The 52,785-nt window shown below is 66.6% G+C and carries 60 protein-coding genes and 3 tRNA genes (1 of these 63 only partly in view); 39 read left to right on the top strand and 24 right to left on the bottom strand.

Annotation, left to right across the window (positions count from 1 at the left end):
* On the top strand, positions 1–216 hold the 3' portion of the coding sequence (gene pilZ, locus HMPREF2924_RS06660) for a cyclic di-GMP-binding protein PilZ (protein WP_003104055.1). Its footprint begins 84 nt before the window's first position; 216 of the gene's 300 nt are visible here — the last part of the coding sequence; its start codon lies beyond the left edge, outside the window; it ends in the stop codon at positions 214–216.
* Between the two features lie 57 nt (positions 217–273).
* Here the strand turns inward: pilZ and HMPREF2924_RS06655 are convergent, their stop codons facing one another.
* Positions 274–978, bottom strand: coding sequence for an MlaA family lipoprotein (locus HMPREF2924_RS06655; RefSeq protein ID WP_003090872.1), 705 nt, complete (start codon positions 976–978; stop codon positions 274–276).
* 102 nt (positions 979–1,080) lie between these two features.
* On the opposite strand from HMPREF2924_RS06655, the gene HMPREF2924_RS06650 reads away from it, so the two are divergent.
* Positions 1,081–1,485 carry an acyl-CoA thioesterase gene (locus HMPREF2924_RS06650; RefSeq protein ID WP_003108942.1) on the top strand — a complete coding sequence of 135 codons (405 nt, stop codon included), beginning with the start codon at positions 1,081–1,083 and terminating at the stop codon, positions 1,483–1,485.
* A gap of 1 nt (position 1,486) precedes the next feature.
* Here HMPREF2924_RS06650 and HMPREF2924_RS06645 read toward each other — a convergent pair whose 3' ends face one another.
* The gene (locus HMPREF2924_RS06645) at positions 1,487–2,206 is read right to left on the bottom strand and encodes a UTRA domain-containing protein (protein ID WP_003104061.1); all 720 of its coding nucleotides are present in this window, start codon (positions 2,204–2,206) and stop codon (positions 1,487–1,489) included.
* Between the two features lie 133 nt (positions 2,207–2,339).
* On the opposite strand from HMPREF2924_RS06645, the gene HMPREF2924_RS06640 reads away from it, so the two are divergent.
* The 3 genes from HMPREF2924_RS06640 (at position 2,340) to HMPREF2924_RS06630 (ending at position 3,998) form a co-directional block, all read left to right on the top strand.
* Positions 2,340–3,083 (top strand): HAD superfamily inactivated hydrolase PcrP, encoded by a 744-nt coding sequence (locus HMPREF2924_RS06640; RefSeq protein ID WP_003114775.1) that lies wholly within the window; start codon positions 2,340–2,342, stop codon positions 3,081–3,083.
* The gene (locus HMPREF2924_RS06635; RefSeq protein WP_003090877.1) at positions 3,080–3,661 is read left to right on the top strand and encodes a phosphonate degradation HD-domain oxygenase; all 582 of its coding nucleotides are present in this window, start codon (positions 3,080–3,082) and stop codon (positions 3,659–3,661) included. Before HMPREF2924_RS06640 ends, HMPREF2924_RS06635 begins: the two co-directional genes overlap by 4 nt.
* Positions 3,662–3,734: 73 nt before the next feature.
* Positions 3,735–3,998: a DUF4404 family protein gene (locus tag HMPREF2924_RS06630; RefSeq protein WP_003090878.1), complete on the top strand. Its 264-nt coding sequence runs from the start codon at positions 3,735–3,737 to the stop codon at positions 3,996–3,998.
* A gap of 66 nt (positions 3,999–4,064) precedes the next feature.
* On the opposite strand, the gene queF is transcribed toward HMPREF2924_RS06630, so the two are convergent.
* The 3 genes from queF to ptrA form a co-directional block, all read right to left on the bottom strand.
* Entirely contained in the window at positions 4,065–4,895 is an 831-nt protein-coding gene (queF, locus tag HMPREF2924_RS06625; protein WP_003116576.1) for an NADPH-dependent 7-cyano-7-deazaguanine reductase QueF, read from the bottom strand.
* A gap of 117 nt (positions 4,896–5,012) precedes the next feature.
* Positions 5,013–5,630, bottom strand: coding sequence for a copper-resistant cuproprotein CopI (locus tag HMPREF2924_RS06620; RefSeq protein ID WP_003130851.1), 618 nt, complete (start codon positions 5,628–5,630; stop codon positions 5,013–5,015).
* 171 nt (positions 5,631–5,801) lie between these two features.
* Positions 5,802–5,993, bottom strand: coding sequence for a T3SS anti-activator PtrA (ptrA, locus tag HMPREF2924_RS06615; protein WP_003090881.1), 192 nt, complete (start codon positions 5,991–5,993; stop codon positions 5,802–5,804).
* Between the two features lie 125 nt (positions 5,994–6,118).
* Here ptrA and HMPREF2924_RS06610 point away from each other — a divergent pair, with 125 nt between their 5' ends.
* Both HMPREF2924_RS06610 and HMPREF2924_RS06605 read left to right on the top strand, forming a co-directional pair.
* Positions 6,119–6,799 (top strand): heavy metal response regulator transcription factor, encoded by a 681-nt coding sequence (locus HMPREF2924_RS06610; protein ID WP_003098784.1) that lies wholly within the window; start codon positions 6,119–6,121, stop codon positions 6,797–6,799.
* The gene (locus HMPREF2924_RS06605) at positions 6,796–8,127 is read left to right on the top strand and encodes a sensor histidine kinase (protein WP_003090883.1); all 1,332 of its coding nucleotides are present in this window, start codon (positions 6,796–6,798) and stop codon (positions 8,125–8,127) included. The genes HMPREF2924_RS06610 and HMPREF2924_RS06605 overlap by 4 nt, the downstream gene beginning before the upstream one ends.
* A 49-nt stretch (positions 8,128–8,176) precedes the next feature.
* Here HMPREF2924_RS06605 and HMPREF2924_RS06600 read toward each other — a convergent pair whose 3' ends face one another.
* The 4 genes from HMPREF2924_RS06600 to HMPREF2924_RS06585 all read right to left on the bottom strand — a co-directional run bounded on the left by HMPREF2924_RS06600 (position 8,177) and on the right by HMPREF2924_RS06585 (position 11,367).
* Complete coding sequence (locus tag HMPREF2924_RS06600) at positions 8,177–8,956, bottom strand: ABC transporter permease (RefSeq protein WP_003119886.1); 780 nt, start codon at positions 8,954–8,956, stop codon at positions 8,177–8,179.
* Complete coding sequence (locus HMPREF2924_RS06595) at positions 8,953–9,885, bottom strand: ABC transporter ATP-binding protein (protein ID WP_003130843.1); 933 nt, start codon at positions 9,883–9,885, stop codon at positions 8,953–8,955. Before HMPREF2924_RS06595 ends, HMPREF2924_RS06600 begins: the two co-directional genes overlap by 4 nt.
* A gap of 75 nt (positions 9,886–9,960) precedes the next feature.
* A complete protein-coding gene (locus tag HMPREF2924_RS06590; protein ID WP_003108953.1) occupies positions 9,961–10,581 on the bottom strand; it encodes a glutathione S-transferase family protein in 621 nt (206 codons plus the stop codon).
* Between the two features lie 114 nt (positions 10,582–10,695).
* The gene (locus HMPREF2924_RS06585; protein ID WP_003119884.1) at positions 10,696–11,367 is read right to left on the bottom strand and encodes a transglutaminase-like domain-containing protein; all 672 of its coding nucleotides are present in this window, start codon (positions 11,365–11,367) and stop codon (positions 10,696–10,698) included.
* A gap of 152 nt (positions 11,368–11,519) precedes the next feature.
* On the opposite strand from HMPREF2924_RS06585, the gene HMPREF2924_RS06580 reads away from it, so the two are divergent.
* From HMPREF2924_RS06580 to HMPREF2924_RS06520, 13 genes are all read left to right on the top strand, one after another.
* The gene (locus tag HMPREF2924_RS06580) at positions 11,520–13,967 is read left to right on the top strand and encodes an acyl-CoA dehydrogenase (RefSeq protein ID WP_003130842.1); all 2,448 of its coding nucleotides are present in this window, start codon (positions 11,520–11,522) and stop codon (positions 13,965–13,967) included.
* 128 nt (positions 13,968–14,095) lie between these two features.
* The gene (locus tag HMPREF2924_RS06575; RefSeq protein ID WP_003119883.1) at positions 14,096–14,476 is read left to right on the top strand and encodes a PA2816 family glutamine-rich protein; all 381 of its coding nucleotides are present in this window, start codon (positions 14,096–14,098) and stop codon (positions 14,474–14,476) included.
* Positions 14,477–14,534: 58 nt separating this feature from the next.
* Positions 14,535–14,945, top strand: a complete 411-nt coding sequence (locus tag HMPREF2924_RS06570) for a PA2817 family protein (RefSeq protein ID WP_003090890.1) — start codon at positions 14,535–14,537, stop codon at positions 14,943–14,945.
* A gap of 263 nt (positions 14,946–15,208) precedes the next feature.
* A complete protein-coding gene (locus HMPREF2924_RS06565) occupies positions 15,209–15,934 on the top strand; it encodes a Crp/Fnr family transcriptional regulator (protein ID WP_003108957.1) in 726 nt (241 codons plus the stop codon).
* A 65-nt stretch (positions 15,935–15,999) separates the two neighbouring features.
* Complete coding sequence (locus HMPREF2924_RS06560; protein WP_003130841.1) at positions 16,000–16,593, top strand: RNA polymerase sigma factor; 594 nt, start codon at positions 16,000–16,002, stop codon at positions 16,591–16,593.
* 68 nt (positions 16,594–16,661) lie between these two features.
* Positions 16,662–16,904, top strand: coding sequence for a RebB family R body protein (locus tag HMPREF2924_RS06555; protein WP_003090893.1), 243 nt, complete (start codon positions 16,662–16,664; stop codon positions 16,902–16,904).
* A 30-nt stretch (positions 16,905–16,934) separates the two neighbouring features.
* Positions 16,935–17,567, top strand: coding sequence for a hypothetical protein (locus HMPREF2924_RS06550; RefSeq protein ID WP_003108962.1), 633 nt, complete (start codon positions 16,935–16,937; stop codon positions 17,565–17,567).
* A 50-nt stretch (positions 17,568–17,617) separates the two neighbouring features.
* A complete protein-coding gene (locus tag HMPREF2924_RS06545) occupies positions 17,618–19,759 on the top strand; it encodes a hypothetical protein (protein WP_003130840.1) in 2,142 nt (713 codons plus the stop codon).
* A 10-nt stretch (positions 19,760–19,769) separates the two neighbouring features.
* Positions 19,770–19,964 (top strand): hypothetical protein, encoded by a 195-nt coding sequence (locus tag HMPREF2924_RS06540; RefSeq protein WP_015502724.1) that lies wholly within the window; start codon positions 19,770–19,772, stop codon positions 19,962–19,964.
* A 23-nt stretch (positions 19,965–19,987) separates the two neighbouring features.
* Entirely contained in the window at positions 19,988–20,227 is a 240-nt protein-coding gene (locus HMPREF2924_RS06535) for a hypothetical protein (RefSeq protein ID WP_003116567.1), read from the top strand.
* Positions 20,228–20,280: 53 nt separating this feature from the next.
* A complete protein-coding gene (locus HMPREF2924_RS06530; RefSeq protein WP_003130839.1) occupies positions 20,281–20,826 on the top strand; it encodes a hypothetical protein in 546 nt (181 codons plus the stop codon).
* A 150-nt stretch (positions 20,827–20,976) separates the two neighbouring features.
* Entirely contained in the window at positions 20,977–21,297 is a 321-nt protein-coding gene (locus HMPREF2924_RS06525; protein WP_070601871.1) for a RebB family R body protein, read from the top strand.
* A 62-nt stretch (positions 21,298–21,359) separates the two neighbouring features.
* Complete coding sequence (locus HMPREF2924_RS06520) at positions 21,360–21,680, top strand: RebB family R body protein (RefSeq protein ID WP_070601873.1); 321 nt, start codon at positions 21,360–21,362, stop codon at positions 21,678–21,680.
* 209 nt (positions 21,681–21,889) lie between these two features.
* On the opposite strand, the gene HMPREF2924_RS06515 is transcribed toward HMPREF2924_RS06520, so the two are convergent.
* The 3 genes from HMPREF2924_RS06515 to HMPREF2924_RS06505 all read right to left on the bottom strand — a co-directional run bounded on the left by HMPREF2924_RS06515 (position 21,890) and on the right by HMPREF2924_RS06505 (position 22,203).
* A tRNA-Gly gene (locus HMPREF2924_RS06515) sits at positions 21,890–21,965 on the bottom strand.
* 84 nt (positions 21,966–22,049) lie between these two features.
* Positions 22,050–22,125: transfer RNA gene (locus tag HMPREF2924_RS06510), tRNA-Gly, on the bottom strand.
* Positions 22,126–22,127: 2 nt separating this feature from the next.
* Positions 22,128–22,203 (bottom strand) — tRNA-Glu (locus tag HMPREF2924_RS06505).
* 217 nt (positions 22,204–22,420) lie between these two features.
* Here HMPREF2924_RS06505 and HMPREF2924_RS06500 point away from each other — a divergent pair.
* Both HMPREF2924_RS06500 and HMPREF2924_RS06495 read left to right on the top strand, forming a co-directional pair.
* Positions 22,421–23,194 carry a hypothetical protein gene (locus HMPREF2924_RS06500; RefSeq protein WP_003130832.1) on the top strand — a complete coding sequence of 258 codons (774 nt, stop codon included), beginning with the start codon at positions 22,421–22,423 and terminating at the stop codon, positions 23,192–23,194.
* A gap of 61 nt (positions 23,195–23,255) precedes the next feature.
* Positions 23,256–23,918, top strand: a complete 663-nt coding sequence (locus tag HMPREF2924_RS06495) for a glutathione S-transferase family protein (RefSeq protein WP_003098798.1) — start codon at positions 23,256–23,258, stop codon at positions 23,916–23,918.
* A 9-nt stretch (positions 23,919–23,927) separates the two neighbouring features.
* Here HMPREF2924_RS06495 and HMPREF2924_RS06490 read toward each other — a convergent pair whose 3' ends face one another.
* Together HMPREF2924_RS06490 and HMPREF2924_RS06485 are read right to left on the bottom strand one after the other, a co-directional pair.
* Positions 23,928–24,410, bottom strand: coding sequence for a GAF domain-containing protein (locus HMPREF2924_RS06490; RefSeq protein WP_003109686.1), 483 nt, complete (start codon positions 24,408–24,410; stop codon positions 23,928–23,930).
* The gene (locus HMPREF2924_RS06485; protein WP_003090906.1) at positions 24,407–25,297 is read right to left on the bottom strand and encodes an ATP-binding protein; all 891 of its coding nucleotides are present in this window, start codon (positions 25,295–25,297) and stop codon (positions 24,407–24,409) included. The genes HMPREF2924_RS06490 and HMPREF2924_RS06485 overlap by 4 nt, the downstream gene beginning before the upstream one ends.
* Positions 25,298–25,379: 82 nt before the next feature.
* On the opposite strand from HMPREF2924_RS06485, the gene sagS reads away from it, so the two are divergent.
* The gene (gene sagS, locus HMPREF2924_RS06480; RefSeq protein ID WP_003130830.1) at positions 25,380–27,740 is read left to right on the top strand and encodes a two-component system sensor histidine kinase/response regulator SagS; all 2,361 of its coding nucleotides are present in this window, start codon (positions 25,380–25,382) and stop codon (positions 27,738–27,740) included.
* A gap of 18 nt (positions 27,741–27,758) precedes the next feature.
* Here sagS and ospR read toward each other — a convergent pair whose 3' ends face one another.
* The 3 genes from ospR to msrB form a co-directional block, all read right to left on the bottom strand.
* Entirely contained in the window at positions 27,759–28,250 is a 492-nt protein-coding gene (gene ospR, locus HMPREF2924_RS06475; protein WP_003090908.1) for a hydroperoxide stress response transcriptional regulator OspR, read from the bottom strand.
* A complete protein-coding gene (locus HMPREF2924_RS06470) occupies positions 28,247–28,732 on the bottom strand; it encodes a glutathione peroxidase (protein ID WP_003090910.1) in 486 nt (161 codons plus the stop codon). The genes ospR and HMPREF2924_RS06470 overlap by 4 nt, the downstream gene beginning before the upstream one ends.
* A gap of 111 nt (positions 28,733–28,843) precedes the next feature.
* Positions 28,844–29,242 carry a peptide-methionine (R)-S-oxide reductase MsrB gene (gene msrB, locus HMPREF2924_RS06465; RefSeq protein WP_003090911.1) on the bottom strand — a complete coding sequence of 133 codons (399 nt, stop codon included), beginning with the start codon at positions 29,240–29,242 and terminating at the stop codon, positions 28,844–28,846.
* Between the two features lie 184 nt (positions 29,243–29,426).
* Here msrB and HMPREF2924_RS06460 point away from each other — a divergent pair, with 184 nt between their 5' ends.
* From HMPREF2924_RS06460 to HMPREF2924_RS06445, 4 genes are all read left to right on the top strand, one after another.
* Positions 29,427–30,638 carry a pyridoxal phosphate-dependent aminotransferase gene (locus HMPREF2924_RS06460; protein ID WP_023094640.1) on the top strand — a complete coding sequence of 404 codons (1,212 nt, stop codon included), beginning with the start codon at positions 29,427–29,429 and terminating at the stop codon, positions 30,636–30,638.
* Positions 30,639–30,688: 50 nt separating this feature from the next.
* Complete coding sequence (locus tag HMPREF2924_RS06455; RefSeq protein ID WP_003109682.1) at positions 30,689–31,141, top strand: hypothetical protein; 453 nt, start codon at positions 30,689–30,691, stop codon at positions 31,139–31,141.
* A gap of 133 nt (positions 31,142–31,274) precedes the next feature.
* Positions 31,275–32,150, top strand: coding sequence for a protease HtpX (gene htpX, locus HMPREF2924_RS06450; protein ID WP_003090915.1), 876 nt, complete (start codon positions 31,275–31,277; stop codon positions 32,148–32,150).
* Positions 32,151–32,290: 140 nt separating this feature from the next.
* The gene (locus HMPREF2924_RS06445) at positions 32,291–33,418 is read left to right on the top strand and encodes a M14 family metallopeptidase (RefSeq protein ID WP_003130825.1); all 1,128 of its coding nucleotides are present in this window, start codon (positions 32,291–32,293) and stop codon (positions 33,416–33,418) included.
* 31 nt (positions 33,419–33,449) lie between these two features.
* On the opposite strand, the gene HMPREF2924_RS06440 is transcribed toward HMPREF2924_RS06445, so the two are convergent.
* Together HMPREF2924_RS06440 and HMPREF2924_RS06435 are read right to left on the bottom strand one after the other, a co-directional pair.
* A complete protein-coding gene (locus tag HMPREF2924_RS06440) occupies positions 33,450–34,106 on the bottom strand; it encodes a thiopurine S-methyltransferase (protein ID WP_003109680.1) in 657 nt (218 codons plus the stop codon).
* A 55-nt stretch (positions 34,107–34,161) separates the two neighbouring features.
* A complete protein-coding gene (locus HMPREF2924_RS06435; protein ID WP_003130822.1) occupies positions 34,162–34,608 on the bottom strand; it encodes a universal stress protein in 447 nt (148 codons plus the stop codon).
* Positions 34,609–34,764: 156 nt separating this feature from the next.
* Between HMPREF2924_RS06435 and HMPREF2924_RS06430 the strand changes: the two genes are divergently transcribed.
* The 6 genes from HMPREF2924_RS06430 (at position 34,765) to HMPREF2924_RS06405 (ending at position 41,808) form a co-directional block, all read left to right on the top strand.
* Positions 34,765–35,697 (top strand): LysR family transcriptional regulator, encoded by a 933-nt coding sequence (locus tag HMPREF2924_RS06430; protein ID WP_003090919.1) that lies wholly within the window; start codon positions 34,765–34,767, stop codon positions 35,695–35,697.
* Between the two features lie 137 nt (positions 35,698–35,834).
* Positions 35,835–37,427 carry an MFS transporter gene (locus HMPREF2924_RS06425; protein ID WP_003130821.1) on the top strand — a complete coding sequence of 531 codons (1,593 nt, stop codon included), beginning with the start codon at positions 35,835–35,837 and terminating at the stop codon, positions 37,425–37,427.
* 11 nt (positions 37,428–37,438) lie between these two features.
* Entirely contained in the window at positions 37,439–38,503 is a 1,065-nt protein-coding gene (locus HMPREF2924_RS06420; RefSeq protein ID WP_003130819.1) for an HlyD family secretion protein, read from the top strand.
* The gene (locus tag HMPREF2924_RS06415) at positions 38,500–39,939 is read left to right on the top strand and encodes an efflux transporter outer membrane subunit (protein WP_003090923.1); all 1,440 of its coding nucleotides are present in this window, start codon (positions 38,500–38,502) and stop codon (positions 39,937–39,939) included. The genes HMPREF2924_RS06420 and HMPREF2924_RS06415 overlap by 4 nt, the downstream gene beginning before the upstream one ends.
* 36 nt (positions 39,940–39,975) lie before the next feature.
* A complete protein-coding gene (locus HMPREF2924_RS06410; protein ID WP_003130817.1) occupies positions 39,976–40,947 on the top strand; it encodes a LysR family transcriptional regulator in 972 nt (323 codons plus the stop codon).
* A gap of 90 nt (positions 40,948–41,037) precedes the next feature.
* A complete protein-coding gene (locus HMPREF2924_RS06405) occupies positions 41,038–41,808 on the top strand; it encodes a DODA-type extradiol aromatic ring-opening family dioxygenase (protein WP_003109673.1) in 771 nt (256 codons plus the stop codon).
* A 366-nt stretch (positions 41,809–42,174) separates the two neighbouring features.
* Here HMPREF2924_RS06405 and HMPREF2924_RS06400 read toward each other — a convergent pair whose 3' ends face one another.
* Entirely contained in the window at positions 42,175–43,878 is a 1,704-nt protein-coding gene (locus HMPREF2924_RS06400) for a DEAD/DEAH box helicase (RefSeq protein WP_003119873.1), read from the bottom strand.
* 310 nt (positions 43,879–44,188) lie between these two features.
* Between HMPREF2924_RS06400 and HMPREF2924_RS06395 the strand changes: the two genes are divergently transcribed.
* Positions 44,189–44,980 carry a crotonase/enoyl-CoA hydratase family protein gene (locus HMPREF2924_RS06395; RefSeq protein ID WP_003130815.1) on the top strand — a complete coding sequence of 264 codons (792 nt, stop codon included), beginning with the start codon at positions 44,189–44,191 and terminating at the stop codon, positions 44,978–44,980.
* 26 nt (positions 44,981–45,006) lie between these two features.
* Here HMPREF2924_RS06395 and HMPREF2924_RS06390 read toward each other — a convergent pair whose 3' ends face one another.
* Complete coding sequence (locus HMPREF2924_RS06390) at positions 45,007–45,756, bottom strand: spermidine synthase (protein ID WP_003130813.1); 750 nt, start codon at positions 45,754–45,756, stop codon at positions 45,007–45,009.
* Between the two features lie 175 nt (positions 45,757–45,931).
* Between HMPREF2924_RS06390 and HMPREF2924_RS06385 the strand changes: the two genes are divergently transcribed.
* Positions 45,932–47,278, top strand: coding sequence for a class II 3-deoxy-7-phosphoheptulonate synthase (locus tag HMPREF2924_RS06385; protein WP_003117352.1), 1,347 nt, complete (start codon positions 45,932–45,934; stop codon positions 47,276–47,278).
* 40 nt (positions 47,279–47,318) lie between these two features.
* Here the strand turns inward: HMPREF2924_RS06385 and HMPREF2924_RS06380 are convergent, their stop codons facing one another.
* On the bottom strand, positions 47,319–48,527 hold the full coding sequence (locus HMPREF2924_RS06380) for a winged helix-turn-helix domain-containing protein (protein ID WP_003110986.1): 1,209 nt from the start codon (positions 48,525–48,527) through the stop codon (positions 47,319–47,321).
* 82 nt (positions 48,528–48,609) lie between these two features.
* The gene (locus HMPREF2924_RS06375; protein WP_003110987.1) at positions 48,610–48,843 is read right to left on the bottom strand and encodes a DUF1127 domain-containing protein; all 234 of its coding nucleotides are present in this window, start codon (positions 48,841–48,843) and stop codon (positions 48,610–48,612) included.
* Positions 48,844–48,939: 96 nt separating this feature from the next.
* Here HMPREF2924_RS06375 and HMPREF2924_RS06370 point away from each other — a divergent pair, with 96 nt between their 5' ends.
* On the top strand, positions 48,940–49,794 hold the full coding sequence (locus tag HMPREF2924_RS06370; RefSeq protein WP_003114756.1) for a LysR substrate-binding domain-containing protein: 855 nt from the start codon (positions 48,940–48,942) through the stop codon (positions 49,792–49,794).
* 1 nt (position 49,795) lies between these two features.
* On the opposite strand, the gene HMPREF2924_RS06365 is transcribed toward HMPREF2924_RS06370, so the two are convergent.
* A complete protein-coding gene (locus tag HMPREF2924_RS06365) occupies positions 49,796–50,545 on the bottom strand; it encodes a sulfite exporter TauE/SafE family protein (RefSeq protein ID WP_003110990.1) in 750 nt (249 codons plus the stop codon).
* Positions 50,546–50,645: 100 nt separating this feature from the next.
* On the opposite strand from HMPREF2924_RS06365, the gene HMPREF2924_RS06360 reads away from it, so the two are divergent.
* The 3 genes from HMPREF2924_RS06360 (at position 50,646) to ohrR (HMPREF2924_RS06350) (ending at position 52,716) form a co-directional block, all read left to right on the top strand.
* Entirely contained in the window at positions 50,646–51,602 is a 957-nt protein-coding gene (locus HMPREF2924_RS06360; RefSeq protein WP_003090939.1) for a LysR family transcriptional regulator, read from the top strand.
* Positions 51,603–51,687: 85 nt separating this feature from the next.
* The gene (gene ohrR, locus HMPREF2924_RS06355; RefSeq protein WP_003090940.1) at positions 51,688–52,143 is read left to right on the top strand and encodes a hydroperoxide stress response transcriptional regulator OhrR; all 456 of its coding nucleotides are present in this window, start codon (positions 51,688–51,690) and stop codon (positions 52,141–52,143) included.
* Between the two features lie 144 nt (positions 52,144–52,287).
* Positions 52,288–52,716, top strand: a complete 429-nt coding sequence (gene ohrR / locus HMPREF2924_RS06350; protein WP_003090941.1) for an organic hydroperoxide resistance protein OhrR — start codon at positions 52,288–52,290, stop codon at positions 52,714–52,716.
* Positions 52,717–52,785: the final 69 nt, after the last annotated feature.

Below are 52,785 nucleotides of genomic sequence, written 5' to 3'. Positions count from 1 at the left end.
GGCCGCGAGTCGGTGGCCCTGTGCCGGGACCTGTCCGCCAGCGGGCTGCTGCTGGAAGCGCAAAGCGAGCTGGCTCCGGGCGACCACCTGCGGGTGAGCATCCCGTCCACCCACGAGACCCTCACCGGCCTGGAACTGGAAGCCCGCGTGGTGCGCTGCGAACGGCTCGGCCCGGGGCGGCATAGCCTGGGGCTGAGCATCGTCGCGATCCACTGAAACGACGAAAGGCGACCCAAGGGCCGCCTTTCCAGGTGTCGCACGAAGCGGGACGACTTAGAAGTCGTCCTCCACCTCGCCGTCCTTGACCTTGAACTCGCGGTTCTGCAGGTAGGCGTTGCGGATGAAGATGTACTTGTCGCCGCTGATCAGTTTTTCCGACTTCAGCAGGTTGGCACGGGTGTCGACGGTGTTGATGCCGAACATCACGTTGCGCGCGCGTACATCGTCCATGTAGTGGTAGGGACCGACATAGATGTCCGGGATCTTCGCCGGGGCATCGCGCAGCGTGCTCGGGCCGAGGAACGGCAGCATCACGTACGGGCCGCTGCCGACGCCCCAATAACCCAGGGTCTGGCCGAAGTCCTCGTCGTTGCGCTGCAGGCCCATCGGGGTCGCCACGTCGATCAAGCCGGCCAGACCGAAGGTGCTGTTGAACAGCAGGCGGCTGGTGTCCACACCGGCATTGTGGAACTTGGCCTGCAACAGGTTGTTGGCCAGGTTCTTCACGTCGCCGAGGTTGTTGAAGAAGTTGTGCACGCCGTCCTGAACGAAGTTCGGGGTGACCTTCTGGTAACCCTGGGCCAGCGGTTTCAGCGCATAGGTGTCCAGGGTGTCGTTGAAGGTGAAGATGGGACGGTTGATGCTTTCCCAAGGGTCTTCTTCACTGGCCGCCAGGGACAGCGTGGGTGCCAATGCGAGGCTGGCGCAAGCCAGGATTCGGGCACTACGTTCGATCCAGTTCACGCCGCGGGCGCGCATTGCTGTATCTCCTTTGCATGACTAGTCTTGGCCGCCAGCGCGGCTTCAGCGTGCGCGCAGTATATAGGCTCGCATTGATTTTGAGACTAGAAGAGTTACGAGATGGCTGACAGACAATTGCTACACACGGCCCATATCCCGGTGCGCTGGGGCGACATGGACAGCTACGGGCACGTCAACAACACCCTTTATTTCCAGTACCTGGAAGAAGCCCGGGTGGCCTGGTTCGAAACCCTTGGCATCGACCTGGAAGGCGCTGCCGAGGGGCCGGTGGTGCTGCAAAGCCTGCACACCTACCTGAAGCCGGTGGTGCATCCGGCCACCGTGGTGGTGGAACTGTACGCCGGCAAGCTGGGCACCAGCAGCCTGGTACTGGAACATCGCCTGAGCACCCTGGAAGATCCGCAAGGCACCTATGGCGAAGGCCACTGCAAGCTGGTCTGGGTGCGCCACGCGGAAAACCGCTCGACGCCCGTGCCGGACAGCATACGCGCCGCGATCGCCTGACTCAGGCGCCCGGATAGGCCGCGTCGAGCACGATCTCCAGGGCGTCCGGGCGCCAGAACTCCTGGTCGAACTCGACCACCCTCTGCCCCTCCGCGTAACTCAGTCGCTCCAGGTACAGCGCCGGCGAACCCGGCGCCAGTTGCAGCGGCTCGGCCTGGGCCGCGTTCAGCGCGGTCGGGTGCATCGCCAGTTGGCAGCGCGTCGGCTGCAGGCCGAAACGCTCGCGCAGCAGGCTCATCAGCGAAGTATCGAGGTCGTGGTCCAGCAGGCCTGGGCACCACCCGGCATCCAGGGCGATCAGTTCGATCAGCACCGGACGCTCGTCCACCCAGCGGCGCCGTTGCAGGAAATACACCGGCGCGCTGTCCTCCAGCCCCATCCGCTTGGCCAGCCAGGCGCCGGCTGCTCGCCGCTCGGCGTGCAGCGTCTCGGTACGCGGCTGGCGTCCCTGGGCGCTGACGTATTCCATGAAGCCGGTGGTACGGGTCGGGTTGTAGCGGATCCGCGGCGGCGCGACGAACCAGCCGCGGCGGTTCTCGCGATAGACCAGGCCTTCGGTTTCCAGTTGCTGCAGGGCTTCGCGAAGGGTGATGCGGGTACACAGGAAGCGCTCGGCCAACTCCCGCTCGGAGGGAAGTTTCACCTGCAGCACGCCCTGGGCGATATCCGCGGCGAGCTGGTCGCGGATGCGCAGGTACTGACGAGATTGATCGACCGGCATGACGGCCTCGCTGATTCAGACCGGCCGATTATAACGGCAGCCCGTCGGCCTATCGCCACTGCCACGAAAACGTCACGGCAGCGTCACAAAACCCCTCTAGGCTGGCCTAGACCATTTGCCAGACGCCTTTCGCATGCCCAGCTCCGACCAACTCCCGCGCTTCACCGCCCTGCTCTTCGGACTCTCCGGCGGCCTGGTGGATTTCGGCGCCCGGACCCTGTCCCTGGCGCTGCTGCGCAGCCATCCGCATAGCCCTGCCGAACACCTCCGCGACGCCAGTCTGCTGCCCTTCGCCGAGGCACAAAGCTTCCTGTTGCGGCGCAAGCCGAACAAGAGCGAGCGCCAGCGCCTGGAGCAGGCCCTCGACGAAGCCGCCGGGGAACAGGCCGAGGCCATCGCCGGTGCCGTGGCCCTGTTGGAGAGCCTGGACGAACAACGGATTCCCTACGCCTGGCAGGACGAGCTACCGGAATCGGTCTGCCAGCGCCTTGCCGCGCCGCTCGGCCGAGCGAACGCCCTGATCCCCCTCGCCGGCGCGCGCCCCTGGCCGGCCCCCGATGGCTGCTGGCAGGCCCTCGCCCGGCTGGGCATCGAGCGCCTCGACGGCTGCGTGCTGGTCAGCGCCCAACCGCGTCAACTCCAGGCCGGACTCAATGCCGGGCTATGGACCATCGGCCTGGCCGCCAGCGGGCCGTCGTGCGGCCTCTCGCCGGCCGACTGGGACGCTCTCGGACATACCGAGCGCGACCGCTTGCGTGCCGACGCCACCCTGGAACTGTACCGCCTGGGCGTGCATTCCGTGATCGATCACCTGGGCGAGCTGCAACCCTGCCTGCACGACCTCGCCGTCCGCCGCCTGAAAGGAGAAAAACCATGAGCCGCGCCCGTCACCGCTTTCTCGACGAACTGGCCGAACGCTTCGCCAGCCATGGCGCCGAGCCCTATGGCGAGGCAGTCAGCCAGGCCGAGCACGCGCTGCAGTGTGCGACCCTGGCCGAGCGCGCCGGCTGCTCGGACAGCCTTGTAGTCGCCGCCCTGCTGCACGATATCGGCCACCTCTACGAAGACCCGGCGCAGATCGACGAGGAGGACCTGCGCCACGAGGAATTCGGCGCACGCCTGCTGCGCGAGCTGTTCCCAGAGTCGGTCTGGCAGCCGGTGCGCCTGCACGTATCGGCCAAGCGCTTCCTCTGCGCGGTGGATCCGAGCTACCACGCCAGCCTGTCGCCGGCCTCCCGGCACAGCCTGGTGCTGCAAGGCGGGCCGTTCGACGAGCGTGCCGCCGCGGCCTATATCAAGGCGCCCTATGCCCAGGACGGCCTGACCCTGCGCCGCCTCGACGACCTGGCCAAGGACCCGGCCATGCGCACCCCCGAACTGACGCACTTCTTCCCGCTGCTGGAACGCCTGCTGCGGATTGATCCGGATCGCGCACATCTGCGCCCGACAGGTTAATCTGTTCGGCATGGACGGACCTTTCGGCGCCCGCCGGAGGTCCACCGAAGACTTGTACGTCGAGGGAAATACCATGCCGAAAGAGAGTCTGCTGCGCGAACTGTCCGCCCTGCGCGAGCAACTGGAGCAACAACCGCCGCTGAACGAAGAGCAGCGCGCCGAACTGGAACTCCTGATCAGGGACATCGAACTGAAACTGGCCAACGAGGACGCCCTCAACGAAGGCAGCCTGGTCGATGGGGTCAACCTCGCCGTCGAGCGCTTCGAGGTCAGCCACCCGACCCTCGCCGGCACGCTCCGCTCCATCGTGCAGAGCCTGGCCAACATGGGTATCTGAACGACTTGCCGAAATGAAAAGCCCCGGCATGGCCGGGGCTTTTTCGTATCCGCGTGTTGCGAGGCGTTACTGGCGCACCAGGCGTCGGTTGTCCGGTGCGACCTCCGCCAGGCTGCGGTAGGGATTGATATCCAGGCCGCCACGGCGTACGTAGCGCGCGTAGACGCTGAGCGCCTGCGGCTGCAACAGGCGCTGCAGGTCGAGGAAGATGCGTTCGACGCACTGTTCGTGGAAGTCCTGGTGCTGGCGGAAGGAAACCAGGTAGGCCAGCAGGCTGGCCGGGTCCAGTGCCGGGCCCTGGTAGTCGACCACCAGGGTGCCCCAGTCGGGCTGGCCGGTGACCGGGCAGTTGGACTTGAGCAGGTGGCTGTAGAGCTGCTCCTCGACGATCCGCCCGGCGTCGCAGCGCAGCAGTTCCGGGCGCGGCTGCTCGTAGCCGTCGACGGCGATGTCCAGCTCGTCGATGCAGCGCCCCGGCAGACGCCCGATGCCCTCCTCGGCCACCTCGTCGAGGCTGCGCAGGCGCACGCCCACGGGCGCCCCGGCAGCGGCCGAGAGGTCTTTCTGCAATACCGCGCGGAGCGCCTCGCGACTGTCGAAGGCGGACTGGTTGAGGGAATTGAGGTAGAGCTTGAACGACTTCGACTCGATGATGTTCGGCGAGTCCGCCGGGATCGAGAACTCACCGATCGCCACCACCGGCTTGCCGGCCGGGGTCAGCCAGGACAGCTCGTAGCAATTCCAGATATCCACGCCGCGATAAGGCAGGGTCTCGGCGCTCAGGCCAAGCTCGGCCCATTTCGCCGTGCGTGAAATGGGAAACAGCAGCGACGGCGTGTAGCTGGAGACGTATTCGCTGGTCTTGCCCAGCGGCGAATGTTCGGCGGGATGCTGCATGAGGGAAACCTGCTGGATGAATCGCGCAGGGCCCTTCCCCGCGCGCCGCGCCGCACTGGCGGGCGGCGGCAAGTGTATACGGATCGGCCGGCATCTTCACGCCGGCCGTCCGCCGGCTCAGGGCTGCACGGTCAGTTGACCGACCATCCCGGCCTGGTAGTGGCCGGGGATGTTGCAGGCGAACTCCAGCCGGGTGGCTTTGGCGAAGGTCCAGGTCAGCTCGGCGCTCTTGCCCGGCTCGACCAGCACGCTGTTGGGGTCGTCGTGCTTCATCATCCGGCCATGGTCCATGCCGGCCATGCCGTGGCCCATCTGACTATGGTCCATCGACGCCATGCCGGTCGGGGTGAGCATCCCGGACTGCTGCATCTCCAGCATCTCCTTCTGGTGCTCGGCATGCATCGCCGCGTCTCCCAGGTTGAACTCGTGCAACAGCTTGCCTTCGTTCTTCAGCACGAAGCGGACCGTCTCGCCGGCCTTGACCTCGATCGCCCGCGGCTTGAAGTACATGTCGCCGAGCACCACCTCGATGCTGCGGCTGGCCTGCGCGGCCTGGGCCGGCTTGCCGAAGGCCTGGCCGTGGGCCGGCGAAGCCTGGGCGTTGGCACCGAAAAGCACGCCGAGGACGATCAGGGAAGCGGGAAGCAGGCGGCGCGGAAACATACGGGGAATCTCCATCGGGTTGATGTCGCCTATCCTGTGTCGCTGCGCCTGCCGGCTGGCTGTCGGGAGCATTACATCTTTGTCAGCTTGCCGCCGTTGCGGACCGCGAAGGCTAAGATCGCCCAGCGCCACCGACGGGCATAAAAAACCCGCCGACCGGAAACCAGGGAACCGGTGGCGGGTGAAGACGGGATCGGAGCCCTCCGTCATCCCGTGTGGAGCCGGGGGTGGAAGAACTGGCGATCAGCAGTTTTCCTTGTCCTTCTTCGTCGCTTCGGCCTGCTTCGCCAGTTTTTCCTGGTGCGCGGCACGAGCCTTGGCGGCCTGGGCCTGCATGCGCTCGAAGACGATGTCGCCGCCGCTGTCGGCCATGGCCGGAACGGTCGGGGCGAGGACCAGCAGGAAAGCGAGGGTGGAGGCAGTGAAGGTACGCATGGGAAGTCTCCTCGAATGAGTTCCCCTGTAGTCTGCGCGGGGGCCACTGTCGCCCCCGTTACCCACTGATTACGATGCTGTCAGAAACAGGTCGGCATGGCCGGCAAATGTAACGAGGGATGAACATGAAACTGCTGATCGTCGAAGACGAACCGCGCATCGGCCAGTACCTGCGCCAGGGGCTCGCCGAGGCAGGCTTCGCCGTCGACCTGAGCGACGATGGCAACGAGGGCGAGCAACTGGCCCTGGGCGGCGACTACGACCTGCTGATCCTCGACGTCATGCTGCCCGGCCGTGACGGCTGGCAGATCCTGCGCAGCGTGCGCGACGCCGGGATGACCGTACCGGTGCTGTTCCTGACCGCCCGCGATGCCGTAGAGGACCGCGTGCGCGGCCTCGAACAAGGCGCCGACGATTACCTGGTGAAGCCGTTCGCCTTCGTCGAACTGCTCGCCCGGGTGCGCACCCTGCTGCGCCGGGGCAGCCAGCAGTTGCAGGAGACCACCCTGCAACTGGCCGACCTCGAACTCGATTTGCTGCGCCGCCGGGTGCAACGCCAGGGCAAGCGGATCGACCTCACCGCCAAGGAGTTCGCCCTGCTCGAACTGCTGCTGCGGCGCAGCGGCGAGGTGCTGCCCAAGTCGCTGATCGCCTCGCAGGTCTGGGACATGAACTTCGACAGCGATACCAACGTCATCGAGGTGGCCATCCGCCGCCTGCGCGCCAAGGTCGACGACGACTACCCGCAGCGCCTGATCCATACCGTGCGCGGCATGGGCTACGTTCTCGAAGAGCGCGACGAATGAGCGCCGGGTTCGGCTCGCGGATGTCCCTCGGCGTCCGCCTGAGCCTGCTGTTCGCCGCCTGCACGGCGGCGGTCTCGCTGATCGCCGGATTGATCTTCAGCAGGGCCATCGACGAGCATTTCGTCGAGCTCGACCATATGGCGATGTCCGCCAAGCTCGCGGTGTTTCGCGATGAGCTGCGCGGCCTCGGCTCGGAACAACAGATGCGCCGCCGCGAAGCGGAACTGCTGCGCGAACTGGCACGCCATCCCGACCTCGGCCTGCGTCTGAACGGCCCGGATGGCAACCTCTGGTTCGAGCGCCTGCCGCAGCCTGCGCATCCCGGCCTGCCCGCCAACCGCGAACTCGGCGCCCCGCTGGAGCCCGGCAACGACGCTTCGCCGCGACTTACCGTGATCCTCGACATCAGTCATCACCAGCACTTCCTGCAACGCATGCGCCAGTTGATCTGGCTGACCATGAGCCTGTCGGCGCTGGCCACGGCGCTGCTCGGCGCCTGGGCCACCGGCGCCAGCCTGGCGCCGCTGCGACGGATGCGCGAAGTCGCCGCGCGGGTTTCAGCCAACTCCCTCACCACCCGCCTCGACGCCAGCCGGATGCCAGAGGAGCTGCGCGGACTGGCCGGCGAGCTGAACGCCATGCTGGCGCGCCTGGAAGAAGCCTTCCAGCGCCTCTCGGCGTTCTCCGCCGACATCGCCCACGAGTTGCGCACCCCGCTCACCAGTCTGCTGACCCAGACCCAGGTGGTATTGTCCCGCCCACGCTCGCTGGAGGATTATCGCGAGGCCCTGCACGGCAACCTCGAGGAGCTGGAACGGCTCACCGCGATGGTCAACGACATGCTGTTGCTGGCCAAGGCCGACCACGGCCTGCTGGCGCCCAGCCGCCAGGCCCTGGACCTGGGCGCGGAAGTCGACTCGCTGCTGGAGTTCTACCAGCCGCTGGCGGAAGACCGCGACATCCGCCTGCTGCGCGAAGGCAGCCTGAGCCTGCCCGGTGACCGCGGCATGCTGCGGCGGGTGCTGGCCAACCTGCTGGACAACGCCCTGCGCTTCACCGCCGATGGCGGCGAGATACGTATCCGTCTCGGCGACCGACGCCTGAGCGTGGAGAACCAGGGTCCGGCGATTCCTCCCGAGCGCTTGCCGCGCCTGTTCGACCGGTTCTATCGTGCCGATCCGGCGCGCCGCGAAGGCCAGGGCGAACACGCCGGGCTCGGCCTGGCGATCTGCCGCTCCATCGTCCAGGCCCACGGCGGCGAGATCCGCTGCGAGTCTGCCGACGGCTGGACCCGTTTCGTCATCGATTTCGCTCGCCCGCGCCGATGAAACGCGAAGCCCCCATGACGGGGGCTTCTGTTTCATGCCTTCGAGCGTTTCATTGGCGCATGCCGCGCCCGCTCACCAGCAGCCTTACGCAGCCGAGATAGAGCACCGCGGTGGCCAGCAGCATGAAGCCGATGGCCACGCCGATGCGAATGTCGGAGACGCCGAGGATGCCGTAGCGGAAGGCGTTGACCATGTGCAGGATCGGGTTGGCCAGCGACACCGTCTGCCAGAACGGCGGCAGCAGGTTGATCGAGTAGAACACCCCGCCCAGGTAGGTCAGCGGCGTCAGCACGAAGGTCGGGATGATCGAGATGTCGTCGAAGTTGCGCGCGAACACCGCGTTGATGAAACCGCCCAGGGAGAAAATGGTCGCGGTAAGCACCACCACCAGCACCGTGATGCCTAGGTGGTGCACCTGCAGCTTGGTGAAGAACAGCGACAGCAGGGTCACGATCACCCCCACCGCCAGGCCGCGCAGCACACCGCCGATGGTGTAGCCGAGGAGGATGGTGTGCGGCGATACCGGCGACACCAGCAGCTCCTCCACCGAGCGCTGGAACTTGCTGCCGAAGAAGCTCGACACCACGTTGCCGTAGGCGTTGGTGATCACCGACATCATGATCAGGCCGGGCACGATGTATTCCATGTAGGTGAAGCCGCCCATGTCGCCGATCTGCCGGCCGATCAAATTGCCGAAGATCACGAAGTACAGGACCATGGTGATCGCCGGCGGCAGCAGGGTCTGCGGCCAGATCCGGGTGAAGCGGCGCACCTCGCGGTAGACGATGGTGTTCAGGGCGACCAGGTTGGCGCTCAGCTCGCTGCTCATCGGGCGATCCTCGTCAGGTTCTTCTCCACCAGCGACACGAACAGCTCCTCCAGGCGATTGGTCTTGTTGCGCAGGCTCAGTACCTCGATGCCTTGTGCGCCCAACTGGGCGAACAGATCGTTGATGCCCTGGCTTTTCTCCACCTGCACTTCGAGGGTGTGATCGTCCACCAGCCGCGTCGGGTAGCCGTCGAGAGTCGGCGGCAGGGCCTGGACGTTCTTCAGGTCGAGCAGGAAGGTTTCCGAATGCAGGGTCATCAGCAGGTCGCGCATGCTGGTGTTCTGCACGATCTCGCCGTGGTCGATGATGGCAATGTTGCGGCAGAGCTGCTCCGCCTCTTCCAGGTAGTGGGTGGTGAGGATGATGCTGATGCCTTCCTGGTTGAGTTCTGTGAGGAAGCTCCACATCGAACGACGCAGCTCGATGTCGACCCCGGCGGTGGGCTCGTCGAGGATCAGCAGGCGCGGCTGGTGGACCAGTGCGCGGGCGATCATCAGGCGCCGCTTCATGCCGCCGGAGAGCATCCGCGAGGCTTCGTTGCGCTTGTCCCACAGGCCCAGTTGGGTCAGGTAGCGCTCGGAGCGCTCCTTGGCGATCTTCGCCGGGATGCCGTAGTAGCCGGCCTGGGTCACGACGATGTCGAAGACCTTCTCGAACTGGTTGAAGTTGAACTCCTGCGGCACCACGCCAAGGCAACGCTTGAGGCCGGCCGGGTCCTTGTCGAGGTCGTGGCCGAACACCGAGACCGAACCGCTGGTCTTGTTCACCAGGGTCGAGAGAATCCCGATGGTGGTGGACTTGCCCGCGCCGTTGGGGCCGAGCAAGGCGAAGAAATCACCTTCGGCGACGTCCAGGTCGATGCCCTTGAGGGCCTGGAAACCGTTGCCGTAGGTTTTCGTCAATTGACGGATGGACAGGGCGGAACTCATTAGGCTTCCCGTGTCGGAAGGTGAAGAGGAAGAGCTAGATAAGGCTACGGGTAACAAAATGCAACAGTAGCCGGCTCAGGTCAGTTCGGTCATTACCGCGGTGCGGAACGCCGGGCGCTCGCGCAAGCGCAGGTACCAGGCCTCGAGGTGGGGCAGCGGCGGGCGCTCGATGGGCATCTCGAACCAGGCGTAGATGAAACAGCCCAGGGGAATGTCACCCATGCCGAAGCGTTCGCCGGACAGCCAGGGTTGGCCGGCCAGGGTCTGGTCCGGCACCCGCAGCAACTCGCCGCAGGTCTGCAGCGCCTTTGCGATCAGGGCCTCGTCGCGTTGCTCCGGCGGCGTACGCAGCGTTCCCCAGAACAGGTCGCGGAACGGCCCGGCGAGAGTCGAGGTGGTCCAGTCCATCCACTTGTCGGCGTCGGCGCGGCGCACCGGGTCCTGCGGATAGAGGTCGCCCGGCGCATAGCGGGCGGCCAGGTAGCGGACGATGGCGTTGGACTCCCAGAGGACGAAGCCGTCGTCCTCGATCACCGGCACCCGACCGTTCGGGTTCATCGCGCGGAACGCCGGCTCATCCACCAGGCCGAACGCCCCGCCGGCATCCACCGTCCGGTACTCCAGGCCAGCCTCCTCGGCGCACCACAGCGCCTTGCGCACATTGCTCGAGTTCTTCCGGCCCCAGATGGTCAACATACTCTGCGTTCCCTCTTCGGTTGATGCGGCGGATGGGTCGCCGGAGCGCCCGGACGACATGCCGCACCCTACCGAGGATGGACCGAAGAAGGAAGACGCGCCGGCTGATGGTGACTATCGACGCCCTTCATCTTGTCCGGCCTCGGCCTGGAAATCGCCGCCCAGGGCCAGCGGGCGGCCGGAGAACAGGTGCGGATAGTGCTGCTGCAGGTGAGAGAAGAACAGTTCCTCCGGCAGGTCGGCGAACTGGCCGTGATCGGCCAGGTATTCCATGTAGCGCTCGCCCTGGCGGTTGAACGGATGGAAGACGCTGTCGGCGACGCCGTCGAACTCCAGCGGAGCGACGTCGAAGGCGCGGCACAAGGCACGGTTGAACGCCGGGGTGGCCTTCACCCAGCGGCCCTCGAGGTACAGCTCGGTATAGCCGTGCATGGCGAACACCTCGCTGCGCAGCGCTTCCAGCAGGCGCGGCGTGGCCAGGTGGTTGCGCACGTCGGCCAGGCCGATCCGCGCCGGAATCCGGCAATGCCGGGCGCAGGCGGCGAGCAGGATGGCCTTGGGCACGCAATAGGACTCGCCCTGCTGCAGCGCGTGGCTGGCCTTCAGGGTCTGCGGATCGCGGCTGAACACGTAGGGGTTGTAGCGCACCCCGTCGCGTACCGCGTAGTACAGCGCGACCGCCTGGTCACGCGGTTTCGCCGAATTCCCCCGGGATTTTTCCGCGAACTCCACCACCACGGGGTGGTCACTATCCACGAAGCGGCCGGATTGTAGGTAGGACTGCATGGCGGGCTCCCGGCGGGCAATTTGTCCCAGTCTAAACGGGAAGTTTTCGCCTATAACGTGACAAACCGGCCAAGCTGACCGGCCCTGCCGCCAAACGGCGGCAAACGGGCTAAGCTCGAGACGCCGCCTGGCGTCTTCATGGAGGATTCCGCATGTTGTTGCTCTGGTTAGTCGTACTGGTACTCGGTGTCGCTTACCTCGCCCATCGGCGTACCCCACCCGCTCCCGCGCTTGGCATCAGCGCCGCCTACCTGATCCTGATGGGCGTGTTCAGCCACGCGCCCGGCTGGCTGCTGCTGGTCTTCTGGCTGCTCTGGCTGGCGGTGGCGCTTCCCCTCGCCCTGCCCGACCTGCGCCGGCGCGTGCTCAGCGGTCCGCTGTTCGCCTGGTTCCAGAAAGTCCTGCCGCCGATGTCCGACACCGAGCGCGAGGCCATCGAGGCGGGCACCGTGTGGTGGGATGGCGAATTGTTCAGCGGCCGCCCGGACTGGCAGAAACTGCTCGACTACCCCAAGGCGCAACTCACCGAAGAAGAGCAGGCCTTCGTCGACGGCCCGACCGAAGAACTCTGCGCCATGGTCAGCGACTGGGACATCGGCCAGCGCATGGACCTGCCGGAAGAAGCGTGGGCCTTCATCAAGCAGCACGGCTTCTTCGGCCTGATCATTCCCAAGGAGTACGGCGGCAAGGGCTTCTCCGCCTTCGCCCACTCGCAGGTAGTGATGAAGCTCGCCACCCGTAGCGGCGACCTGGCCTCGACGGTGATGGTGCCGAACTCCCTCGGCCCGGCCGAGCTGCTGCTCCACTACGGCACCGACGAGCAGCGCCAGCGCTACCTGCCGAGCCTGGCCAAGGGCGACGACATCCCCTGCTTCGCCCTCACCGGCCCCTACGCGGGCTCCGATGCCGGCGGCATGACCGACGTCGGCATCGTCTGCAAGGGCGAATGGGAAGGTCGCGAGGTGCTCGGCCTGCGCCTGACCTGGGAAAAGCGCTACATCACCCTCGGCCCGGTGGCCACCCTCCTCGGCCTGGCCTTCAAGTGCCACGACCCGGACCATCTGCTGGGCGACGAGGAGGACCTGGGCATCACCCTGGCGCTGATTCCCACCGACACCCCCGGGGTCGAGATCGGCCGCCGCCACGTGCCGCTGGGCGCCGCCTTCATGAACGGTCCGAACTCCGGCAAGGACGTGTTCGTGCCGCTGGAGTACATCATCGGCGGGCAGGAAATGATCGGCAAAGGCTGGATGATGCTAATGAACTGCCTGTCGGTCGGACGCTCCATCTCGCTGCCGGCGGTGGGCACCAGCGCTGGCAAGGCCAGCAGCTACGTCAGCGGTCGCTACGCTCAGGTCCGCGAGCAGTTCAACGTGCCGATCGCCGCCTTCGAAGGCATCCAGGAGGCGCTCGCCCGCATCGGCGGCAACGCCTGGCTAATGGACAGCGCGCGAATCCTCACCGCCAACGCGGTGGACCTCGGCGAGAAGCCCTCGGTGCTTTCGGCGATCCTCAAGTACCACCTCACCGAGCGCGGCCGCGAGTGCATCGCCCATGCCATGGACATCCATGGCGGCAAGGGCATCATCATGGGCCCGAACAACTACCTGGGTCGTTCCTGGCAGGGCGCGCCGATCTTCATCACGGTGGAAGGCGCGAACATCCTCTCGCGCAACCTGATGATCTTCGGCCAGGGCGCGATCCGTTGCCATCCGTACGTACTCAAGGAAATGGAACTGGCCCAGCGCGAGGACAAAGACCAGGCCGCCCGCGAGTTCGACGCGCTGCTGGTGAAGCACATCGGCTTCGCCGTCGGCAACGCCGCCAGCAGCTTCCTCCTCAGTCTCAGCTGCGGCCACCTCGGCAACGCGCCCGGCGACCGCATCAGCCGTCCCTACTTCCGCGCGCTGAACCGCCTGGCGGCGTCCTTCGCCCTGCTCGCCGACTTCAGCATGATGCTGCTGGGCGGCGAACTGAAGCGCAAGGAACGCCTCTCCGCGCGTCTCGGCGATGTCCTCAGCTATCTCTACCTGGGCTCGGCGGCGCTCAAGCGCTACCACGACCTGGGCAACCCGGACTACCTGCATCCGCTGCTGCGCTGGGCCATGGAGGAAAACCTCGGCAAGGCCGAGGCGGCGCTGGAGGACCTGCTGAACAACTTCCCCAGCCGCTTCTTCGGCTGCGCGCTGAAGGTCCTGGTACTGCCGTTCGGCCGCCGGCACAAAGGGCCGGGCGACGAACTGGACGCCGAGATCGCGGAAATCCTCGGCCGTCCGGACGACGACCCGGCGTTGCAGGCGATCCTCGCCGGCGCGTTCCTGCCGAAGGACCCGCAGGACCCGGTCGGTGCCCTCGCCCACGCCTTCGACGCGGTACGCGAAAGCGCCGCGCTGGAGAAAACCCTGCACAAGGCGATCAAGGAAGGCAGGGTCCAGCCGCAAGCGGGGCAGAACCCGATCGATGCCGGCGCCGCCGCCGGCGTGCTGAGCGCCGAGCAGGCGCAAGCCCTGCACCAGGCCGAAGCGGCACGGCGCAAGGTGATCAACGTCGACGACTTCGCCAAGGAGGAACTGCAACTGGCCGACGGCAGGATCCGCTGACACTCCGCGGCAAAGCGACGGTCGCAACCGACAAAGGCGCCTTCCGGCGCCTTTGTCGTCTTCACCCACCCAAACCCGGGCGATTGGCTAGAATCGACGGGCACATCCCTGACGTACGGGAGGCCATCATGCTCAAGCTACTTGCCACCGGCCTGGCAGCCTCGTTTCTCCTCCTGCCCCCGGCGCAGGCCGCACCGCCTGCGCCCTATGGCGTGCAGCCGCACCAGCAGGCGGTGCAGCGCGCCGGCGAACAGCGCCAACGCCAGCTCCAGGAACAGCGCCAGCGCTTCGACGAACAACGCCTGCAATTGCAGCAGGATCAACTGCAACGCCAGCAGCAGAATTTGCAGCGGCAACGGCAGCAGCGACAGATGCAGGACAACCTGATCCGCCAGCAGCAACTGGACCAGCAGCGCTGGCGCCTGGAGCAGGACCAGCGGCGCCTCGATAGCGAACGCCGGCAACTGGAAAACCGCCGGCGCCAGAGCCAGTCCCCGGCGATCCGCTGAAACTGGCCGGCGCCGCGAAACCCTTTATACTGCCCAGCTTTTTTCCAGAGGACCCGTCATGGCCAACTCCTACCTCGAGCACCACCTCGCCCTGCTCCAGCACCTGCGCAACATCCTCGGCGCCCTGGGCGAGGCCGAGCAGGTGCCGGAAGAAAACCACGGGCTGTTCCTCGAACGTTTCGACGAACTGATGGACGAACTGCCGCGCGACCCGGAAGGCGCCCAATACCTCGGCCAGGACCTGATTTCCCAGGTCTTCCACCGCTATCCGCAGATCGCCCACCTGGTACCGCGCGACCTGCTGTGGTTCTTCGGCGGCGATTGCCTGCACTTCATGCCGGACGAAGAGATCGACCTGTTCCAGCGCCTCGACGAGCGCCGCTACGAAGCCGAAGAGCGCGGCGAAACGTTCGACTGGAACCGCGAAAAGCAGTTGCTCGCGCTGCCCGAGGACAGCCCGCGGCACTGAATCGCCACGGCCACCGGCCGTCCCGCCCCGACCGCCATCCGTGCGCTCGGGGCCGCCTCCCGCCAGCCCAAACCTCGCTACCCTTTCCGAATAAAAAACGGACCGCCCGCCCGATTGCCGGAGCGCGCCGAGTCCGTACCTAGCAGTTCTGCCGGGTAGCCGGAGCTTCACACCCCTTCGCCGCACACGTCCCCACTGATTGCTCTGCAGCGAGCATGTCGTACCTCGCCGGAGCTGCCGATCAATCTGGCGAAGGCGCAGGCATGCACTCGAACGAGTCAACGGAAGACCGCTGTTCACGCCACTACACCCTGCTGCAACGGTGCCCGCTGCTGCACGGGCTGCCCGATCTGCTGCGGCACGTGGCGACCCATGCGTCGGAGCGCCGGTTGCGCGACAAGGACGTCCTGTTCCTCAAGCACGACCCTGAAGACTTCATCGGCCTGGTCCTCGGCGGACACCTCTATACCGTGCTCTACGGGCCGGACGGGCGAGAGCTGATCGTCAATGATATCCGTCCTGGCGAAGTGATCGGGGAAACCGCGCTGATCCAGCCGAACCGCCGCGAGACCTCTGCCTACGCCTCCGGCGCGGCGTCGGTGCTGATCCTCCACCGACGTCACTTCGCCCCGTTGATCGCCGACACGGAATTCCTCAACCGCGCGCTGGCCCTCCTCTGTTCGCGCCTGCGCGAAGCCTCCGGTTTCGTCGAGAGGGTCTGCCTGCATCGCCTGGAGTCGCGCCTGGCGCGCCATCTCCTGGCCAGCCTGGCGAGCGAACAACCCGAGGGAGCCTGCGCGACGCTACCGACCAACCAGAGCATCCTAGCAGCGATGCTCAACGCCAGCCGGCCGAAGCTCAACGCGCAACTGCAAATATGGAAACGCGAAGGGCTGATCAGCTGCCGTAACGACCGGATCCTGATCAACGACCTCGGTCGCCTGCGACGCAAGGCCGAACTACCAGCCGCGCCCCTGTCACCCAGGTAACAGCCTCGCCCACCGCCCGCCTCACAGACTGCTCGCCGACACGAGCAACCAGGGAGGTAGCGGTTATGGATCGTCCGAATCAGCCAGGCGGCAACGAAACCGGTTCCGATCGCCTGTTCGAGGAAAGCTGGCGTGCCGCGCAGGCTGGCCTGCGCAAACGCGCACAACGCCTTGCGCGCGGCAACAGCCATCGGGCCGAAGAATGGCTGTCGAGCACCGCGGTCAAGGCGCTGCTGTTCCTGCGCCAGTCACCGGAGCGGGTACGCGACCCCCAGGGCTTCCTGTTCCTGATCCTGGAACACGTCTACCTGGACAGCGCGCGCCACCAGATCCGCGAGGACCGCCTCATCGACCGCGGCATCGACCTGCACGATGGCCAGTTGGAGCGCTTCGCCGCCGTCGGCTCGCCGCTGGAACGCCTGGAGCAGCTGGAACGTCTCGACCAGGTGGACAAGGCCCTGGCCTCGCTGTCGCGCCAACAGCAGCAGCTCTTCGAACTGCGCTTCATCGAGGAACTGCCCTATGCCGACATCGCCAGCCAGCTCGGCATAGCCCCGCCGCTGGTGCGCAAGCGCGTGCAGTTGCTGCGCTCGCGGCTGAGCGCCGACTTTTTCGCCGGCGACGTTTCACAAGACAGACGCAGCCGCGTTCATTCCTGACAAGCGAGTCGAGGCCCGTGCGACCGGCCCCCTGCCCGACGAGCACCTGCCCATTCAAGGAGAGTCCCATGGCTGACCCCACGGCTGTGAATGCCCAGATCACCGATGCCGTCACCCAGACCAACGTCAAGGTGGTCGCCGAAGCCCCGGCCCAGGCCATCGCCGCGCTCTACCAGATCGCCAGCCATTCCGCCGGCCTGTCCCTGCAGAACGCAGTCTACAGCCAGCAGGCCCTGAACCAGATCTCCACCGCGGTGGTTTCCAAGGCGGTGTCGATGATCATGGCGATAGAAGACAAGAAAGGTATCTGACCCGCCCCTTGATCCCAGGAGTGCCCAGACATGTTCGGCTTCGGCAAGAAATCCGCGCCCGCGCCCGCGCCATCCGGCGACAGCGAGCAAGCCGCCGCCCCCGGCGAGGCCGGCCGGCAGACGCCAGCCAGCGGCGGCAGGGCGTCCGCCAACGGCGACGTGAAGCTGCCGTCGCGCCCTTCGCCGCTGGCCGGCATGAGCGAGCGCCTGCTCAAGCAGACCGAGGCGCCGCCGCCGGACACCAGCGCCCTGAACAGTCAAGTCGTGCAGGCGGTGCAGATGAGCAACAGCGAAACCGCCGGCTATGCGCCGTCGCAGATCGCCATCGCGCCGAACATGATGATCAGCCAGGCCTCCGGGCTGGTGGCGCAATCCGCCGCCAGCTACTTCGACGGAGTCAGCAAGATCGCCCTGGCCAGCCAGGCGATCCTGCTCCGGCAGATGACCCAGAACATCGCCGAAAACAAGCTGGCCCAGGCTGCCGAGGACGCGCTCGGCGCCCTCGCCACCGACCTGCTGATGGGCGCCGCCGCCGCGGTAGCCGCGGCGGCCGGGGCGATCGAGGCGGAATCGGCCAGCTTCGCCATCGACAAGATCGACCAGAGCATCGCCAAGTACAGCGAGACCCTCGCCAGTCGCGGCGGCAAGGACACCCAATCGTAGCCACCACCGGCGGGGCCGGCGGCGTCCGGCCCTGGCACAGGAGAGCCGTCATGGCCTATTTCAAGCTGGAAGAACCGGTCAGGTTCCATCGCTATCCCTTCGACTTCCATAGTCACTTCGCCGGCATCCTGCCGGTGGAAAGCAACAGCCGCTGGACGCGCGACCGCCGGGTCTTCCGCGTCGGCGAGCGGCAAGTGAGCCTGGAGAAAGGCCAGGAGCTTTCCCTGATCGGGCTGCTGATGAGTGCCCGCGGCGTCGCCCCGGACGTCGACGGCAAGGCGCTGGAGGAGGCTCGCCAGGCCGCGCACTATGAGCTGTTCGAACTGGCTCTGCAGCGGATGGTCAGGCGCAATCCGTTCGCCGCGACCGACCGTCAGGGCTACCTGCGCGGCGAATGCGCGGCGGAGAACATCTATCTCGCCTGCCTCATCCTGGCGCAACGTTTTGGCCGGACCTCGCCGCCAGCGGCCATCGACCAGCCAGCGATCTACCTCGGCACCCTGGAACTGCTCGGTGCGAGCGCGGTTCGCGACAGCGAGACGGACCAGTTCGTCCGCTACTTCAACCGCAAGATCTGGAGCGGCAACAAGTACACGCCGTTCGACGACGCCTACTGGGCCCGCGGCGCCATCCGCGATCGCCATCCGGGCGAATTCGCCTGCCTGACGCTGGGGTTCCTCCTCCACGAAGGAATCAGCCATACCCAGACGGCGACGGGGGAAGACGAGGTGGCCGTCCTCGATTCCCTGTTCGAGCAATTCAACGCCTCCGAGAAGACCGCCTACCGCCTGCTCGCCCACACCGCGCATGGCTATGCCAGCGAAGCCGCCTTCGATGCCGAGCTGCACAGGATCCTCCGTCATTTCGAAATACAGCAGGGGCAGCCACCGCAGGCCCGGCTGGTCGGCATCGACCTGCTCGGCATGGAGACCGCTACCGGCCTGTACCGACAGTTCTTCGACTTCCTCCTCGGACAGGCCGCGGTGTTTCGCCGCTACCTGGACGGCAAGCCGGAAACCCGCAAGGTGGTCCTGCACATCCATTGTGGAGAGGGGACCGGGGTGTCCGACGACAACCGGTCGCTGTGCGGTTACTTCCTGCGCAACGCCAACGCGCTGGACGATTTCTACGCAGCGCTCTCCGCCTATGCCTGGAAGTGCTATGGCAACACCATCCGCCAGGGCAAGGCGCGGCTACGCGAACGGGAGAACCTGCAGGACCGTGACAAGGCGCCCAGCGCCCTCGCCGGCCTTTTCGACGAACTGTTTTTCGGCAACAGCCTGACCGCCTCCGGCCTGCGGCTACGCCGCTTCGACATCACCAGCGGGACTACCCAGGCCCTGGTCGCCTATTACGCCCGCACCAACGTCGTGAACCTCTGCCAGGCGCTGGCCAGCCGCGACGCCGACGGCAACAGCTACTACCGCCGCCTGCTGGAGAGCGATCTGTTCAGCCTGCGCATCGGCCATGCCTACTACTACCGCAACTATCTGGCCAGCAAGTTCCCCGAGCTGTGCTTCGACACCAACCTGGGAAGCAATTTCATTACCGGCGCCTCCGGCCTCTTCGACTCGCTGCAGGAATACCGCCTGAACCGTGGCCTGCGCCATCTCGACGGATACGTCGGCACCGACCAGCTCAAGGAACTCAGTCTGGCCATCGCCTACCAGGGCGAACAGCGCCTGGACCCACAACAGATGCAGTACGTCCATGCCCTGGCGGAAAGCCAGAGCGGCTTCGACGAACTGGGCGAACACCTCCCGGGTACACCCGGCTGGGCGAAACCCGCGCTGGAACAGTTCTTCGCAAGTCAGTGCGCGCTCTACCGCTCCGAGGAGGATCGCTACTTCCAGTTCGAAGCCTACCGGCGCCTCTTCGCCCAGGTCCTCAACTGGCGCTCCTATCTGCTGGGCGCCGACGGCCAGGGTGTCGAGCACTCCAACGTACAGGACGAAGCGATCCGCATGGCGCTCCTGCTCAACTATGCCGCCGCGGACCGCCACGGCCGGGTACCGGTCGCTTCGCTGGAGAATGCCCAACGCCTGCTGGTGCAACTGGGCAGCGCCTACTGGGAGGAAACCATCGGCGCCGTCGACCTGGCCGCCGCGCCCCATCGGGACCGAGAGCTGCAGCGCTTCGAAGGGTTCGCCGCCCCCGCCTCGGTCGTGCGCATCTCCACCCGCAGCAGTTGAGGAGCGACCGATGAGCGCCTACGCACGCTACATCAGACGCCGCGCGCTCGCCGCCGCGGACCGCCCGGCGCAGCGTTCGCCGGACGCCAGCGAGGAGGCACGGGACCAACCGCACCCCAGCGGGCCGGCGAGCGGAAAGCGCCTGCTGGAAATATCGGACAGCGATGCGGCCAAGCTCTTGGCCGTGCTGAAACTGCTCGGATGAGCACCCACCCCAGGAGAAGCGTCATGAAGGAAGAACTCGAAACCCTCGTCACCCAGGTCAAGGCACTCCTCACCGAATGCCTGCAAGGCTGGCTCCAGGCCCTGTCCCAGGGAGACAGCGTGGACGACCCGGCCAGCCTTGGACAGTTGGCGGTGCAGTTAAGCACCGCCTACAGCACCCTGCAGGCCGCTGCCGCCGCCTACCCCGGCGATACCGGCGGCAGCGCGCAGGCCCCCTCGGCGGACGGCACGCAGCAGTACTGAAGCCTCGCCACGACACCCCGCGCACCGCGCGTCTATCGCAGAGGAGTCCGCGCATGTCGATCTCGGAAGAATTGGGAAGGAATCTGGTCCAGCTGGCGCAACTCTGGCTGAAACGCCCCCTCACCAGCGAAGAACACGAGCAGTTGAGACAGTTCCAGCTCGGCCTCGGCAACGACGCCAGCAGCGATCCGGCCGTGCACGCGCGACAGCAGGCCGAACAGGTGATCGAGAACGGCCGGCAGCGTTCCGAAGGCTCCATCCGCCAGATCCTGCAGAACGTCCAGCAGGCCTCGACCCAGGCCCTCCGCGCCCAGGACAGCGGCGAGCAGGCGATTCTCGAGGCGGTCAATGCCGCCGGCAGCCTGGCCGAACTGCGTCCCGGCCACCTGCAGAGCGGCCAGGCAAGCGCCAACCAGTTGGTGATGTCGCAGATTGCCGACCGCCTGGCCAACCTAGTGAAGAGCGAGGTACGCCTGTGCTTCGAGCAGAACTTCGGCTCGCTCAAGCAGCAACTGGAGAACGCTATCGCCATCTTCAACCAGAGCAACCACAACACGTCCGCACCGCCGCCGGACAAGCCCGACCCGCCCACCGCATGAGACCGCACCGACAAGCGCCCCGCCTCGCGGGGCGCTTGCATTTTCGCCGCCCGCCAGGCCTGGCGCCGACGGATTCACAACTCCCTGGCTGGAGCGTTCATCAAGACAGCACGACATGAGCCGTGCCGTTCACTCACAGGGAGTCACATCATGAGTTTTCCGACCGCAGTCAACGACCAGATCACCGATGCCGTCACCCAGTCCAACGTCAAGGTGATCGGTGAAGCCCCGGCCATGGCGCTGGGCTCGATCTTCCAGACCATGGCCCACTCCACCGGCATCCTGTTCGAGAATTCGGTAGCTGCCCAGCAACAGCAGAACGCCCTGGCCCTGGCCGCTTCCAACATGGGCGTGATGCAGATCTACAGTCTGGATACCAGCGCCGCCGGCGGCGCCACCGAGAAGATCGGCCAGCTGGGCGTGGCCGACAACCTCACCAGCCTGCTGACCGTACTGAAATCCTTCACCTGAGCCTGACCCGCCGGGTCCAAGCAATCGCCGTACATCCTTCGCAATGATTCAGGAGAATCACCATGAGCTTCCCAACCGCAGTAAACAACCAGATCACCGATGCCGTCACCCAGTCCAACGTCAAGGTCGTCGGTGAGGCGCCAGCCATGGCGCTGGGCACCATCTACCAGACCATGGCCCACTCCACCGGGATTCTCTTCGAGAACGCGGTGAGCGCCCAGCAACAGCAGAACGCCCTGGCCCTGGCCGCCTCCAACATGGGCGTGATGCAGATCTACAGCCTCGACACCGCCGCCGATGCCGGAGCCACCGAGAAAGTCGGCCAGTTGGGCGTGGCCGACAACCTCACCAGCCTGCTGACGGTGCTCAAAGCGCTGCCCTGATCGCCGCCGTCGCTACACCAGAGAAGGCCACTCCACGAGTGGCCTTTTTCGTCTCGACGATCGAGCGAGCAGATGCGGCGGGACAGCGGCCTGCCGAGGGGAACATGGGGGGAATCGGGAAAAGCACCAGGGCGGTGCGGATCGCAGAAACGAAAAAAGGGCCCGAAGGCCCTTTTCTCTTCGACCCAGGCCGAAACCTGGATCATGTTTGGAGCGGGAAACGAGACTCGAACTCGCGACCCCGACCTTGGCAAGGTCGTGCTCTACCAACTGAGCTATTCCCGCGTTACAACTTGTTGCCCGTTCGGCCGAAACCGAACCTTTGACGCCTAACTTTCACCAACCCCGCCGAAGCCAGGTTGTAGAATTTGGAGCGGGAAACGAGACTCGAACTCGCGACCCCGACCTTGGCAAGGTCGTGCTCTACCAACTGAGCTATTCCCGCAATGGCGTCCCCTAGGGGACTCGAACCCCTGTTACCGCCGTGAAAGGGCGGTGTCCTAGGCCACTAGACGAAGGGGACGCGGCCCGGAACTTACAACAGATATTTCCGGCTTCCAGTGTTTCGCGCTTGGCTTCACGCTGGAAGTGGCGCGCATTTTATGGAGCGTCCGGGGAGGCGTCAACCCTTCTGAGAAAATTTTTTTAAATCAAAGACTTCTGTGCAAATAATGAGCTGCTGCTATCAGTGGTAGCACCAAGACATTAGACTGAGAAAATTCTTACAGCGGAGTCCCAAGGTGTCGCCACTCCTCATTACCGCCCTCATCATCGGCGGGATCGCCCTCCTAATCGCCATTGGCTATATCAACCACGTGGTGGAAAACAGCAAGCTGGAGAAAGCGCGCCTGAAAGCCGAACTCAACGACCGGGTCCGGCGCTGCGCGCAGATTTCCGAGAGCCTTCCCGGCCAGTTCGTCAGCCCGTCGCTGAAGCTGTTGATGAGCCAGATCGAGCTCAGCCTCAGCGAGCAGCAACTGGCGCTGGAGAAGAAAGCCGATGCCGGGCTCAAGGCTCGCATAGAAGAGTTGCGCGCGCTGGTCGCCAAGGGCGAGTCGATCCCGGTGCGCAATCCGCCCCAGGCGATCCTGACCGAGGACAAGGCCAAGGAAGTCCGCTTCCTCTTCGAAGCCCTGCATGCCCAGCTCGCCCGTTTCACCCAGGACGGCCACCTGCCGCGCAGCGAGGCGCAGATCTGGGTCAAGGAGATTCGCCACCTCCTGGTGCGCCTGCATATCGAGTTCTTCGGCAATCTCGGCCAGCAGGCCCTGCAGCAGAACGAACCGCGCCAGGCGCGCCTGGCCTTCGAGCGCGGCGCCCAGTACCTGCGCAAGCAGCCCGAGCTGGCGCGCTACCAGGCGGAGCTGCAGCAGATGGAAGCGCAGCTGGCCCGCGCCAACGCGATGGTGCTGAACAACAGCCAGCCGGCGAGCGAGGAGCCCAGCGAACTCAACGAGGGATTGAAGGCCCTCGATGCAGACGACCTGTGGAAGAAGAAGAACGTCTACGACTGATTCCGGCCTGCCCACGGCAGCCGTGCTATAACCCAGGCTCATATCGACCGAGGAAATCGTTATGAGCCTGACACTCTACGGAGCCCCGCTGTCTCCGTTCGTCCGCAAGGTCCGCCTGCTCCTGGCCGAAAAGGGCCTCGACTACCAGTTGGAAGCGATCGCCCCGTTCGGCCAGCCGGCCTGGTATCGCGAGATCAGTCCGCTGGGCCGCATCCCGGCGTTACGCGACGGCGACCTGGCCCTCGCCGACTCCAGCGTGATCTGCCAGTACCTGGAAGAACGCTATCCCGAACCGCCGAATCTCCAGGGCGACGCCCCCGCCGGCCGCGCAGCGGTGCGCTGGCTGGAAAAATACGCCGACTACGAGATCGCTCCCCTGGCCACGCTGACGATCTTCCGCAACCGGATACTCAAGCCGGCGATGGGCCAGGCCTGCGAGGAGAACGACGTGCGTCGCGCGCTGGAGGAAAAGCTGCCAGCGCACTTCGATTACCTGGAAAACCATCTCGACGGCCGGGCCTTCTTCGTCGGCGAGCGACTGACCCTCGCCGACCTGGCGATCGCCAGCCAGTTGGTCAACCTGCGTCACGCCGGCGAAAACCTGGACGAGCAACGCTGGCCGGCCCTCGCCGCGCATTTCGCGCGGATGCTCGAACGCCCGGCGATGCAAGCGCTGCTGCCGGGGGAACGACGGACCCTCGACAAGCTCGCAGCGAAAGCCTGAACGCGTCGCTCAGCAGTCCGTCAGGCGCAGGAATATCTCCACCAGGCCTTCGATCCCGGCCTGGTCCTCGGCGCTGAAGCGCGCCACGCTCGGGCTGTCCAGATCGAGCACAGCGACCAGGCGGCCGTCCTTGAGCAGGGGCACCACCAGTTCGCTGCTGGAAGCGCTGTCGCAGGCGATGTGGCCGGGAAACGCGTGGACGTCGTCGACCCGCTGGGTCAGCCGGGTACGCGCCGCGGCGCCGCAGACGCCCTTGGAGAAGGGAATGCGGACGCAGGCGACCTTGCCCTGGAACGGTCCCAGGACCAGTTCCTCGTTGCGGTTCAGATAGAAGCCGGCCCAGTTCAGGTCGCCCAGCTCATGGAAGAGAAAGGCGGAGAACTGCGCGGCGTTGGCGATGAAATCGCGCTCGCCGGCGAACAGCGCCTCGGCCTGCGCCGCCAGCAGGGCGTAGCCGGCCAGCCCGGCGCCAGATTGCTGCAGATCGATCATGCCTGGCGCTCCAGCAGTTGCTTGCCCACCCAGTAGCGGGAGAACTGATAGGCGCAACGGCCGTTGCGGTTGCCGCGGCCAAGCGCCCAGCGGATCGCTTCCTTCTCCAGTTCCTCGCTCCAGCTCCAGGCCAGCCCGGCCTTCTCCGCGAGCACGTCCACCCAGTGGCGAACCACGCTGAGGAAATGCTCCTGGGTGAAGGGATAGAACGACAGCCACAGGCCGAAACGGTCGGACAAGGCGATCTTGTCCTCCACCGCTTCGTTGGGATGCAGCTCGCCGTCCACCATCTTCCAGTTCTCGTTGTCGCTCTGCTTCTCCGAAACCAGGTGCCGGCGGTTGGAGGTGGCGTAGAGCAGCACATTGTCCGGCGCCTGTTCCAGCGAGCCGTCGAGCACGCTCTTGAGTACCCGGTAGTCGCCTTCCCCGGCATCGAACGAGAGGTCGTCGCAGAACAGCACGAAGCGCTGCGGCAGGCCTTGCAGTTGCTCGACCACGCGCGGCAGGTCGGCCAGGTGGTCGCGCTCGATCTCGATCAGGCGCAGCCCGGCGCCGGCCAGCTCAGCCAGCAGCGCACGAACCAGAGAGGACTTGCCGGTCCCGCGGGCCCCCCAGAGCAACGCGTGGTTGGCCGGCTGGCCGGCGACGAACTGGCGGGTGTTGCGTTCCAGTTGCTCGCGCTGCCGCTCTACGCCCAGCAGGTCGGCCAGGCGCAGGTCGAGGCTGACCTCCAGCGGCTGCAGGTAGCCGCTGCGGCCGTCGCGGTGCCAGCGCGCCGCCAGGCTGCGCTCCCAGTCGACGGCTTCGCGTACGGCCGGCAGCAGCGGCTCCAGGCGCGCGAGCACGCTTTCGGCGCGGGCAAGAAAATCGCTCAATCGGGAATCCACTCTGTTCTCCTCGGATCGGACTGACGTCACGGATCGATCATCGGTTGCGCCCAGGAACCCCGACAGACGGTCGGGATGGGCTATGCTAGGCGGCAGAACCTCGCCAAGGCTGATCCCCGCCCCCATGGATATAGCGCTGACCCATCGCCTGTCGTTCAAACAGGCCAGCCTCACCGTGCTGGTGGCCTTTATCCTGGGAACCCTGCTCAGCCTGATTCAGGTTGGCGTCGATTATGCCAGCCAGGACGCATCCATCAATCGCGAAGTGCGCGCGCTGCTGGACGTCAGCCACAACCCCGCCGCGCGAATCGCCTACAACATCGATGCGGAGCTGGCCCAGGAGCTGGTCCTCGGCCTGCTCCGTTCGCCCGCCGTAGTCCGCGCGGAAATCATCGACACCTCCGGCCTGCCGCTGGCCAGCGCCTCGCGCGAACCCGCCGAAAGCCGCCTGCGGCCGCTCAGCGACTTCCTCTTCGGCCACAAGCGGGTCTACGAGGACCCGTTGCATGTCGACCATGCGCCGGGCGAGGCCCTCGGCGTACTGCAGCTGGAAATCGACACCTTCGTGTTCGGCAACGACTTCCTCCGTCGCGCCGGCATCACCCTGCTCTCCGGCTTCGTGCGCAGCCTGCTGCTGTCGCTGATCCTGCTGGTGCTCTTCTATACCCTGCTGACCAAGCCCCTGGTCAGCCTGATCCAGGCCCTCAGCGGACACGATCCACGCTCGCCGGCACGCATGCGCCTGCCCTGCCCCAAGGGCCACGAACGCGACGAGATCGGCGTGCTGGTGGAAGTCATCAACCGCCAGCTCGGGCGCATCTCGGTAGAGATCGAACAGCGCCGGGAGGCGGAGAACCGCCTGACCCAGTACCTGGAGGAGCTGGAAAGCATCGTCGCCGCCCGTACCGCCGAGCTGAAGGCCGCCAACGCGCGCCTGACGCTATCCAACCAGGAACTCGAAGAAGCCCGCCAGACCGCTCTCGACATGGCCCAGGCCCGCGCCAGCTTCCTGGCCAACATGAGCCACGAGATCCGCACGCCGCTGAACGGCCTGCTCGGCATGCTCTCGCTGAGCCTCGACGGCCCGCTCACCCCGGAACAGCGCCAACAGCTGTCGATCGCCCACGACTCCGGCAAGGTGCTGGTGGAATTGCTCAACGACGTGCTCGACCTCTCCAAGTTCGAGGCCGGGCAACTGGTCCTGGAACAGATCCCGTTCGACCTGGGCGTCCTGGTGGAAGACACCGCCAGCCTCCTCTCGCAGAACGCCGCGGCCGGCGTGGAGTTGACCTGCCTGGTCGACCCCGCCCTGCCCGCCCAGGTTTCCGGCGACCCGACGCGGATTCGCCAGGTCGTCAGCAACCTGCTGTCCAACGCGCTGAAGTTCACCCGCCTGGGGCGGGTCGACGTTCGCGTGGAAGCCACCGCCGAGGGTGTGCGCATCAGTGTGCGCGACACCGGCATCGGCATCGCCCAGGAGGCGCTGGATCGCATCTTCCAACCGTTCACCCAGGCCGACGCGGGTATCACCCGCCAATACGGCGGCACCGGCCTCGGCCTGGCCCTCACGCGCAAGCTGTGCGAGGCCATGCAGGGCGAACTGACGGTGGAGTCGACGGTCGGCCTGGGCAGCCTGTTCAGCGTCGGCCTGCCGCTGGCGCCGGTCAGCCCTCCGCTACAGGCGCTGCCGCTGCGCGGCCGGGTGATCGCGCAATGCTCGGCCAACAGCGGGCTGGCGCAGCTGCTGCAAACCTGGCTGCCGCGCTGGGGCCTGGAGTACAAGCGTCTGGAGACCGACGACAGCCTGCTCGGCCACTCGCTCGACGTACTGATATCGGATTGCCCGGACTGCCTGATGGGACTGCGTCCGAGCATCGGTACGCCGATCCTGCTGGTCACCGCCTACGGCAGTTTCCTCGAACCGGAGCTGGCCCGCCGCCTGTCGCCGTTGCGCCAACTGGCCAGGCCGCTGAGTCGCAACCAGTTGTACCAGGCCCTGAAACACGTGCTCGAACACACCGCCATAGCCCCGTCGAGCGCCTCGGACACCGCGGGAGAACAGCGCAACACCCGGGTCCTGCTGGTGGAGGACAACCCGGTCAACCAGTTGGTCGCCAAGGGCCTGCTGCACAAGCTCGGCTGCCAGGTATGGATCGCCGAACACGGGCTGAATGCCCTGAAGATGCTGGAGGAGCATCCCATCGACCTGGTCCTGATGGACTGCAACATGCCGGTGATGGACGGCTACGAAGCGACCCGGCAGATCCGCGACAGCGGACGCTGGGGCGGCCTGCCGATCATCGCGCTGACCGCCAACGCCCTGCCGGACGAGCGCGAACGTTGTCGTGCCGCCGGCATGGACGACTACCTGGCCAAGCCCTTCCACCGCGACGAACTGAAGGCCATCCTCGACCGCTGGTGCCCGCTCACCGCGGGCGACTAGCCGGTCTCGCGACGACGGCTAGCCTCCCACCACCAGGCGAAAACGCGACAGCAACCCGCCCAGGCGCTGGTGCAGGTCGAACATCTCGTTGAGGTCGAAACCGGTGCTGCAGATCAGTTGCTGGCGCAGCGGAATGACCCGTTCGCGCAAGGTGATCCCTGGCACCGTCAGCGCCAGGTGCACCTCCCGCTCATCGTGGCTGGCGCGACGGCGATCCACCAGGCCGAGCTGTTCGAGGCGCTTGAGCAAGGGCGTCAGGGTTCCCGAGTCGAGCAGCAGGCGGTCGCCCAGGGCCTTCACCGTCGGCTGCTCCGGCGGGCTCGCATGCCACTCCCAGAGCACCAGCATGACCAGGTACTGCGGATAGGTCAGGCCGATCTGTTCGAGCAGCGGCCGATAGCCGCGGATCACTGCGCGCGAGGCGGCGTACAGCTTGAAACACAGCTGGTTGTCGAGCAGCAGCGATTCTTCGACGCCATCCGGCCTGGCGACTTTTCCCCGGGTGCTCATTCAAGCAGCGCCTCGATCGCCGAACTCAGCTCCTCCGGCTTGGTGGTCGGCGCGTAGCGCTTCACCACCTGGCCATCGCGGCCGATCAGGAACTTGGTGAAGTTCCACTTGATGCCCTGGCTGCCGAGCAGGCCCGGCGCGCGCTTCTTCAGGCTGACGAACAACGGGTGGGCGCCGGCGCCGTTGACCTCGATCTTCCTGAACAGCGGGAAGCTCACCCCGTAGTTCAGCTCGCAGAACTGCGAAATCTCGCCCTCGTCGCCCGGTTCCTGCTTGCCGAACTGGTTGCAGGGGAAGCCGAGCACCACCAGTCCGCGCTCACGGTATTTTTCCCACAAGGCCTCCAGCCCCTGGTACTGCGGGGTGAAGCCGCACTTGCTGGCGGTGTTCACCACCAGCAGCGCCTTGCCGCCGAAATCGGCCAGGGTCTTCTGTTCGCCCTTGATGGTGGTGCAGGGAATGCTCAGCAGAGAATCGCTCATGGCTTGTCTTCCTTGTTGAGGGTAGGTCTCGAAACAAAGTAGCTCGCAATTCAATTGCACACAACTTGATTGAATGAAAAACGACCCGAACCAAAGACGGGTCGTCGCTCTCTAGCTCTCCCGCGGCACCAGCTTCAGCGAGGCCGAGTTGATGCAGTAACGCAACCCGGTGGGCCGGGGGCCATCCGGGAAGACGTGCCCCAGGTGGGCATCGCAGCGGCCGCAGCGGACTTCGATGCGGTGCATGCCGTGGCTGAAGTCGTCCAGTTCGCGGACCGCCTCGGCGTCCACCGGCTGGAAATAGCTCGGCCAACCGCTGCCGGAGTCGTACTTGGCGTCGGAGTCGAACAACGCCGTGCCGCAGCAGGTGCAATGATAGATCCCGGGGGTCTTGGTGGCGTGGTATTCGCCACTGAAGGCGCGTTCGGTACCGCCCAGGCGACAGATGTGGAACTGCTCTTCGGTCAACTCCTCGCGCCAGGAGTCCAGGGGTTTGTCGATCTTGCTCATCGGCTCTACCTCGCGATCTGAAAAATGCCCGGCGCTCCCTTTTCCGGGGGACGGGCCGCACGTATCATGCGTGCTCCTTATAGACGCCAGTCTGTCATCCGCGTTACAGCCTGCCAAGCCGCGATCCAGCGGGCTTTTCGCAGCCTGTTCCACGGTGTTCGCTCACTTCGGGACTCGACACATCATGCAGGTCAGCAAATCGAACAAGCTCGCCAACGTCTGCTATGACATTCGCGGGCCGGTGCTCAAGCACGCCAAACGCCTAGAGGAAGAGGGTCACCGCATCCTCAAGCTGAATATCGGCAACCCGGCGCCGTTCGGTTTCGAAGCTCCCGAGGAAATCCTCCAGGACGTCATCCGCAACCTGCCGACCGCCCAGGGCTACAGCGACTCCAAGGGTCTGTTCAGCGCGCGCAAGGCAGTGATGCAGTATTACCAGCAGAAGCAGGTGGAGGGCGTCGGCATCGAGGACATCTACCTCGGCAACGGCGTGTCGGAACTGATCGTGATGTCCATGCAGGCGCTGCTGAACAACGGCGACGAGGTGCTGATCCCCGCTCCCGACTACCCGCTGTGGACCGCCGCGGTCAGCCTCGCCGGCGGCAAGCCGGTGCACTACCTGTGCGACGAGCAGGCCAACTGGTGGCCGGACCTCGAAGACATCAAGGCGAAGATCACGCCGAACACCAGGGCGATGGTGATCATCAACCCGAACAACCCCACCGGTGCGGTGTATTCCAGGGAAGTGCTGGAAGGCATGGGCGAGCTGGCCCGCCAGCACAACCTGGTGCTGTTCTCCGACGAGATCTACGACAAAATCCTCTACGACGGCGCCGTCCACGTCTCCACCGCCTCGCTGGCGCCGGACGTGCTCTGCCTGACCTTCAACGGCCTGTCCAAATCCTACCGGGTGGCCGGCTTCCGCTCCGGCTGGGTGGCGATCTCCGGACCCAAGCAGCGGGCACAGAGCTATATCGAAGGTCTCGACATCCTCGCCAACATGCGCCTGTGCGCCAACGTCCCGGCGCAGCACGCGATCCAGACCGCCCTGGGCGGCTACCAGAGCATCAACGATCTGGTCCTGCCGCCGGGGCGCCTGCTGGAGCAGCGCAACCGCGCCTGGGAACTGCTCAACGACATCCCCGGCGTCAGCTGCGTGAAGCCGATGGGCGCGCTGTACGCCTTCCCGCGGATCGACCCGAAGGTCTGCCCGATCCACAACGACGAAAAGTTCGTCCTCGACCTGCTGCTCTCGGAAAAACTGCTGATCGTCCAGGGCACCGCCTTCAACTGGCCGTGGCCCGACCACTTCCGGGTGGTCACCCTGCCCCGCGTCGATGACCTGGAGCAGGCGATCCTGCGCATCGGCAGCTTCCTCAAGGGCTACCAGCAGTAACCCCCCGCTCCCGCGGCGCCGCTGGCGCCGCCCTACCCGGCGACCCATCCATGGACCTGCAGATCGACGACTTCCACAAGGACGCCGCTGGCGGCCTCCTGCTTCTCTACCAGGCGTTTCCGCGCAAGACCGCGCTCTACGTCGAAGACCTGATCGGCCGCGAGCCGCCGGACGAGTTCGGCCTGCCGAGCAAACGTCACCAAAGTTGTCTGGGCGCGTTGCTCTGGCTCGCCGAGGAAGGCTACCTGCGCTTCGCCAACACCATTCATTACGAGGCTCTCGACCAGGCGGTGCTCAGCGAAAAGGCCTTCCTAAGACTTACCCGTATCGTCCCCCGGGCCGCGGCGGCGCTGGCCGAGGCGCCGGCCAGCGTGCGCCGCGAACAGGCCTGCCTGGCCAACCAGTTGCGCCAGGCGCTGGCGCAGGGCGACGGCGAACGCCTGGCCGGGCTGACCCGCCTGCTATTCGAGGGCAACCTGGGCGCGCAAGGCGACACAGTTTGAAATAGTCCCTCGATTGAATCGCCATGGACCGCCCCTTATATAACCCCGCATGATTATCAGGAGCCCGTTCGCCCGCCCCGGCGGCCTGCGAACCGCGCTCCGTGCCTTCAGCCGTGAGGAGAAGCTTTACACCATGATGCGCATCCTGTTGTTCCTGGCCACCAACCTGGCAGTCCTGGTGATTGCCAGCATCACCCTGAAACTGCTCGGGGTGGACCGCTTCACCGGCCAGAATTACGGCAGCCTGCTGGTCTTCTGCGCCGTGTTCGGTTTCGCCGGTTCGCTGGTCTCGCTGTTCATCTCCAAGTGGATGGCGAAGATGAGCACCGGTACCGAAGTCATCAGCCAGCCGCGCACCCGTCACGAACAGTGGCTGCTGCAGACCGTCGAAGAGCTGTCCCGCGAGGCCGGCATCAAGATGCCGGAGGTCGGCATCTTCCCCGCCTACGAGGCCAACGCCTTCGCCACCGGCTGGAACAAGAACGACGCGCTGGTCGCGGTCAGCCAGGGCCTGCTCGAACGTTTCTCGCCCGATGAGGTGAAAGCCGTCCTCGCCCACGAGATCGGCCACGTCGCCAACGGCGACATGGTCACCCTGGCGTTGATCCAGGGCGTGGTGAACACCTTCGTGATGTTCTTCGCGCGAATCTTCGGCAACTTCGTCGACAAGGCGATCCTGAAGAACGAGGACGGCCCGGGCATCGGCTACTTCGTCGCGACCATCTTCGCCGAACTGGTGCTCGGCATCCTCGCCAGCATCATCGTCATGTGGTTCTCGCGCCGCCGCGAGTTCCGCGCCGACGCCGCCGGCGCCCACCTGGCCGGCACCGGCGCGATGATCGCCGCGCTGCAACGCCTGCGTTCGGAACAGGGCGTGCCGGTGCAGATGCCCGACACCCTGAACGCCTTCGGTATCAATGGCGGCCTCAAGCACGGCCTGGCCGGCCTGCTGATGAGCCACCCGCCGCTGGAAGATCGTATCGAAGCGCTGCGCGCCAGCGCACGCTGATCCGCTTTCACACTTGGGACAGGGCGACCATCGGTCGCCCTTTTTTTATGCCCGGGAAAGCCACCTATCCATGGTCGCTTTGACAGCCGCGGGCCAGCCCCGGAACATGCGGGTCCGTGATTTCGCCCGATGAGGTTCCCATGCAGATCCGCGCCGATTTCGACAGCGGCAACATCCAGGTCATCGATGCCAGCGATCCCCGCCGGATCCGCCTGGCGATCCGTCCCGACCTGGCCAGCCAGCATTTCCAGTGGTTCCACTTCAAGGTCGAGGGCATGGCTGCCGCCACCGAGCACCGCTTCACCCTGGTCAACGCCGGCCAGTCGGCCTACAGCCATGCCTGGAGCGGCTACCAGGCAGTCGCCTCGTACGATGGCGAACGCTGGTTCCGCGTACCGTCGCAATACGACGCCGACGGCCTGCATTTCCAGCTGGAACCGGAGGAAAGCGAAGTCCGCTTCGCCTACTTCGAGCCCTACAGCCGCGAACGGCATGCCCGCCTGGTCGAACGTGCGCTCGGCATCGAGGGCGTCGAACGGCTCGCCGTCGGCACCAGCGTGCAAGGCCGCGACATCGAATTGCTGCGGGTCAGGCGCCATCCCGACAGCCACCTGAAGCTGTGGGTCATCGCCCAGCAGCATCCCGGCGAACACATGGCCGAATGGTTCATGGAAGGCCTGATCGAGCGCCTGCAGCGGCCGGACGATACGGAAATGCAGCGCCTGCTGGAAAAGGCCGACCTGTACCTGGTGCCGAACATGAACCCGGACGGCGCGTTCCACGGCAACCTGCGCACCAACGCCGCCGGCCAGGATCTCAACCGGGCCTGGCTGGAGCCGAGCGCCGAGCGCAGCCCGGAAGTCTGGTTCGTCCAGCAGGAGATGAAGCGCCATGGCGTCGACCTGTTCCTCGACATCCACGGCGACGAGGAAATCCCCCACGTATTCGCCGCCGGCTGCGAGGGCAACCCGGGCTATACGCCCCGCCTGGAACGGCTCGAGCAACGCTTCCGCGAGGAACTGATGGCGCGCGGCGAATTCCAGATCCGCCATGGCTACCCACGCAGTGCGCCGGGCCAGGCCAACCTGGCGCTGGCCTGCAACTTCGTCGGGCAGACCTACGACTGCCTGGCGTTCACCATCGAGATGCCGTTCAAGGACCACGACGACAACCCGGAGCCCGCGACCGGCTGGTCCGGCGCCCGCTCCAAGCGGCTCGGCCAGGACGTCCTGAGCACCCTTGCGGTGCTGGTCGACGAACTCCGCTGAAAATGGACGGGGCGCCGCGCGGCGCCCCGTTTCAGCCTCTCTCCAGCAGGTAGACGGCCTCGTTCAGCCAGGACACCCCGCGCTCGAGGAATTTCCAGTTGACGCCGAGCACGTCGCCGCGCTCCAGTTCCTCGATCCGCCAACCGCCAGCGTAGTAGCCACGCACCTCCTCGTCGGGCACGGCGAACGGCGGACCGGCCATCTCCGCCTGCGGGTAGTCGATGGTGACCAGCAAGCCGAGGCTGCGCGTCGGCAGGACCGCCTGGAGATGCCCGGCATAGCGCTCGCGCATCTCCGGCGGCAGGGCGATCAGCGCGGCGCGGTCGTAGAACGCCCTGCACTGCGCCAGGTGCTCTGCCTGCAAGGCGAAGAAATCACCCTGCAGCAGGGTGATGCCGGCGACCCGGTAGCGGCGGAAACCACCCAGTTGATCGATCTCGGGGCGCAGGTCGTGCTCCTCGAAGAAGTCGCTCACGGCCTTTTCCGAAAGCTCCACCCCCAGCACCTCCAGCCCCTGGGCGGCCAGCCAGGCCAAGTCCAGGGTCTTGCCGCACAACGGCACCAGGATCCGTTCGCCCGCTTGCAATCGCAGCCGCGACAGGTGGCGCATCAGGTAGGGATTGATCTCGTCCAGATGGAAGCCGATCTGGTTGTTCGCCCAGCGGGCGTGCCAAAAATCCGCCTGCATCCTGCCCTCCGCATTCGTGGAAAAACCCGCAAGGTGGCGACAATCGGCCGGCAGGTCAACTCCCCTGCGCATCTTCCTCGCGCACTTCCACCAGCACCGGACACGGCGCCTCGCGGATCACCCGGTCGCCGACCGAAGGATCGAGCAGGCGCTCCAGCCGTCCCAGGTGCCGATGGCCGATGACGATCAGCTCGCAGCCCAGGCGCCGCGCCTCGCCCAGGATCACCTGCACCGGGTCGCCGGCGCGTAGCTCGGCCTGTACCTCCAGCTCGGACCCGGCTAGCAGCGCACAGGCCTCGTCGAGCACCTGCCGGGCCTCTTCGCACTCGTGCGCGGCGGGCGGATAGTCGAGCAGCGTCGGCCGGCCCGGCAACGCATAGCCGGCGTCCACCGCGCACAGCAGGTGGACCCGCGCGCCCGGCGCGGCGGCCTGCCGCGCCAGCTCGGCAATGCGACGGGTCTGCGGGCCGCCGTCGATGGCGACCAGGAGTGCATGGAACATCGGCAAATCCTCGGACAGGGCGTACACCGGCATTCTTCGGTAGCCACCGGCGCGCGTAAAGGCATCGCGGACGCAATCCAGCAATGCAGCGAACGCACGCCTGGGAGAGCAAAAGACTGCACCTTGCGCACTCAAGGGTGCTTATACTTCCACTCCATGCATCTTCCCGATATGAATCTCCTGGTCGCCCTCAACGTTCTTCTCGAAGAGGGCAGCGTGGTCGGAGCCGCGCGCCGCATGCACCTCAGCCCACCGGCGATGAGCCGTACCCTGTCGCGGATCCGCGAGGCGGTAGGCGACCCGATCATGGTCCGCGCCGGCCGCAAGCTGGTGCCCACGCCCCGCGCCCTGGAACTGCAGGAGCAGGTCCGGCAACTGGTGGACCAGGCCCGCGACCTGTTCAACACCCGCGAGACCATCCAACTGGACAAGCTGGAGCGCTGCTTCACCCTGCGTTCCAACAACACCCTGGTCGGCGGTCTGGCCACCCGCATACTGGAAATCTTCAGCAAGGAAGCGCCACGCTGTACCCTGCGCTTTGCCCCAGAATCGGACATAGACGACGAAGCCCTGCGGCAGAACCGCATCGACCTCTACATCGGCGCCTCGTCCTGGATGGAGCCCGAGGTCAAGACCCAGCAACTGCTCACCACCCGCTTCGTCGGCCTGGCCCGCCAGGGGCATCCGATCTTCGACGGCGACATCACCCCGCAGCGCTTCGCCGCCTTCCCCCACATCAGCGTCTCGCGCCGCGGACTCCACCACGGCCCGCTGGACCAAGCCCTGGGAGAGCTGGGGGTGACCCGCCAGGTCAAGCTGGTCTGCGCAACCTTCCACTCGGCGATCTTCGCCCTGCCCGGTTCCGACCTGCTGCTGCCGATCGCCGAGCACTCCCTGTGGCGGGCCAACCGACTGGGCCTGGGCCTGCGCCAGTTCGACATCCCGGTGCCATTGAAGACCGTGATGGTGGTCCAGGCCTGGCATCCACGCTTCGACAACGATCCCGCGCACCGCTGGTTCCGGCAAACGGTCAAGCGGCTTTGCGAGGAAGTGCAGAACGATCCCCATCCGCTGCTGGGCTCCAACTGATATAGATGCGTGGAATGCACTGATTCATTTCGATCATTTCAATTTTCACACTACCGGGACGCTCCTAGACTGCGGCGGAAATCAGAAGAGTTTCCGCCCATGCCTTGTTTCCCCACCCTCGCCGTAGCGAGGTCGCGATGACTTCGCTCGCCACCCCGCTCGGCCAGCCGACGCCAACCTCAGCCCCCGCCGCCCAGCCTTTCGGCGCGCGCATCGTGGTCGGCCTGCTCGGCGTGCTGCTCGCCTCGCTCACCGCCGGTCTCAATGGTCATGTCACCGAGATCGCCATGACCGATGTGCGCGGCGCACTCGCCATCGGCCATGACGAAGGCACCTGGCTGACCGTGCTCTACGAAGCCACCCAGGTCGCCGCCATGGCATTCGCGCCCTGGTGTTCGGTGACCTTTTCCCTGCGCCGCTTCACGCTCTTCGCCATCGGCGGCTTCGCCCTGCTGGCCCTGCTCTGTCCGTTCGCGCCGAACCTCGAGAGCCTGCTGGTCCTGCGCACCCTGCAAGGGTTGATGGCCGGCTGCCTGCCGCCGATGCTGATGACCGTGGCGCTACGCTTCCTGCCGCCGGGGATAAAGCTCTACGGCCTGGGCGCCTATGCCCTCACCGCGACCTTCGGGCCCAACCTGGGCCTGCCGCTGGCGGCGTTCTGGTTCGAATACGTCGGCTGGCAGTGGGTGTTCTGGCAGGTCATTCCGCTGTGCCTGGTGGCGATGGCCGCGGTGTCCCATGGCCTGCCCCAGGACCCGGTGCGCCTGGAACGCTTCCGCCAGTTCGACGGCATCGGCCTGCTCACCGGTTTCCCGGCGATCTGCGCCCTGGTGATCGGTCTGCTGCAAGGCGAACGCCTGGACTGGTTCGAGTCGCCGTTGATCTGCCTGCTGCTGGGCAGCGGCAGCCTCCTGCTGGGGCTGTTCCTGGTCAACGAATGGAGCCACCCGCTGCCGTTCTTCCGCCTGCAGTTGCTGAAGCGCCGCAACCTGACCTTCGCCCTGATCACCCTGGCCGGCGTGCTGGTGGTGCTCGGCGCGAGCATGGGCGTGCCGACCGAATTCCTCGCCGAGATCCGCGGCTACCGCCCCCTGCAGAGCGTACCCATGGTGTTGCTGGTGGCCCTTCCGCAGCTCGTCGCGCTGCCGCTGGTGGCGGCCCTCTGCAACATCCCGCGGGTCGACTGCCGCTGGGTGCTGGCCTGCGGCCTGTGCCTGTGCGCCGGTGCCTGCCTGAGCTTCAGCCAACTGACGGCGGACTGGGTGCGCGAGGACTTCTACCTGCCGATGCTGTTACTGGTGGTCGGCCAGCCGATGGCGGTGATTCCGCTGCTGATGCTCTCCACCAGCGTCATCGCGCCCATCGAGGGGCCCTTCGCCTCAGCCTGGTTCAACACCGTCCGCGGCTTCTCCGGGGTAGTCGCCACCGCGGTGATCGGCGCCCTCGGCACCGCCCGCGAGCACTACCACTCCAACCGCCTGGTGGATCACCTGGGCAATGCGTCCCAGGCCGTCGAACTGCGCCTGCAACAGATCGCCGGCCTGCAACCGGGCGCCGACTCCGGCGCGCACTGGCAGCACCTGGCCGAACAGGCCCGCCAACAGGCCCAGGTGCTGGGCAACGCCGACGTGCTGCTGGCGATGACCGGCCTGGCCTGCGCCCTGCTGATCCTGATTCCGATCCTGCCGCAACGGGCCTACCCGCCCCGCCCGGTCGCTCCCACACACTGAAAGGTCGCTGTATGTCGTTCATCACTTCGCGCAAGGGCAGCCTGCTGCTCGCCGCCCTGCTGGTCCTGGTCCTGCTGGTCTACCTGCTGTTCCACCTGCTCGCCCCACGGGTCGTGCAGAGCACCGACGACGCCTATGTGCACGCCGATTTCACCCTGGTCGCGCCGAAAGTCGCCGGCTTCGTCCAGGACGTCCTGGTCGAGGACAACCAGCCGGTCAAGGCCGGCCAGTTGCTCGCCCGCCTCGACGACCGCGACTTCCGCACCGCCCTGGCCGCCGCCGAGGCCGACGTGCTCGGTGCCGAGGCCAACCTGGCCAATGCCGAGGCCAACCTGCAACGCCAGCAGGCGCTGATCGAACAGGCGCGGGCCAAGGTCCGCGCCGAGCAGGCCGAGCTGGTCTTCGCCCGTCACGAGCAAAGCCGCTACCAGACCCTCGCCAGCAAGGGCGCCGGCAGCCTGCAGAACGCCCAGCAGGCGCAATCGCGGATCGATACCGCCAGCGCCCGGCTGGCCGAGGGCCAGGCCGCGGTGGATGCCACGCGCAAGCAGGTGAGCGTCCTCGAAGCCCGCGTCGGCCAGGCCCGTGGCGACCTGCAACGCATGCAGGCGCGACGCGACCAGGCCCGCCTGGACCTCTCCTACTGCGAACTCCGCGCACCCTTCGACGGCCAGGTCGGCCGCCGCCAACTGCGCGTCGGCGCCTATGTCACGCCGGGCAGCGCGCTGCTGGCGGTGGTGCCACTGCAGCAAGCCTACGTGGTCGGCAATTTCCAGGAAACCCAACTGACCCACGTCTCTCCCGGACAGGCCGTGGAAATCCGCGTCGACACCTTCCCCGGCGAGGTTCTGCGCGGCCATGTCGACAGCATCGCACCGGCCACCGGCCTGAGCTTCGCGCCGATCGCCCCGGACAACGCCACCGGCAACTTCACCAAGGTGGTCCAGCGGATCCCGGTGAAGATCGTTCTCGAGCCGCGCCAGGCCATGGCGGGCAAGTTGCGTGTGGGCATGTCGGTGGAAGCACGGATCGACACCGCGACCGGCACCCACTCCGCCGAGGTCGCCCAGCAATGAAAGGCACTCCGCTCCTGCTTATTGCCAGCCTTGCGCTCGGCGCCTGCAGCCTCGGTCCCGACTTCACCCGCCCGGACCGCCCTGCGCCCGGCGACTGGTCGCTCCAGGCCGCTGCCGGCAACCCCAGCCACCTCGCCGCCGCGCCACTCGCAGCACAATGGTGGACGCTGTTCGACGACGCGCAATTGAACGCCCTGCTGCAACGGGTCCAGCGTGCCAACCTCGACCTGCGCAGCGCCGCGGCGCGCCTGCAGCAGAGCCGCGCGATCCGTCGCAGCCTCGGCGGTGACGCCCTGCCCTCGGTGGACGCCAGCGGCAACTACCAGCGCCAGCGGACCACCAGCGCCGGCCTGTTCGATCCTTCCGGCAAGGCCGGCAAAGGCAACTACAACCACGCCCTGGCCGGCTTCGACGCCTCTTGGGAGCTGGACTTCTGGGGCCGCGTGCGACGCGAGCTGGAAGCCGCCGACGCGACGGTGGAAGCCAGCGAGAACGAACTGCGCGACGTGCAGGTCTCGGTGCTGGCGGAAGCCGCGCGCGACTATATCCAGTTGCGCGGCGAACAGAGCCGTGCGGCGATCATCCGTGACAACCTCGAGACCGCACGGCGCAGCCTGGAACTCACCCGCACGCGCCTGGCCAACGGCGTCGCCACCGACCTCGAGGTAGCCCAGGCGCTGGCCCAGGTGGCCAGCATGGAGGCACGCCTGCCCGAGGTGGAAAAGAACCAGGCGCACCTGGTCAACGCCCTTGGCTACCTGGTCGGAGCCAGCCCCGGCAGCCTGCTCGCCGAACTCGGCCCGGCGCGGGAGATTCCGCGTCCGCCGGGCAGCGTGCCGGTCGGCCTGCCGTCCGAACTGGCCCAGCGCCGCCCCGACATCCGTCGTGCCGAAGCGCGCCTGCACGCCGCTACCGCCAGCATCGGCGTGGCCAAGGCGGACTTCTATCCGCGCATCACGCTCAACGGCAACTTCGGTTTCGAATCCCTGCAACTGTCCAGCCTGGGCGACTGGGACCATCGCCAGTTCGCCATCGGCCCGGCGTTCAGCCTGCCGATCTTCGAAGGCGGACGCCTGCGCGGACGCCTGGAGCTACGCGAGGCACAGCAGCAGGAAGCCGCCATCGACTACCAGCGCACCGTGCTGCGTGCCTGGCAGGAAGTCGACGACGCGATGCACGACTACGCCGCCAACCAGCGCCGCCAGGAGCGCCTCGGCGAAGCCGTGGCGCAGAACCGCCGCGCCCTGCAGAGCGCCCGCGAGCAATACCGCGCCGGCGCGGTGGACTTCCTCAGCGTGCTCGACAGCCAGCGGCAACTGCTGGACAACCAGGAACAGCAGGTCGCCAGCGACGAAGCGGTGTCTCTGACCCTGGTCAACCTCTACAAGGCGCTGGGCGGCGGCTGGAGCCCAACGTCCGACCCGGCGTCGGGCTGAGACGACGCCGGGCGCGGACCGGCGAAGGAGTTGGAAATGGACCTGCTGCACGGTATCCGGACCTTCGTCCGCGTGGTGGAGCACGGCAGCTTCACCCAGGCCGCCCAGGCGCTGGGCACCTCTCCGGCGACCGTTTCGCGCCAGGTCGCCGGGCTCGAACAGGCGCTCTCGGCGCGCCTGCTGCAACGCAATACGCGCAGCGTCGTGGTGACGGAAAGCGGTCTGCGCTACTACGAGCATTGCAAGCAGATCCTGCGTACGGTCGCCGCCGCCGCGGCGGACGTCGAAGACAGCCAGTCCCACGCCAGTGGTCGCCTGCGCCTCCACGCGGTGACCGAACTGGGCCTCGAGCACCTGATGCCGCTACTGGTGGACTACCTGGACGGCCATCCGGACGTCTCCGTCGACCTCACGCTGGCCCAGGGCACCCCGGCCCTGCTCGAGGAAGGCCTGGACGTGCTGATCACCCTCGGCCGAACCTTGCCGGACTCGACCCTGGTCGCCCGCGATCTCGGCCAGGTGTTCAGCGTGGTCTGTGCCGCGCCGGAATACCTGGCACGGCATGGCGTGCCGCGCACGCCGGAGGACCTGCTGCGGCATCGCTGCCTGAACGTGGCCGCGCCGTCCTGCCCGCAGGGCTGGGCCTTCGTCGGCGAACGCGGCGAAACGCTGCTCGATCTCGACGAGGCGCTCAAGGTCAACCTCCCCGAGGCCGCCTGCGCCGCCGCCGCGGCCGGGCTCGGCGTCTGCCTGCTGCCCGGCTTCGTCGCCGCCCGCGCGCTGCAGGAAGGCAGCCTGTTGCGGCTACTGCCGGGCCATCGACTGCATGTCCGCGAGGTGTTCGTGCTGTACTCCTCGCGGCGCTACCTGGACGCCAAGATCCGCACCTGGGTGGACTTCCTCAGGGAACGCCTGCCCCTGGCGTTCGAGCGTGACCGGGCGATCCTCGACGATCGGCGCTACTGGGCGGAAAGCCCAACCGGCGTAGCGCGCGAGACCGCGACCTAACGCCTGGATCGATAGGTATCCTCAAAAACATATACTGGTTTTCGATTGATCGAGGGAGGAACATGGCTCATCCGAGTCATGAGGTGAATCATGCTACCGACTCTCTATATTTCCCACGGCTCACCGATGCTCGCCCTCGAACCGGGCGCCAGCGGCGTACAACTGCGCCGCCTGGCTACAGAGCTGCCGCGGCCGAAGGCGATCCTGGTGGTTTCCGCGCACTGGGAAAGCGACGACCTGCGAGTAACCGGCGCCGCGGCGCCGGATATCTGGCACGACTTCTACGGCTTTCCGCCGCCCCTCTACGCCGTGCGCTACCCGGCCAAGGGCGCGCCGGCGCTGGCGCAGCGGACGATCGAACTGCTCCAGGCCGCCGGCCTGCCGGCCCAGGCCGACCCACAGCGACCATTCGACCACGGCACCTGGGTGCCGCTGAGCCTGATGTACCCGCAGGCGGACATCCCGGTGCTCCAGCTGTCCCTGCCGAGCCGCCTCGGTCCGGCCCTGCAGAGCCGCGTCGGCCAGGCCCTGCGCCAACTGCGCGGGGAAGGCGTGCTGCTGATCGGTTCCGGCAGCATCACCCACAACCTGGGCGAACTGGACTGGCACGCCGGACCGGAAGCCATCGCGCCCTGGGCGCGGGAGTTCCGTGACTGGATGGTGGAAAAGCTCCAGGCCGACGACGAGGCCGCGCTTCACGACTACCGCCGGCAGGCGCCCTGGGCGGCGCGCAACCACCCCAGCGACGAGCACCTGCTGCCGCTGTTCTTCGCCCGCGGCGCGGGCGGCGGCGGGATGCGCGTCGAGCACAGCGGCTTTACCCTGGGCTCGTTGGGGATGGATATCTATCGCTTCGATTGACAGAGCTTCTCGTGGGACTGGCGGAGAGCATTGGCTTCCCACCGCAAGCTGGGTGGATTCGGCTGGCAGCCAGGAAATCGCGAGCGATATAGTCCTGTAGCGCGGATAACGCCATAGGCGTTATCCGCGATGTCATGGATAGGCGGCAGATCAGGGCTTCGGTATGTGCAGGTCTGGCATGCACGACGTGGTGCCTGCCCTGGCGGCTGGGCAAGTCTTTTGTTTCCTTTAGACGCTTGCCAGAGGGACTCGCCCGGGGTGACGAAACGAGAAGCCGGGGCAGGCGCGAAAAACAGCCTGGCCAGCAAACATCAAGCCCATGAAAAAGCCCCGCCGAAGCGGGGCTTTTGTTCATCGCGCTGGACCTCAGTCCTCGCGATAGCGGCGCAGGCGCAGGGCCTTGCCGGCGACGCGGGTGTCCTTGAGCTTGGTCAGCAGGCGCTCGAGGTTGGCCTCGGGCAGTTCGATCAGGCTGAAGGTATCGCGAATCTGGATGCGACCGATGTCCTCGCGGGACAGGCCGCCCTCGTTGAGGATCGCGCCCAGCAGGTTCTTCGCTGCGACCCCGTCGCGCGCGCCGAGGGCGGTGCGGCAGCGGGCACGGCCTTCGCTCGGCGGCGCCATCGGACGACGCTCGCCGCTGCGCTCCGGACGCTCGCCGCGTTCGCCACGGTCGGCACGCTCGCGCGGTGCCGATGGGGTCAGCGGCTGTTCGCGGCGCACCGACTCCAGGTCCAGCGCCTTGCCGGCGGTCAGGCGCGCCAGCAGTGCGGCGGCCAGGGTCTCGGCATCGCAGCCGAGGCGACGGCACAGCTCGTCGCGCACCGCGCCGCGCTGCTCGACGGCGCTGTCGAGCAAGGGCGTCAGGCTCGCGGCCAGGCGCGCCAGGCGGGCCTCCAGTACGGTCTCGGCATCCGGCAGGCGGACTTCGCCGACCTTCTGCCCGGTGACCCGCTCGATCACCTGCAGCATGCGCCGCTCGCGCGGAGTCACCAGCAACAGCGCGCGCCCTTCCCGACCGGCACGGCCGGTACGGCCGATGCGGTGCACGTAGGACTCGGGGTCGTAGGGCATGTCGATGTTCAGCACGTGGGTGATGCGCGGTACGTCCAGGCCCCGGGCAGCAACGTCGGTGGCGATGACGATGTCCAGCGAACCGTCCTTCAGCGACTCGATGACCCGCTCGCGCTGTGCCTGCGGCATGTCGCCGTTGAGCGCGGCGGCGCGGTAGCCCTGGCGCTCGAGCAATTCGGCGTAGTCGAGGGTGGCCTGCTTGGTGCGGACGAAGGCGATCAGCGCGTCGAACTGCTCGACTTCCAGCAGACGCTGGATCGAACCGGCCTTCTGATCGGCATGGACCATCAGGTGGACCTGCTCGATGCGCGCCACGGTCTGGGTCTTGGCGGCGATCTTGACGTGCTTGGGCTGCTTCAGGTGGCGCTCGGCGATGCCACGGATGGACGCCGGCAGGGTCGCCGAGAAGAGCACGGTCTGGCGCGATTCGGGAAGCGCCTCGAAGATCACTTCCAGGTCGTCCATGAAGCCGAGCTTGAGCATCTCGTCGGCTTCGTCGAGCACCAGGCGCTGGACGGTGGCCAGCAGCTTCTCGTCGCGGCGCAGGTGGTCGCACAGGCGGCCGGGGGTAGCGACGAGGATCTGTGCGCCCTGGCGCAGGGCCTTCAGCTGCGGCCCCATGGGCGCGCCGCCGTAGACGGCGACCACGCCGACGCCCGGCAATTGCTTGGAATAGGTTTCGCAGGCGGTGGCGACCTGCAGGGCCAGCTCGCGGGTCGGCACCAGCACCAGCATCTGCGGCTCGCGACGACTCGGGTCGATGCGCGACAGCAGCGGCAGGGCGAACGCGGCGGTCTTGCCGGTACCGGTCTGCGCCTGGCCGATCATGTCGTGGCCTTCGAGGATCAGCGGAATCGATTGAGCCTGGATAGGCGAAGGCTCTTCGTAGCCTACGGCGACGATTGCCGCGAGCACATTGGGGTGAATACCGAGCGCGGCGAAGCCGACGGTTTCCTGAGTCATGGGTTTGCCTCGTATACATCCGCAAAGACCCATGACCCATGGCTGCTCATGCCCTGTACGGCCGAAACGGCCACCCAGGCAGCTGGGGCGGGGATTTGCGAGATTGCTTTTGAATTAGAAGATTACGTAAAGGAAATCCGCAGAGCGGATACACAGCCAGAGCACAGCGCTCCGAAAAATGCAGGTCCTGAACGGGGTCAGTTTTGACCGGCGCGCATCATACCGGAATTTTGACGTTTGTGTGCGTTTTTTCCGACATGCGTCATCGGAGAGACTGACAATGGACATCCCGATTCCAGACGTCTATACCGACGTTGCCCGCCCCCCGCCAGGAAACCGCCGCATGAACGACACCCTCCCAGGACGCATCAGCCGCGAACGGCGCGGCCACCTGCTGCTGCTCGGCCTCGACCGCGTGGCCAAGCGCAACGCCTTCGACCTGCCGATGCTCGACGACCTGGTCGCCGCGCTCGGCGAATACGAGGCCGACGACAAGTTGCGCTGTGCCCTGCTCTTCGCCCACGGCGAGCATTTCACCGCCGGGCTGGACCTGGCCAATGTCGGCGAGACCTTCCGCCAGGGCTGGAAACTCCCCGAAGGCGCCGTCGATCCCTGGGGCACCTTCGGCGGCCGGCGTCCAAGCAAGCCGCTGGTGGTGGCCGTGCAAGGCTACTGCTACACCATCGGCATCGAACTGATGCTGGCGGCCGACATCAACCTCTGCGCCAGCAACGCGCGCTTCGCCCAGCTCGAAGTGCAGCGCGGAATCCTCCCGTTCGGTGGCGCGACACTGCGCATGCACCAGGTCGCCGGCTGGGGCAACGCCATGCGCTGGCTGCTCACCGGCGACGAATTCGACGCCCACGAAGCCTATCGTCTCGGCCTGGTGCAGGAAGTCACCGCCCCGGAAGACCTCCTCGACCACGCCGTCGCTCTCGCCGAACGGGTCGCGGCCCAGGCGCCGCTCGGCGTGCGCGCCACCCTCGACTCGGCGCGCCAGGCCCTGCTGGAAGGCGAAGCGGTCGCCGCCGCTGCGTTGCCGGAAGCCGCCAGGCGCCTGCTCGACAGCGAGGACGCCAAGGAAGGCCTGCGCGCGCTCCAGGAACGCCGCCCGGGACGCTTCGAAGGACGCTAGGCCGGGCCCTTGTCCGCGCGCCCTGGCTACTGGGCCGGGCGCAGGCTGTCGATATAGCCCTGCAACGAATAGCCGAGTTGCGGCTCCAGCGCCGCGGCACGCGTCCGCAGGGCTTCCTGGTCGAGTTCGAGGGCCAGGTTCGCCGGCACCAGCATCACCACGTTGCCCTCGGCCACCGGACACTCCCAGTAATGATGGTGATAGCGCCCGCGCAGCAGCGGCGCGCCCAGCGGCTTGCCATCGGTGCCGCTCCACTGGTTGATCACCAGCCAGCCATCCTCGGCGAGGCGCTCCTGGCAGGCGCCGAGGAAATTCCAGGCCAGGTGCGCGGCCGACGGGCCGGTATCGGTATAGAGGTCGAGGAAGATCAGGTCGGCCTCCGCGCATTCGCCCAGGCTCTCCAGTGCGTCGCCGATGCGCAATCGCAGGCGCGGGTCGTCGCGCAGCCCCAGATGCTCGCGGGCCAGGCGCGGAATCGCCGGGCGCAGCTCGATGGCCTCGGCCTCCTCCAGCGGCAGGTGGCTCAGGCAGGCCTGGGTCAGACTGCCGGCGCCGAAACCGAGGAACAACGCGCGACGCGGTTGCGAATGACAGAGCCCGCCGAGCAGCATGGCGCGGGTGTAGTCGTATTCCAGCCAGGCCGGATCGGGCATGAACACGCAGCTCTGCTCGACACCGTCGCCGAACTCGAGGAAGCGATAGTCGCCGGACTCGATGACCCGGATGACCCCGTATTCGTCGCGCTCCTCGACCAGCAGACGTTCTTCGCTCACCACTCACCTCCCCCCGCCGCTTCGCCGGCTATCGCCAGGCGCTCCGGCAAAAGCACCGCAGCATAGCAAAGCCGGCCCGACGATGGATTTCCGCTATTGCAACGATCGCTGGCGGCGCTGCGGCGAGCTGCTCTACCATGCCGCAATCCGCTTTCCCGAGCATTGCCAAGAGTCGTAGATGAGCCAGTCCTGGAGCCCCGAGAGCTGGAGGGCCAAGCCGATCCAGCAACAACCCGAGTACCCCGATGCCGCGCACCTGGCCAGGGTCGAGCAGACCCTCGCCGGATACCCGCCGCTGGTCTTCGCCGGCGAGGCTCGCGAGCTGCGCCGGCAGTTCGCCGAAGTCACCGCCGGACGCGCCTTCTTGCTCCAGGGCGGGGATTGCGCGGAAAGCTTCGCCGAATTTTCCGCGGCGAAGATCCGCGATACCTTCAAGGTACTGTTGCAGATGGCGGTGGTAATGACCTTCGCCGCCGGCTGCCCGGTAGTGAAGGTCGGGCGCATGGCCGGCCAGTTCGCCAAGCCGCGCTCCTCCGGCGACGAAACGCAGAACGGCGTGACCCTGCCTGCCTATCGCGGCGACATCGTCAACGGCATCGGCTTCGACGAGAAGAGCCGCGTGCCGGACCCGGAGCGCCTGTTGCAGGCCTACCACCAGTCCACCGCCAGCCTCAACCTGTTGCGCGCCTTCGCCCAGGGCGGCTTCGCCGACCTGCACCAGGTGCACCGCTGGAACCTCGACTTCATCGCCAACTCGGCGCTGGCCGAGCGCTACCAGCAACTCGCCGACCGCATCGACGAGACCCTCGCCTTCATGCGCGCCTGCGGCCTGGACAGCGCGCCGCAGCTCCGCGAAACCAGCTTCTTCACCGCCCACGAAGCGCTCCTGCTGAACTACGAGGAAGCCCTGACCCGCCGCGACAGCCTGACCGGCGAGTGGTACGACTGCTCGGCGCACATGCTCTGGATCGGCGACCGCACCCGCCAGCTCGACGGCGCCCATGTCGAGATGCTGCGCGGCGTAGGCAATCCGATCGGGGTCAAGGTCGGGCCGAGCATGGACAGCGAGGAGCTGATCCGCCTGATCGATATTCTCAACCCGGACAACGATCCGGGCCGCCTCAACCTGATCGTGCGGATGGGTGCCGACAAGGTCGGCGACCACCTGCCGCGCCTGATCCAGGCCATCCAGCGCGAGGGCCGCCAGGTGCTGTGGAGTTCCGACCCGATGCACGGCAATACCATCAAGGCCTCCAGCGGCTACAAGACCCGCGACTTCGCCCGCGTGCTCGCCGAAGTCCGCCAGTTCTTCGAGGTGCACCAGGCCGAAGGCAGCTACGCCGGCGGCATCCACATCGAGATGACCGGGCAGAACGTCACCGAATGCATCGGCGGTTCGCGACCGATCACCGAAGACGGCCTCAGCGACCGCTACCACACCCACTGCGACCCGCGGCTGAACGCCGACCAGTCGCTGGAACTGGCCTTCCTGATCGCCGAAACCCTGAAGCAGGTACGCCGCTGAGCGCGCCGCGGCCGCTCCCGCCGCCCGGCGGGAGCGTTCGCTAGAGCAGCACCCCGCGCAAGCGCACCGCCAACTCCCCGCGCCCCTCGATCGCCACCGTCGCCAGGCCCAGCCAGGCGGCCATGCTGCGCAACTGCTCGGCCAGCTCGTGCAGGGCGGCATCGTCCATGCCGTTCGCCTCGGCATGCAGCGCATGCACCGCCAGGCGCTCCCGCGCCCGCTCGGCGCGGAGGTCGACGCGGCCGACCAGACGGCCGTTGTACAGGAATGGCAGCACGTAGTAGCCGTACACGCGTTTTTCCTTCGGCGTGTAGATCTCCAGACGATAGCGGAAATCGAACAGGCGCTCGGCCCGCGCCCGCTCCCAGACCAACGAGTCGAAGGGCGAGAGCAAGGCACTGGCGCCTAGCCGCCTCGGTACCTGCGGTTCGCCGGGGCAGTAGGCCGGCTGGCTCCAGCCCTCGACCCGGACCGGCAGCAGCTCGCCAGCCTCCACCAGTTCGGCGAGGCGCGCGCGGCTCTGCGCCGGGCTCAGCCGATAGTAGTCGCGCAGGTCCTTTTCGGTGGCCACGCCCAGGGCGCTCGCCGCCATCCGCAACAGCTCGCGCTGGGCCTGTGCCTCCGAAAGCTCGGGACGCGCCAGCAATTCCGCGGGAAACACTCGCTCCGGCAGGTCATAGAGCCGCTCGAAGCCGCGCCGTCCGGCCACCGTCAGCTCACCGGCGGCGAACAGCCATTCCAGCGCATGCTTTTCCGCGCTCCAGTCCCACCAGGGACCGGCCCGCTCCTGCCGCGTGCTCAGGCTGCCAGCACCCAGCGCGCCTTGCTCGCGCACCGCCTGCAACACCTGGCGGATCAGTGGCTGCTGTTCCCGGCCGAAACGTGCCAGTTGCTGGTAGATGCCCTGGCCGTCGGCGGCCTGGCGCATCCGCCAGCGCATCAGCGGGTAGTGCTCCAGCGGCAGCAGCGAGGCCTCGTGCCCCCAGTATTCGAACAACTGGCGGTGACGGCCGACACTCCAGGCTGCCTCGTCGAGCAGCGTCATGGAGTAGGGACCGAGGCGGGAAAACAGCGGCAGGTAGTGCGAGCGCACCAGCGCATTCACCGAATCGATCTGTAGCAGGCCGAGGCGCGCGAGCATTTCGCGCAGATGCCGCCGCTGCACGCTGCGGCGCGTCCGCCGGCCGTCGAAGCCCTGCGCGGCCAGGGCCAGGCGGCGGGCTTCGGCGAGGGAAAGCGAAAGACTCATGGAGCGCCCCAGTCGATGAAGGAGACTGCGAGTCTATCGTGCCCCCGCCGCCGCGCCAGCCCGGCGCGCCGCTGCGGTTCGCTCAATGCCGACGCAGCGGGTCGTCCCAGAAATGCCGCTCGCCCTCTTGGAAGATATCCGCCCGACTCAGGCCGAGGTCCTTCAGCGCTTCGTCGCTCATCCTCAGCAGTTCCCGGCGCTCGCGGGCCAACTGCAACCAGCGCCGCCAGCGACGCCACAACGACGGCGCAGCGGTCGAGGCGGGATGGGGCACAGCGTGGCAGTGATTGCCGAAATAATCCTGTTGACCTTTCATCGTCTTGCCCTCCGTTCGGGATAGGCACAGTCTCCCGCCAGGCATAGGATCAATCCAACGAATCATTCTTATGCAATTCATCTTGGAGATTGATGAATGAGCTACCAGCCCGGCATCGATACGGAATTGCTCCGCACCTTCGTCGCCATCGCCGAGCACGGTGGTTTCACCCGCGCCGCGGAGGCGCTGAATCGCACCCAGTCGGCGGTCAGCATGCAGATGAAGCGGCTAGAGGAGGACGTCCTGCAGCGCTCGCTGTTCGAGCGCGACGGAAGGCAGACCCGCCTCACCGCCGAAGGCCAGGTGCTGCTCGGCTATGCCCGGCGGATCCTCAAGTTGCACGGCGAGGTGTTCAACACCCTGCGCCGCCCGCACATGGTCGGCTCGGTGCGCATCGGCACACCGGACGACTACGTGATGCGTTTCCTCCCGGCGATCCTGTCGCGCTTCGCCGAAGCCTATCCGCTGGTGCAGGTCGAGGTGCATTGCGACACCTCGCTCAACCTGCTGGCGCGCAACGACCTCGACCTGTCCATCGTCACCCGTGAGCCGGGCACCGAGATCGGCCAGTTGCTGCGCCAGGAGCCCTTCGTCTGGATGGCCGCCGAGGGCTTCTGCCCCCACGACCAGCGGCCGATCCCGCTGGCCATGTTCAACACCACCTGCTTTTGCCGGGCCTGGGCCTGCAACGCCCTAGAGGCGGCGGAACTGGACTACCGCATCGCCTACAGCAGCCCCAGCCTGTCGGCGCTGTTCGCGGTGGTCAGCGCCGGCCTCGCCGTGACCGTGCAACTGCGTAGCCTGCTCACCGGCAACCTGCGCATCCTCGACGAGAGCGAGGGCCTGCCCGCCCTGCCCTCGGCCAGCATCATGCTGATGCGCAACCCGCACAGCCAGTCGCCGGTCACCGAGAAGCTCGCCGAATACATCGGCGAGGGCTTCCGTCTCTGACTCAACCGCGCACCAGCAGGAGCACCGCGCACAACGCGAGGAAGGCACAGAAGGCCATGCGCAGGCTGCGCTCGGGCAAGGCGTGGGCCAGCCTCACGCCCCAGGAAATGCTCAGCAGGCCGCCCAGCGCCAGGGGGATCCCCATCCGCCAGTCGACATGACCGTGCATGGCGTAGGTCCCCAGCGCCACCGCCGTGCTCGGTGCGGCCAGGGCCAGCGCGAGGCCCTGGGCGACGACCTGGGCGAGGCCGAACACCGAAGTCAGCACCGGTGTCGCCAGCACCCCGCCACCGACCCCGAAAAGCCCGCCGAGCGAACCTGCGCCAAGGCCCAGCACGCCCATCCAGGGCAAACCGTAGCGCGGCGTCGCGCCGCCCTGCGGCGGGCGCCGGAACAGGCGCCAGAACATGTAGCCGGCCAGCGCCAGGAGGAAGATCACGAACGCTTCGCGCATCCGCGCCGCATCGATCCGCGCGGCCACGCTGGACGCCAGGAACGCGCAAAGCAGGCCGGTCAGGGCAAGGACTCCGGCCTGGCGCGGATCGATGCGGTTGCGCTGGTGGTAGCGCCACAACGCCAGCACCACGTTCGGTACCACCATCACCAGCGCGGTACCCTGCGCCAATTGCTGGTCGAGGCCGAAGATCACCCCCAGCACCGGGATCGCCAGCAGGCCGCCGCCTATCCCGAACAGACCGCCCAGGCAACCGAGCACCATCCCCAGCAGGAAATCGAGAAATACATCCAGCATGTCAGCCCCTCTTTCGACGCCTCCATGCTAGGCAAGCGTGGCTGGATGGGAAACGCACAAGAAAGCACAATGGCTATGCCAATCACGCAAAGGCATGAGCATGTTGCCCGATACCCTCAGCGAACAGTTCGTTCTCTACCTCGATGTCCTCGATGGCGGCAGCTTCTCCGCCGCTGCCCGCAAGCACCCGCTCACCCCGTCCGCCGTGGCGCGCCGGATGGACGCCCTGGAACGCGCCGTCGGCAGCACCCTGCTGGTGCGCACCACCCATACGGTGCGCGCCACGCCGGCCGGCCTGGCCTTCGCCGACCGCGCCCGGCGGATCGTCACCGAACTGCGCCTGGCCCGTGCCGAAGCGGTGTCCCTGAGCACCGCGCCGCAGGGCCTGATCCGTATCGATGCGCCGGTGCCCTTCGGCCGCCGCCACCTGGCCCCGGCGGTCGCCGACTTCCTCAAGGCCAACCCCGGCCTCGACGTGCAATTGCGCCTGATCGGCAGCTTCATCGACCTGCAGGGCGAACATCTCGGCGAGGTCGACCTGGTGTTGCGCGCCGGCCCGCTGCCCGACAGCCGCCTGGTGGCCACTTCGCTGGCGCCGATGGTGCGGGTGGTCTGCGCCAGCCCGGAGTACCTGCGCGAACATGGCGTTCCCGCATCCCCCGGCGAACTGCCGGAGCATGCCGGCATCGATTGGGACAACCTGTCGCCACCCTATGCCTGGCGCTTCCAGCACGACGGCAAGCTCCAGCACCTGCGGCCGAAACGGGCGCGGCTGGCCACCAATAACGCCGAAGCGATGGTCGACGCGGCGCTGGCCGGCCTCGGCATCGCCCACCTGCCAACCTGGTTGTGCAGCGAGTACCTGCTGCGCGGCGAACTGCAGGCGCTGTTCTGCGACGACGGCTTGCCCGCCGCCGAGCCCACCTGCATCTATGCCCTGCGCCTGGAACGCGAAGCCAGTTCGCGAACCCGCCTGCTGCTGGCTTTCCTCCGCGAGCGCTTCGGCTTTCCGCCACCCTGGGACCAAGCCCTGCAGCAGCGTCTCGGCGAGCGCTGAAGACACCACCCGGCGGGAAACCTGGAAAGCCAATAGCCACTACGCTAAATTCATGCACAGCGCCCTACTTACTTGGAAGACAGCCATGTCCCGACTGCCCACCACCCCTTGCGAGCAGCTCAAGCTGGACAACCAGCTGTGCTTCGCCCTGTATTCCACCTCGCTGCAGATGACCAAGGTCTACAAGCCCCTGCTGCAAGCGCTCGGCCTCACCTATCCGCAGTACATCGCCATGCTGGTGCTGTGGGAACGCGACGGCCTGACCGTGGGCGAAATCAGCGCACGCATGCTTACCGACCCGGGATCGCTCACGCCTCTGCTCAAGCGCCTGGAGGGCGAAGGTCTAATTACCCGCACTCGCAGCAGCGAAGACGAACGCGTAGTCCTGCTGCGCCTGACCGACAAGGGCCGCGCCCTGCAGCGACAGGCCGAGAGCATTCCCGCCTGCATCCTGGAGAGTACCGGCCTCGACCTGCCACAGCTGGTCGCCCTCAAGGATGAGCTGCTGGCCCTGCGCGGCAACCTGCAAGCACCGGACTGAGGGGCTTATACCTACCTGTCTGGTTTTTATCGCCAAATCTTCCAACGATTTATCTTGCGCACAAAATAGCATGACGATAAATTTTATTTCACGCACTTACTTAGCGCGCAAGAAATTAACGCACAACCTAGACAGGTGACCCTCATGCAAACCATCAAGGCTCTCTACACCGCAAGCGCAACCGCCACCGGAGGCCGTGACGGCCGTGCGGTATCCTCGGACGGCGTGCTCGACGTGAAACTCAGCACTCCGCGCGAACTGGGCGGCCAGGGCGGCGCGGCCACCAACCCGGAACAACTGTTCGCCGCCGGCTACTCGGCCTGCTTCATCGGGGCCCTGAAGTTCGTTGCCGGCCAGCGCAAGCAGACCCTTCCCGCCGACGCCTCGATAACCGGCAAGGTCGGCATCGGCCAGATTCCCGGCGGCTTCGGCCTGGAGGTCGAACTGCACATCAGCCTGCCGGGCCTGGAGCGCGAAGCCGCCGAAGCGCTGGTAGCCGCCGCCCACCAGGTCTGCCCCTACTCCAACGCTACCCGCGGCAATATCGACGTACGCCTGAACGTGTCGGTTTGAAGCTTCTGACTCTCCGCGCCGCGGCGGCGGACAGCGGAAACGAAAAAGCCCGGCGAATGCCGGGCTTTT

Source organism: Pseudomonas sp. HMSC063H08 (assembly GCF_001813645.1).
Lineage (GTDB): Bacteria > Pseudomonadota > Gammaproteobacteria > Pseudomonadales > Pseudomonadaceae > Pseudomonas > Pseudomonas aeruginosa.
This window is presented reverse-complemented; position numbering and strand designations above follow the sequence as displayed.

Bases quoted from the DNA above. Each gene is read 5' to 3' on its own strand.
- HMPREF2924_RS06655 (WP_003090872.1), bottom strand. From the start codon at position 978: ATGCGCGCCCGCGGCGTGAACTGGATCGAACGTAGTGCCCGAATCCTG.
- HMPREF2924_RS06650 (WP_003108942.1), top strand. From the start codon at position 1,081: ATGGCTGACAGACAATTGCTACACACGGCCCATATCCCGGTGCGCTGG.
- HMPREF2924_RS06645 (WP_003104061.1), bottom strand. From the start codon at position 2,206: ATGCCGGTCGATCAATCTCGTCAGTACCTGCGCATCCGCGACCAGCTC.
- HMPREF2924_RS06640 (WP_003114775.1), top strand. From the start codon at position 2,340: ATGCCCAGCTCCGACCAACTCCCGCGCTTCACCGCCCTGCTCTTCGGA.
- HMPREF2924_RS06635 (WP_003090877.1), top strand. From the start codon at position 3,080: ATGAGCCGCGCCCGTCACCGCTTTCTCGACGAACTGGCCGAACGCTTC.
- HMPREF2924_RS06630 (WP_003090878.1), top strand. From the start codon at position 3,735: ATGCCGAAAGAGAGTCTGCTGCGCGAACTGTCCGCCCTGCGCGAGCAA.
- queF (WP_003116576.1), bottom strand. From the start codon at position 4,895: ATGCAGCATCCCGCCGAACATTCGCCGCTGGGCAAGACCAGCGAATAC.
- HMPREF2924_RS06620 (WP_003130851.1), bottom strand. From the start codon at position 5,630: ATGCTCCCGACAGCCAGCCGGCAGGCGCAGCGACACAGGATAGGCGAC.
- ptrA (WP_003090881.1), bottom strand. From the start codon at position 5,993: ATGCGTACCTTCACTGCCTCCACCCTCGCTTTCCTGCTGGTCCTCGCC.
- HMPREF2924_RS06610 (WP_003098784.1), top strand. From the start codon at position 6,119: ATGAAACTGCTGATCGTCGAAGACGAACCGCGCATCGGCCAGTACCTG.
- HMPREF2924_RS06605 (WP_003090883.1), top strand. From the start codon at position 6,796: ATGAGCGCCGGGTTCGGCTCGCGGATGTCCCTCGGCGTCCGCCTGAGC.
- HMPREF2924_RS06600 (WP_003119886.1), bottom strand. From the start codon at position 8,956: ATGAGCAGCGAGCTGAGCGCCAACCTGGTCGCCCTGAACACCATCGTC.
- HMPREF2924_RS06595 (WP_003130843.1), bottom strand. From the start codon at position 9,885: ATGAGTTCCGCCCTGTCCATCCGTCAATTGACGAAAACCTACGGCAAC.
- HMPREF2924_RS06590 (WP_003108953.1), bottom strand. From the start codon at position 10,581: ATGTTGACCATCTGGGGCCGGAAGAACTCGAGCAATGTGCGCAAGGCG.
- HMPREF2924_RS06585 (WP_003119884.1), bottom strand. From the start codon at position 11,367: ATGCAGTCCTACCTACAATCCGGCCGCTTCGTGGATAGTGACCACCCC.
- HMPREF2924_RS06580 (WP_003130842.1), top strand. From the start codon at position 11,520: ATGTTGTTGCTCTGGTTAGTCGTACTGGTACTCGGTGTCGCTTACCTC.
- HMPREF2924_RS06575 (WP_003119883.1), top strand. From the start codon at position 14,096: ATGCTCAAGCTACTTGCCACCGGCCTGGCAGCCTCGTTTCTCCTCCTG.
- HMPREF2924_RS06570 (WP_003090890.1), top strand. From the start codon at position 14,535: ATGGCCAACTCCTACCTCGAGCACCACCTCGCCCTGCTCCAGCACCTG.
- HMPREF2924_RS06565 (WP_003108957.1), top strand. From the start codon at position 15,209: ATGCACTCGAACGAGTCAACGGAAGACCGCTGTTCACGCCACTACACC.
- HMPREF2924_RS06560 (WP_003130841.1), top strand. From the start codon at position 16,000: ATGGATCGTCCGAATCAGCCAGGCGGCAACGAAACCGGTTCCGATCGC.
- HMPREF2924_RS06555 (WP_003090893.1), top strand. From the start codon at position 16,662: ATGGCTGACCCCACGGCTGTGAATGCCCAGATCACCGATGCCGTCACC.
- HMPREF2924_RS06550 (WP_003108962.1), top strand. From the start codon at position 16,935: ATGTTCGGCTTCGGCAAGAAATCCGCGCCCGCGCCCGCGCCATCCGGC.
- HMPREF2924_RS06545 (WP_003130840.1), top strand. From the start codon at position 17,618: ATGGCCTATTTCAAGCTGGAAGAACCGGTCAGGTTCCATCGCTATCCC.
- HMPREF2924_RS06540 (WP_015502724.1), top strand. From the start codon at position 19,770: ATGAGCGCCTACGCACGCTACATCAGACGCCGCGCGCTCGCCGCCGCG.
- HMPREF2924_RS06535 (WP_003116567.1), top strand. From the start codon at position 19,988: ATGAAGGAAGAACTCGAAACCCTCGTCACCCAGGTCAAGGCACTCCTC.
- HMPREF2924_RS06530 (WP_003130839.1), top strand. From the start codon at position 20,281: ATGTCGATCTCGGAAGAATTGGGAAGGAATCTGGTCCAGCTGGCGCAA.
- HMPREF2924_RS06525 (WP_070601871.1), top strand. From the start codon at position 20,977: ATGAGTTTTCCGACCGCAGTCAACGACCAGATCACCGATGCCGTCACC.
- HMPREF2924_RS06520 (WP_070601873.1), top strand. From the start codon at position 21,360: ATGAGCTTCCCAACCGCAGTAAACAACCAGATCACCGATGCCGTCACC.
- HMPREF2924_RS06495 (WP_003098798.1), top strand. From the start codon at position 23,256: ATGAGCCTGACACTCTACGGAGCCCCGCTGTCTCCGTTCGTCCGCAAG.
- HMPREF2924_RS06490 (WP_003109686.1), bottom strand. From the start codon at position 24,410: ATGATCGATCTGCAGCAATCTGGCGCCGGGCTGGCCGGCTACGCCCTG.
- sagS (WP_003130830.1), top strand. From the start codon at position 25,380: ATGCTAGGCGGCAGAACCTCGCCAAGGCTGATCCCCGCCCCCATGGAT.
- ospR (WP_003090908.1), bottom strand. From the start codon at position 28,250: ATGAGCACCCGGGGAAAAGTCGCCAGGCCGGATGGCGTCGAAGAATCG.
- HMPREF2924_RS06470 (WP_003090910.1), bottom strand. From the start codon at position 28,732: ATGAGCGATTCTCTGCTGAGCATTCCCTGCACCACCATCAAGGGCGAA.
- msrB (WP_003090911.1), bottom strand. From the start codon at position 29,242: ATGAGCAAGATCGACAAACCCCTGGACTCCTGGCGCGAGGAGTTGACC.
- HMPREF2924_RS06460 (WP_023094640.1), top strand. From the start codon at position 29,427: ATGCAGGTCAGCAAATCGAACAAGCTCGCCAACGTCTGCTATGACATT.
- HMPREF2924_RS06455 (WP_003109682.1), top strand. From the start codon at position 30,689: ATGGACCTGCAGATCGACGACTTCCACAAGGACGCCGCTGGCGGCCTC.
- htpX (WP_003090915.1), top strand. From the start codon at position 31,275: ATGATGCGCATCCTGTTGTTCCTGGCCACCAACCTGGCAGTCCTGGTG.
- HMPREF2924_RS06445 (WP_003130825.1), top strand. From the start codon at position 32,291: ATGCAGATCCGCGCCGATTTCGACAGCGGCAACATCCAGGTCATCGAT.
- HMPREF2924_RS06440 (WP_003109680.1), bottom strand. From the start codon at position 34,106: ATGCAGGCGGATTTTTGGCACGCCCGCTGGGCGAACAACCAGATCGGC.
- HMPREF2924_RS06435 (WP_003130822.1), bottom strand. From the start codon at position 34,608: ATGTTCCATGCACTCCTGGTCGCCATCGACGGCGGCCCGCAGACCCGT.
- HMPREF2924_RS06430 (WP_003090919.1), top strand. From the start codon at position 34,765: ATGCATCTTCCCGATATGAATCTCCTGGTCGCCCTCAACGTTCTTCTC.
- HMPREF2924_RS06425 (WP_003130821.1), top strand. From the start codon at position 35,835: ATGACTTCGCTCGCCACCCCGCTCGGCCAGCCGACGCCAACCTCAGCC.
- HMPREF2924_RS06420 (WP_003130819.1), top strand. From the start codon at position 37,439: ATGTCGTTCATCACTTCGCGCAAGGGCAGCCTGCTGCTCGCCGCCCTG.
- HMPREF2924_RS06415 (WP_003090923.1), top strand. From the start codon at position 38,500: ATGAAAGGCACTCCGCTCCTGCTTATTGCCAGCCTTGCGCTCGGCGCC.
- HMPREF2924_RS06410 (WP_003130817.1), top strand. From the start codon at position 39,976: ATGGACCTGCTGCACGGTATCCGGACCTTCGTCCGCGTGGTGGAGCAC.
- HMPREF2924_RS06405 (WP_003109673.1), top strand. From the start codon at position 41,038: ATGCTACCGACTCTCTATATTTCCCACGGCTCACCGATGCTCGCCCTC.
- HMPREF2924_RS06400 (WP_003119873.1), bottom strand. From the start codon at position 43,878: ATGGGTCTTTGCGGATGTATACGAGGCAAACCCATGACTCAGGAAACC.
- HMPREF2924_RS06395 (WP_003130815.1), top strand. From the start codon at position 44,189: ATGAACGACACCCTCCCAGGACGCATCAGCCGCGAACGGCGCGGCCAC.
- HMPREF2924_RS06385 (WP_003117352.1), top strand. From the start codon at position 45,932: ATGAGCCAGTCCTGGAGCCCCGAGAGCTGGAGGGCCAAGCCGATCCAG.
- HMPREF2924_RS06380 (WP_003110986.1), bottom strand. From the start codon at position 48,527: ATGAGTCTTTCGCTTTCCCTCGCCGAAGCCCGCCGCCTGGCCCTGGCC.
- HMPREF2924_RS06375 (WP_003110987.1), bottom strand. From the start codon at position 48,843: ATGAAAGGTCAACAGGATTATTTCGGCAATCACTGCCACGCTGTGCCC.
- HMPREF2924_RS06370 (WP_003114756.1), top strand. From the start codon at position 48,940: ATGAGCTACCAGCCCGGCATCGATACGGAATTGCTCCGCACCTTCGTC.
- HMPREF2924_RS06365 (WP_003110990.1), bottom strand. From the start codon at position 50,545: ATGCTGGATGTATTTCTCGATTTCCTGCTGGGGATGGTGCTCGGTTGC.
- HMPREF2924_RS06360 (WP_003090939.1), top strand. From the start codon at position 50,646: ATGTTGCCCGATACCCTCAGCGAACAGTTCGTTCTCTACCTCGATGTC.
- ohrR (WP_003090940.1), top strand. From the start codon at position 51,688: ATGTCCCGACTGCCCACCACCCCTTGCGAGCAGCTCAAGCTGGACAAC.
- ohrR (WP_003090941.1), top strand. From the start codon at position 52,288: ATGCAAACCATCAAGGCTCTCTACACCGCAAGCGCAACCGCCACCGGA.